At 68.1% G+C, this 50,028-nt stretch carries 57 protein-coding genes, 1 pseudogene and 1 riboswitch (1 of these 59 only partly in view); of the genes and pseudogenes, 27 read left to right on the top strand and 31 right to left on the bottom strand.

Going from position 1 to position 50,028, the window contains the following annotated elements:
- From CBR61_RS16980 to hisB, 10 genes and pseudogenes are all read right to left on the bottom strand, one after another.
- Nucleotides 1-357 (bottom strand): annotated as a pseudogene (locus CBR61_RS16980) (energy transducer TonB); the annotation flags it as partial.
- 13 nt (nucleotides 358-370) lie between these two features.
- Nucleotides 371-811 carry an ExbD/TolR family protein gene (locus CBR61_RS05395; RefSeq protein WP_088913440.1) on the bottom strand — a complete coding sequence of 147 codons (441 nt, stop codon included), beginning with the start codon at nucleotides 809-811 and terminating at the stop codon, nucleotides 371-373.
- Nucleotides 812-906: 95 nt separating this feature from the next.
- On the bottom strand, nucleotides 907-1,614 hold the full coding sequence (tolQ, locus tag CBR61_RS05390; protein WP_088913439.1) for a protein TolQ: 708 nt from the start codon (nucleotides 1,612-1,614) through the stop codon (nucleotides 907-909).
- Between the two features lie 4 nt (nucleotides 1,615-1,618).
- The gene (locus CBR61_RS05385) at nucleotides 1,619-2,068 is read right to left on the bottom strand and encodes a YbgC/FadM family acyl-CoA thioesterase (protein WP_088913438.1); all 450 of its coding nucleotides are present in this window, start codon (nucleotides 2,066-2,068) and stop codon (nucleotides 1,619-1,621) included.
- Nucleotides 2,069-2,162: 94 nt separating this feature from the next.
- Nucleotides 2,163-2,543, bottom strand: a complete 381-nt coding sequence (locus tag CBR61_RS05380; protein WP_088913437.1) for a histidine triad nucleotide-binding protein — start codon at nucleotides 2,541-2,543, stop codon at nucleotides 2,163-2,165.
- Nucleotides 2,543-2,860, bottom strand: coding sequence for a phosphoribosyl-ATP diphosphatase (locus CBR61_RS05375; RefSeq protein ID WP_420705687.1), 318 nt, complete (start codon nucleotides 2,858-2,860; stop codon nucleotides 2,543-2,545). Before CBR61_RS05375 ends, CBR61_RS05380 begins: the two co-directional genes overlap by 1 nt.
- A 119-nt stretch (nucleotides 2,861-2,979) precedes the next feature.
- Nucleotides 2,980-3,741, bottom strand: coding sequence for an imidazole glycerol phosphate synthase subunit HisF (gene hisF, locus CBR61_RS05370; RefSeq protein WP_088913435.1), 762 nt, complete (start codon nucleotides 3,739-3,741; stop codon nucleotides 2,980-2,982).
- Complete coding sequence (gene hisA / locus CBR61_RS05365) at nucleotides 3,738-4,469, bottom strand: 1-(5-phosphoribosyl)-5-[(5-phosphoribosylamino)methylideneamino]imidazole-4-carboxamide isomerase (RefSeq protein WP_088913434.1); 732 nt, start codon at nucleotides 4,467-4,469, stop codon at nucleotides 3,738-3,740. Before hisA ends, hisF begins: the two co-directional genes overlap by 4 nt.
- A complete protein-coding gene (gene hisH, locus CBR61_RS05360; protein WP_088913433.1) occupies nucleotides 4,466-5,092 on the bottom strand; it encodes an imidazole glycerol phosphate synthase subunit HisH in 627 nt (208 codons plus the stop codon). Before hisH ends, hisA begins: the two co-directional genes overlap by 4 nt.
- Nucleotides 5,085-5,693 carry an imidazoleglycerol-phosphate dehydratase HisB gene (hisB, locus tag CBR61_RS05355; protein ID WP_088913432.1) on the bottom strand — a complete coding sequence of 203 codons (609 nt, stop codon included), beginning with the start codon at nucleotides 5,691-5,693 and terminating at the stop codon, nucleotides 5,085-5,087. The genes hisH and hisB overlap by 8 nt, the downstream gene beginning before the upstream one ends.
- Before the next feature lie 136 nt (nucleotides 5,694-5,829).
- Here hisB and CBR61_RS05350 point away from each other — a divergent pair, with 136 nt between their 5' ends.
- The 4 genes from CBR61_RS05350 to CBR61_RS05335 all read left to right on the top strand — a co-directional run bounded on the left by CBR61_RS05350 (nucleotide 5,830) and on the right by CBR61_RS05335 (nucleotide 8,430).
- The gene (locus tag CBR61_RS05350; RefSeq protein WP_088913431.1) at nucleotides 5,830-6,309 is read left to right on the top strand and encodes an SspB family protein; all 480 of its coding nucleotides are present in this window, start codon (nucleotides 5,830-5,832) and stop codon (nucleotides 6,307-6,309) included.
- Between the two features lie 6 nt (nucleotides 6,310-6,315).
- Nucleotides 6,316-6,732: a hypothetical protein gene (locus CBR61_RS05345; RefSeq protein ID WP_088913430.1), complete on the top strand. Its 417-nt coding sequence runs from the start codon at nucleotides 6,316-6,318 to the stop codon at nucleotides 6,730-6,732.
- Nucleotides 6,733-6,774: 42 nt separating this feature from the next.
- The gene (gmk, locus tag CBR61_RS05340; RefSeq protein WP_088913429.1) at nucleotides 6,775-7,425 is read left to right on the top strand and encodes a guanylate kinase; all 651 of its coding nucleotides are present in this window, start codon (nucleotides 6,775-6,777) and stop codon (nucleotides 7,423-7,425) included.
- Nucleotides 7,426-7,527: 102 nt separating this feature from the next.
- Entirely contained in the window at nucleotides 7,528-8,430 is a 903-nt protein-coding gene (locus CBR61_RS05335; RefSeq protein ID WP_088913428.1) for a hypothetical protein, read from the top strand.
- A 19-nt stretch (nucleotides 8,431-8,449) separates the two neighbouring features.
- Here the strand turns inward: CBR61_RS05335 and CBR61_RS05330 are convergent, their stop codons facing one another.
- The 3 genes from CBR61_RS05330 to CBR61_RS05320 form a co-directional block, all read right to left on the bottom strand.
- Complete coding sequence (locus CBR61_RS05330) at nucleotides 8,450-9,259, bottom strand: SDR family oxidoreductase (RefSeq protein ID WP_088913427.1); 810 nt, start codon at nucleotides 9,257-9,259, stop codon at nucleotides 8,450-8,452.
- 137 nt (nucleotides 9,260-9,396) lie between these two features.
- Nucleotides 9,397-10,536 carry an acyl-CoA dehydrogenase family protein gene (locus CBR61_RS05325; RefSeq protein WP_088913426.1) on the bottom strand — a complete coding sequence of 380 codons (1,140 nt, stop codon included), beginning with the start codon at nucleotides 10,534-10,536 and terminating at the stop codon, nucleotides 9,397-9,399.
- Nucleotides 10,537-10,685: 149 nt separating this feature from the next.
- The gene (locus CBR61_RS05320; protein ID WP_088913425.1) at nucleotides 10,686-11,879 is read right to left on the bottom strand and encodes an acyl-CoA dehydrogenase family protein; all 1,194 of its coding nucleotides are present in this window, start codon (nucleotides 11,877-11,879) and stop codon (nucleotides 10,686-10,688) included.
- A 201-nt stretch (nucleotides 11,880-12,080) separates the two neighbouring features.
- On the opposite strand from CBR61_RS05320, the gene CBR61_RS05315 reads away from it, so the two are divergent.
- From CBR61_RS05315 to CBR61_RS16745, 7 genes are all read left to right on the top strand, one after another.
- Nucleotides 12,081-13,574 (top strand): MFS transporter, encoded by a 1,494-nt coding sequence (locus CBR61_RS05315; RefSeq protein ID WP_088913424.1) that lies wholly within the window; start codon nucleotides 12,081-12,083, stop codon nucleotides 13,572-13,574.
- 91 nt (nucleotides 13,575-13,665) lie between these two features.
- Nucleotides 13,666-15,000 carry an acyl-CoA dehydrogenase family protein gene (locus CBR61_RS05310; RefSeq protein WP_088913423.1) on the top strand — a complete coding sequence of 445 codons (1,335 nt, stop codon included), beginning with the start codon at nucleotides 13,666-13,668 and terminating at the stop codon, nucleotides 14,998-15,000.
- Between the two features lie 109 nt (nucleotides 15,001-15,109).
- Nucleotides 15,110-16,198 (top strand): Zn-dependent alcohol dehydrogenase, encoded by a 1,089-nt coding sequence (locus CBR61_RS05305; RefSeq protein WP_088913422.1) that lies wholly within the window; start codon nucleotides 15,110-15,112, stop codon nucleotides 16,196-16,198.
- Nucleotides 16,198-17,280, top strand: coding sequence for a phosphotransferase family protein (locus tag CBR61_RS05300; protein WP_088913421.1), 1,083 nt, complete (start codon nucleotides 16,198-16,200; stop codon nucleotides 17,278-17,280). Before CBR61_RS05305 ends, CBR61_RS05300 begins: the two co-directional genes overlap by 1 nt.
- A gap of 174 nt (nucleotides 17,281-17,454) precedes the next feature.
- A complete protein-coding gene (gene dapD, locus CBR61_RS05295; protein ID WP_088913420.1) occupies nucleotides 17,455-18,291 on the top strand; it encodes a 2,3,4,5-tetrahydropyridine-2,6-dicarboxylate N-succinyltransferase in 837 nt (278 codons plus the stop codon).
- A gap of 111 nt (nucleotides 18,292-18,402) precedes the next feature.
- Nucleotides 18,403-18,726, top strand: coding sequence for a hypothetical protein (locus tag CBR61_RS17215; RefSeq protein WP_088913419.1), 324 nt, complete (start codon nucleotides 18,403-18,405; stop codon nucleotides 18,724-18,726).
- 85 nt (nucleotides 18,727-18,811) lie between these two features.
- Complete coding sequence (locus tag CBR61_RS16745; RefSeq protein ID WP_157696506.1) at nucleotides 18,812-18,973, top strand: hypothetical protein; 162 nt, start codon at nucleotides 18,812-18,814, stop codon at nucleotides 18,971-18,973.
- Here CBR61_RS16745 and CBR61_RS05285 read toward each other — a convergent pair whose 3' ends face one another.
- Nucleotides 18,974-20,290 (bottom strand): dipeptidase, encoded by a 1,317-nt coding sequence (locus CBR61_RS05285; protein WP_088913418.1) that lies wholly within the window; start codon nucleotides 20,288-20,290, stop codon nucleotides 18,974-18,976.
- 51 nt (nucleotides 20,291-20,341) lie between these two features.
- Here CBR61_RS05285 and CBR61_RS05280 point away from each other — a divergent pair, with 51 nt between their 5' ends.
- From CBR61_RS05280 to CBR61_RS05270, 3 genes are read left to right on the top strand one after another with little or no spacing between them, the layout of a single operon-like run.
- Nucleotides 20,342-20,782, top strand: a complete 441-nt coding sequence (locus CBR61_RS05280) for a cupin domain-containing protein (protein WP_088913417.1) — start codon at nucleotides 20,342-20,344, stop codon at nucleotides 20,780-20,782.
- The gene (locus tag CBR61_RS05275; protein ID WP_088913416.1) at nucleotides 20,779-21,177 is read left to right on the top strand and encodes a DoxX family protein; all 399 of its coding nucleotides are present in this window, start codon (nucleotides 20,779-20,781) and stop codon (nucleotides 21,175-21,177) included. The genes CBR61_RS05280 and CBR61_RS05275 overlap by 4 nt, the downstream gene beginning before the upstream one ends.
- Nucleotides 21,174-21,407: a DUF3253 domain-containing protein gene (locus CBR61_RS05270; RefSeq protein WP_088913415.1), complete on the top strand. Its 234-nt coding sequence runs from the start codon at nucleotides 21,174-21,176 to the stop codon at nucleotides 21,405-21,407. Before CBR61_RS05275 ends, CBR61_RS05270 begins: the two co-directional genes overlap by 4 nt.
- Before the next feature lie 40 nt (nucleotides 21,408-21,447).
- On the opposite strand, the gene CBR61_RS05265 is transcribed toward CBR61_RS05270, so the two are convergent.
- Together CBR61_RS05265 and CBR61_RS05260 are read right to left on the bottom strand one after the other, a co-directional pair.
- Nucleotides 21,448-21,699: an SWIB/MDM2 domain-containing protein gene (locus CBR61_RS05265; RefSeq protein WP_088913414.1), complete on the bottom strand. Its 252-nt coding sequence runs from the start codon at nucleotides 21,697-21,699 to the stop codon at nucleotides 21,448-21,450.
- A gap of 31 nt (nucleotides 21,700-21,730) precedes the next feature.
- Nucleotides 21,731-22,321 (bottom strand): YbhB/YbcL family Raf kinase inhibitor-like protein, encoded by a 591-nt coding sequence (locus CBR61_RS05260; protein WP_088913413.1) that lies wholly within the window; start codon nucleotides 22,319-22,321, stop codon nucleotides 21,731-21,733.
- A 241-nt stretch (nucleotides 22,322-22,562) separates the two neighbouring features.
- On the opposite strand from CBR61_RS05260, the gene CBR61_RS05255 reads away from it, so the two are divergent.
- On the top strand, nucleotides 22,563-24,032 hold the full coding sequence (locus CBR61_RS05255; protein ID WP_088913412.1) for a S41 family peptidase: 1,470 nt from the start codon (nucleotides 22,563-22,565) through the stop codon (nucleotides 24,030-24,032).
- Here CBR61_RS05255 and CBR61_RS05250 read toward each other — a convergent pair.
- Nucleotides 24,029-24,436 (bottom strand): GFA family protein, encoded by a 408-nt coding sequence (locus CBR61_RS05250; protein ID WP_088913411.1) that lies wholly within the window; start codon nucleotides 24,434-24,436, stop codon nucleotides 24,029-24,031. The genes CBR61_RS05255 and CBR61_RS05250 overlap by 4 nt on opposite strands.
- Nucleotides 24,437-24,465: 29 nt before the next feature.
- The gene (locus tag CBR61_RS05245; RefSeq protein WP_088913410.1) at nucleotides 24,466-24,900 is read right to left on the bottom strand and encodes a COG3650 family protein; all 435 of its coding nucleotides are present in this window, start codon (nucleotides 24,898-24,900) and stop codon (nucleotides 24,466-24,468) included.
- 63 nt (nucleotides 24,901-24,963) lie between these two features.
- Between CBR61_RS05245 and CBR61_RS05240 the strand changes: the two genes are divergently transcribed.
- Both CBR61_RS05240 and CBR61_RS05235 read left to right on the top strand, forming a co-directional pair.
- The gene (locus CBR61_RS05240; protein ID WP_088913409.1) at nucleotides 24,964-26,220 is read left to right on the top strand and encodes an FAD-binding domain-containing protein; all 1,257 of its coding nucleotides are present in this window, start codon (nucleotides 24,964-24,966) and stop codon (nucleotides 26,218-26,220) included.
- Between the two features lie 74 nt (nucleotides 26,221-26,294).
- On the top strand, nucleotides 26,295-27,521 hold the full coding sequence (locus tag CBR61_RS05235) for a hypothetical protein (RefSeq protein ID WP_088913408.1): 1,227 nt from the start codon (nucleotides 26,295-26,297) through the stop codon (nucleotides 27,519-27,521).
- A gap of 28 nt (nucleotides 27,522-27,549) precedes the next feature.
- Here the strand turns inward: CBR61_RS05235 and CBR61_RS05230 are convergent, their stop codons facing one another.
- From CBR61_RS05230 to CBR61_RS05220, 3 genes are all read right to left on the bottom strand, one after another.
- Complete coding sequence (locus CBR61_RS05230) at nucleotides 27,550-27,903, bottom strand: HPF/RaiA family ribosome-associated protein (protein ID WP_233996870.1); 354 nt, start codon at nucleotides 27,901-27,903, stop codon at nucleotides 27,550-27,552.
- A gap of 92 nt (nucleotides 27,904-27,995) precedes the next feature.
- A complete protein-coding gene (locus CBR61_RS05225; protein WP_088913407.1) occupies nucleotides 27,996-28,208 on the bottom strand; it encodes a hypothetical protein in 213 nt (70 codons plus the stop codon).
- Between the two features lie 88 nt (nucleotides 28,209-28,296).
- Complete coding sequence (locus CBR61_RS05220) at nucleotides 28,297-28,509, bottom strand: cold-shock protein (protein WP_088913406.1); 213 nt, start codon at nucleotides 28,507-28,509, stop codon at nucleotides 28,297-28,299.
- Nucleotides 28,510-28,773: 264 nt separating this feature from the next.
- Here CBR61_RS05220 and CBR61_RS05215 point away from each other — a divergent pair, with 264 nt between their 5' ends.
- Complete coding sequence (locus CBR61_RS05215; RefSeq protein WP_088913405.1) at nucleotides 28,774-29,529, top strand: GGDEF domain-containing protein; 756 nt, start codon at nucleotides 28,774-28,776, stop codon at nucleotides 29,527-29,529.
- 27 nt (nucleotides 29,530-29,556) lie between these two features.
- On the opposite strand, the gene CBR61_RS05210 is transcribed toward CBR61_RS05215, so the two are convergent.
- Complete coding sequence (locus tag CBR61_RS05210) at nucleotides 29,557-30,231, bottom strand: hypothetical protein (protein ID WP_088913404.1); 675 nt, start codon at nucleotides 30,229-30,231, stop codon at nucleotides 29,557-29,559.
- Between the two features lie 457 nt (nucleotides 30,232-30,688).
- Here CBR61_RS05210 and CBR61_RS05205 point away from each other — a divergent pair, with 457 nt between their 5' ends.
- The gene (locus tag CBR61_RS05205; protein ID WP_088913403.1) at nucleotides 30,689-31,552 is read left to right on the top strand and encodes a DUF3800 domain-containing protein; all 864 of its coding nucleotides are present in this window, start codon (nucleotides 30,689-30,691) and stop codon (nucleotides 31,550-31,552) included.
- Between the two features lie 314 nt (nucleotides 31,553-31,866).
- On the opposite strand, the gene CBR61_RS05200 is transcribed toward CBR61_RS05205, so the two are convergent.
- From CBR61_RS05200 to CBR61_RS05180, 5 genes are all read right to left on the bottom strand, one after another.
- Nucleotides 31,867-32,343 carry a Rid family hydrolase gene (locus tag CBR61_RS05200; RefSeq protein ID WP_157696505.1) on the bottom strand — a complete coding sequence of 159 codons (477 nt, stop codon included), beginning with the start codon at nucleotides 32,341-32,343 and terminating at the stop codon, nucleotides 31,867-31,869.
- A 96-nt stretch (nucleotides 32,344-32,439) separates the two neighbouring features.
- The gene (locus CBR61_RS05195) at nucleotides 32,440-32,910 is read right to left on the bottom strand and encodes a hypothetical protein (RefSeq protein WP_088913401.1); all 471 of its coding nucleotides are present in this window, start codon (nucleotides 32,908-32,910) and stop codon (nucleotides 32,440-32,442) included.
- A gap of 91 nt (nucleotides 32,911-33,001) precedes the next feature.
- The gene (thiC, locus tag CBR61_RS05190) at nucleotides 33,002-34,873 is read right to left on the bottom strand and encodes a phosphomethylpyrimidine synthase ThiC (RefSeq protein WP_088913400.1); all 1,872 of its coding nucleotides are present in this window, start codon (nucleotides 34,871-34,873) and stop codon (nucleotides 33,002-33,004) included.
- A gap of 41 nt (nucleotides 34,874-34,914) precedes the next feature.
- Nucleotides 34,915-35,023, bottom strand: a riboswitch (TPP riboswitch).
- A gap of 34 nt (nucleotides 35,024-35,057) precedes the next feature.
- Nucleotides 35,058-36,338: a metal-dependent hydrolase family protein gene (locus CBR61_RS05185; protein WP_088915469.1), complete on the bottom strand. Its 1,281-nt coding sequence runs from the start codon at nucleotides 36,336-36,338 to the stop codon at nucleotides 35,058-35,060.
- 83 nt (nucleotides 36,339-36,421) lie between these two features.
- Nucleotides 36,422-37,384, bottom strand: a complete 963-nt coding sequence (locus CBR61_RS05180) for a MipA/OmpV family protein (RefSeq protein ID WP_088913399.1) — start codon at nucleotides 37,382-37,384, stop codon at nucleotides 36,422-36,424.
- A gap of 212 nt (nucleotides 37,385-37,596) precedes the next feature.
- Here CBR61_RS05180 and crtY point away from each other — a divergent pair, with 212 nt between their 5' ends.
- The 7 genes from crtY to CBR61_RS05145 all read left to right on the top strand — a co-directional run bounded on the left by crtY (nucleotide 37,597) and on the right by CBR61_RS05145 (nucleotide 46,229).
- Entirely contained in the window at nucleotides 37,597-38,844 is a 1,248-nt protein-coding gene (crtY, locus tag CBR61_RS05175; RefSeq protein ID WP_088913398.1) for a lycopene beta-cyclase CrtY, read from the top strand.
- The gene (locus CBR61_RS05170) at nucleotides 38,841-40,403 is read left to right on the top strand and encodes a phytoene desaturase (RefSeq protein ID WP_088913397.1); all 1,563 of its coding nucleotides are present in this window, start codon (nucleotides 38,841-38,843) and stop codon (nucleotides 40,401-40,403) included. The genes crtY and CBR61_RS05170 overlap by 4 nt, the downstream gene beginning before the upstream one ends.
- On the top strand, nucleotides 40,400-40,981 hold the full coding sequence (locus CBR61_RS05165; RefSeq protein WP_088913396.1) for a TIGR00730 family Rossman fold protein: 582 nt from the start codon (nucleotides 40,400-40,402) through the stop codon (nucleotides 40,979-40,981). The genes CBR61_RS05170 and CBR61_RS05165 overlap by 4 nt, the downstream gene beginning before the upstream one ends.
- A 10-nt stretch (nucleotides 40,982-40,991) precedes the next feature.
- Complete coding sequence (locus CBR61_RS05160) at nucleotides 40,992-41,942, top strand: phytoene/squalene synthase family protein (RefSeq protein ID WP_088913395.1); 951 nt, start codon at nucleotides 40,992-40,994, stop codon at nucleotides 41,940-41,942.
- Nucleotides 41,943-42,038: 96 nt separating this feature from the next.
- Nucleotides 42,039-42,527 (top strand): DUF4440 domain-containing protein, encoded by a 489-nt coding sequence (locus tag CBR61_RS05155; protein ID WP_088913394.1) that lies wholly within the window; start codon nucleotides 42,039-42,041, stop codon nucleotides 42,525-42,527.
- On the top strand, nucleotides 42,524-44,458 hold the full coding sequence (locus CBR61_RS05150; RefSeq protein ID WP_088913393.1) for an acetyl/propionyl/methylcrotonyl-CoA carboxylase subunit alpha: 1,935 nt from the start codon (nucleotides 42,524-42,526) through the stop codon (nucleotides 44,456-44,458). Before CBR61_RS05155 ends, CBR61_RS05150 begins: the two co-directional genes overlap by 4 nt.
- A 217-nt stretch (nucleotides 44,459-44,675) precedes the next feature.
- The gene (locus CBR61_RS05145) at nucleotides 44,676-46,229 is read left to right on the top strand and encodes an acyl-CoA carboxylase subunit beta (protein ID WP_088913392.1); all 1,554 of its coding nucleotides are present in this window, start codon (nucleotides 44,676-44,678) and stop codon (nucleotides 46,227-46,229) included.
- A gap of 96 nt (nucleotides 46,230-46,325) precedes the next feature.
- Here CBR61_RS05145 and CBR61_RS05140 read toward each other — a convergent pair whose 3' ends face one another.
- Nucleotides 46,326-47,573 carry a multidrug effflux MFS transporter gene (locus tag CBR61_RS05140; RefSeq protein ID WP_233996868.1) on the bottom strand — a complete coding sequence of 416 codons (1,248 nt, stop codon included), beginning with the start codon at nucleotides 47,571-47,573 and terminating at the stop codon, nucleotides 46,326-46,328.
- Between the two features lie 127 nt (nucleotides 47,574-47,700).
- Between CBR61_RS05140 and dinB the strand changes: the two genes are divergently transcribed.
- A complete protein-coding gene (dinB, locus tag CBR61_RS05135; RefSeq protein ID WP_088913390.1) occupies nucleotides 47,701-48,834 on the top strand; it encodes a DNA polymerase IV in 1,134 nt (377 codons plus the stop codon).
- Here dinB and CBR61_RS05130 read toward each other — a convergent pair.
- The 3 genes from CBR61_RS05130 to CBR61_RS05120 form a co-directional block, all read right to left on the bottom strand.
- On the bottom strand, nucleotides 48,831-49,310 hold the full coding sequence (locus CBR61_RS05130; RefSeq protein ID WP_088913389.1) for an NUDIX hydrolase: 480 nt from the start codon (nucleotides 49,308-49,310) through the stop codon (nucleotides 48,831-48,833). The two genes, dinB and CBR61_RS05130, sit on opposite strands and share 4 nt — an antisense overlap.
- A 4-nt stretch (nucleotides 49,311-49,314) precedes the next feature.
- Entirely contained in the window at nucleotides 49,315-49,929 is a 615-nt protein-coding gene (locus CBR61_RS05125) for a 6-phosphogluconolactonase (RefSeq protein WP_088913388.1), read from the bottom strand.
- A gap of 70 nt (nucleotides 49,930-49,999) precedes the next feature.
- On the bottom strand, nucleotides 50,000-50,028 hold the end of the coding sequence (locus CBR61_RS05120) for a Dps family protein (RefSeq protein WP_088913387.1). Its footprint extends 433 nt past the window's final position; 29 of the gene's 462 nt are visible here — the last part of the coding sequence; the start codon falls outside the window, past its right edge; the stop codon is at nucleotides 50,000-50,002.

Here is a 50,028-nt window from a genome sequence, read left to right as displayed (position 1 = left end):
GTCTCGCGCAGGCGCGGCCTGCGTCGGGGCGGGCGAGGGCCGCGGCGCAGCGGTCGGCTGGGGACGCGGCACCGGCGGCGAGGGCACACGCTCGGCTGCCGGTGCGGGCGCCGGCGGCGCGGGCGCGGGATTGTCGGCGAGGGTCGGGGCGATCGAAGCCCTGCTTTCCGCGACCGGGTCGGGCGAGGCAGCCTCCAGCCCGACTTCGGTCGCAAGGCTCACCGTCATCCGCTCGGGAAAGACGGAAACCTCGCTGCGCACCGTCTGCAACGCGAGCACGCCGACCAGCGCCGCGTGCAGCAGCACTGCGGCGGCAAGACCGACCTTCTCGTCGTTGCGAAGCGCAAGCTCTCCCATCACCTCACTCGCGTTATGGAGCCGAAACTGAACCCTCGGTGACCAGCGAGATCGAGGTGAAGCCCGCCCGGCCCAGTTCGCCCATCACCTGCATTACCCTGCCGTAATCGAGGCTGCGATCGCCGCGCAGCACGATCAGCGGCGGCTCGCCCCCGCGATCCAGCGCCTCCAGCGCTGCGGGCAGCCCGCCTGCGGGAACGGCATCCTCCTCGATATAGATCGTGCCCTGCCGGTCGATCGAGATGGTGATCTGGTCCGGCTGCTCCTCGACCGGCGCGGCGCGGCTTTCGGGCAGCTCGACAGGCACGCCGACCGCGGGGAGCGTCACCGTCACCATGAAGATGATCAGCAGCACCAGCATCACGTCGACCAGCGGCGTGACGTTGATCTCGGCCATCGCGGCGCGGCGGGTGCGCTTGGAGCCTTTGCGGCGGGAAGACAGGTTCATGGCCATCGCTCAGCCCTCCCCGTTCATGTCGAGCGAAGTCGAGACACCAGCGCGACAGCCTCTCGACTTCGCTCGAGGCGAACGGATGTCGTGACTTTCCATCAGGCGCGGTCCAGCTCGCGGCTGAGGCCGGTGTGGAGCCTGTCGGCGAACCGCTGCAGCCCCGCCTCGTAGCGGTCCACCGATCCGCCGAAGCGGTTATAGGCGATCACCGCGGGGATCGCGGCGAACAGGCCGATCGCGGTGGCGAACAGCGCTTCGGCGATGCCGGGGGCGACCACGGCGAGGCTGGCGCTCTGCTGCGCGCCGATCTGGAAGAAGGAGTTCATGATCCCCCAAACCGTGCCGAACAGCCCGACAAAGGGCGCAACCGAGCCGACCGTGGCGAGGAAATTGAGCCGCCCGGCGAGTTCGTCGGCTTCTTCCGCGATCTGGCTGTCCATTGCGGCGGCGATCCGCTCGCGGGTGGCGGCGCGGTCGACCGGCTGCTTGGCGGTCGACTTCCTCCATTCGTCGAGACCGGCGGCAGCGACGCGGGCGGCGGGGACTTCCTTCCTCACCTGCTTGGTCAGCAGCGCCTCGCGGTCGCGCTGGTCCCAGAACTCCGCCTCGTATTCGGCCGATTTCTTCGCAAGGCCGCCGATGCGCAGGGAAAAGGAGACGATGATCATCCACACCCAGATGCTGGCAAGGATCAGCCCGACCATAACGCCTTGCACGATGATGTCGGCCTGGAGGAACAGTTCGACCGGGTCGAGCCGGGTCGGGGCGGCAGCAGGGGCGGCAGCGGCGAGCAGGGCAAACGTCACGGGGTCAGGTGTCCTTGGTCATGAAGGTCGAGAAGGCGGCGCGCCATTCGGCCGGCTGGCGGCGCGGGCGACCATCTAGCGTGATGAAGCCGACACGCAAACTTGCCTCGCATAATATTTCGTCATCGCGCCGTGCGATCTGGTGCATCCGGCACGATGCCGCGCCAAGCTCGGTGCAGCGCGTCTCGATCACCACATCATCGTCGAGCTTGGCAGGGCGCAGGTATCTGAGATTCACCTCGGAAAGCGCATAGGCCCCCTCTCCCGCCTCGATCGCCGCGCGCTGGTCGATGCCGAGCAGGCGCAGGAGATCGCTGCGCGCGCGCTCGAACCAGCGCAGGTAATTGGCGTGGTAGGTGATGCCCGAAAGGTCGGTGTCCTCGTAATACACACGCACCGCGTAGAGGTGCCGTGCGCCGTCGAGCACGCCGCCCGGGAGAGGGGGCGAAATCATGGGGTGGGGCTCGCAATCATCATCCGGGTCAAAGCCTTCCGCGACTGAAGCTCCGATGAACGGTGCCATGTCAGCGCCGAAGCGAGGGGCACCCTCAACGGCGCGCGATCATCGGCCCCAGCGGCTCGCCGCCGAAGATGTGGACATGGAGGTGCGGCACCTCCTGCCCGCCGTGGCGGCCGATATTGGCGAGGAGGCGGTAGCCCGGTTCGACAAGCCCCTTGCGTCGCGCCACTTCCCCCACCGCGCGCACGAAGCCGGCGATCTCGGCTTCGCTCGCCTTGGCGCTGAAATCGTCCCAGCTGACGTAGCGTCCCTTGGGGATCACCAGCGTGTGCACCTCGGCCTGCGGATTGATGTCCTCGAAAGCATAGGCCCATTCGTCCTCGTAGACCTTCTTGGACGGGATTTCCCCGCGCAGGATCTTCGCGAAGATGTTGGCGTCGTCGTAGGGCAGGGTCGGGTCGATCGGCATTATTCGCTCCGGCTGGCTTTCTCGTCTATGCCCGAAGTGCCCTCGCGGCGTTCAAGTTCCGTGAAAACCGCTCCGAGCGGCACGCCCTTCTCGGCGAGCAGCACCATCAGGTGGAACAGGAGGTCGGCAGCCTCCCCAACCAGTTCCGCCTCGTCCCCCGCGAGCGCGGCGATCACGGTCTCGGTCGCCTCCTCTCCAAGCTTCTGCGCGATCTTGGCAAGGCCCTTGGCGTGGAGCTTCGCCACGTAGCTTTCCTCCGGCGAGGCGGTGAGGCGCTGTGCGATGGTCGCTTCGAGGCGGGCAAGGGTTTCGGACACGTGGCTCTTTCTCGTCATTGCGAGGAGCCGCAGGCGACGCGGCAATCCATGATCGGACCTTTCCGCAATCAGCACGGTCGGTCCATGGATTGCTTCGCTACGCTCGCAATGACGACATTTCAACCGCGCGCCGGTAGCCCTGCCGCGCGGAGCGCCGCGTGGGCCTCGGCGATGGTGTGGTGGCCGAAGTGGAAGATGCTCGCGGCGAGCACCGCGCTGGCGTGGCCCTTGGTCACGCCTTCGACGAGGTGATCGAGGCTCCCGACCCCGCCGCTGGCGATCACCGGCACGCTGACAGAATCGGCAATCTCGCGGGTGAGATCGAGGTCGTAGCCCCGCTGTGTCCCGTCCCCGTCCATCGAGGTGACGAGCAATTCGCCCGCGCCCAGATCGGCCACCTTCCGCGCATATTCGACCGCGTCGATCCCCGTGGGTTTGCGGCCGCCGTGGGTGAAGATTTCCCAGTTCCCCCGCGGCGTGCGGCGCGCGTCGACGCTGGCGACGACGCACTGGCTGCCGAACCGCTCCGCGATCTCGCCCACCAATTCGGGCCGGGCGACGGCGGCGGAGTTGACCGCGACCTTGTCCGCTCCGGCGAGGAGCAGCGCGCGCGCATCCTCGGCGGAGCGCACCCCGCCGCCGACAGTCAGCGGCATGAAGCATACTTCCGCGGTGCGGCGCACCATGTCGAGCAGGGTCCCGCGCCCTTCGTGGCTGGCGGAGATGTCGAGGAAGCACAGCTCGTCAGCACCCGCCGCGTCATAGGCGCGCGCCTGCTCGACCGGATCGCCCGCGTCCTTGAGGTCGACGAAGTTGACGCCCTTGACCACGCGGCCATCGGCGACGTCGAGGCAGGGAATGACGCGGATGCGGACGGTCATTGCGCGCGCGCCCCCATCGCGATCGCCGCTGCCAGATCCAGCCGCCCTTCATAGAGCGCGCGGCCCGTGATCACCCCCTCGATCCCCTCGTGCGCGTGGAGCGAGAGGATGTGGATGTCGTCGAGCCCCTTTACCCCGCCGCTGGCGATCACCGGGATGTCGACCCGGCGGGCGAGGTCCACGGTCGCCTCAATGTTCACGCCCTTTAGCAGTCCGTCCCGCCCGATATCGGTGAACAGCAGCGAGGCAACGCCCGCATCCTCGAAGCGGCGGGCGAGATCGGTGACGGGGACGTCGGAGACTTCCGCCCAGCCCTCGGTCGCAACCATGCCGTCCTTCGCGTCGACCGCGACGACGATGCCGTTCTCCCACTCGCGGGCCATGTCCTTGACGAATTCGGGGTTCTTGAGCGCCGCCGAGCCCATCACCACCCGCGCGACGCCGAGGTTGAACCACCCCTCGACCGCCGCCGCGTCGCGGATACCGCCGCCCAGTTGCACATAGCCGGGGAAGGCCTTGACGATGGCTTCGACAGCCGCCCGGTTGCGACTTTCGCCCGCGAAGCTGCCGTCCAGATCGACAACATGGATATGCTCCGCCCCTGCCTCGGCGAAGATCAGCGCCTGCGCGGCGGGATCATCGCCGTAGATCGTGGCGCGATCCATGTCGCCTTCGGCAAGGCGCACGACCTGGCCGCCCTTCAGGTCGATGGCGGGGAAGATGATCACGGGAACCACTCCAGAAAGCGCCGGAGGGTCGCAAGGCCATAGGCCTGGCTCTTCTCCGGATGAAACTGCACGCCGAGGATGTTGTCGCGGGCGACCGCAGCCACCAGCCCTTCGCCGTGGTCCGTCATCGCGGCGATATGGTGGGGCTCGGTCGCGGCGAAGTGGTAGGAGTGGAGGAAGTAGGCCTCGCCCTCATCGATCACCGCAGACCCGCGCGCGTGGGGCAGCAAGGCGACATCGTTCCAGCCCATGTGCGGCACCTTGATCGCGGGGTCCGACGGCTCGATCAGCCGCACCTCGCCCGGCACCCAGCCGAGGCCGGGGGTCTCGCCATGTTCGAGCCCTCGGGTCGCGAGCAGTTGCATCCCCACACAGATGCCGAGGAACGGCGCACCGCCGACATGGACACGTTCTGTCATCGCATCGATCATGCCGGGGATCGCGTTCAGGCCCTCGGCACAGGCCCTGAAACTGCCGACGCCGGGCAGCACGATCCGGTCTGCCGCGCGCACGACATAGGGATCGGCGGTGACGGTGACCTCGGCGCCTGCCGCCCTCAGGGCGTTGTGGACCGAATGGAGGTTGCCCGCGCCGTAATCGACCAAGGCAACGACTTCACCCACCGAGCTGCCCCTTGGTCGAGGGGATCGCCCCGCCCTTCCTCGGATCGCGCTCGACCGCCTGCCGCATGGCGCGGGCGAAGCCCTTGTAGAGGCTCTCGCAGATGTGGTGATTGTTGGTGCCGTAGAGCAGCTCCATATGGAGCGTAATGCCCGCGGCTTGGCTCACCGAGTGGAACCAGTGCTCGATCAGCTCGGTGTCCCATTCGCCGAGCTTCTCCTGCGTGAACTTCGCCTTCCACACCAGATAGGGCCGCCCGGAGATGTCGAGCGCCACGCGGCTCAGGGTCTCGTCCATCGGCGAATAGGCCGCGCCGTAGCGCCCGATCCCGGCCTTGTCGCCGAGCGCCTGCGCGATGGCCTGACCGAGCGCGATCGCCGAATCCTCGGTGGTGTGGTGCTGGTCGACATGGAGGTCGCCCTCCACCTTCATCGTCACGTCGATCAGCGAATGGCGGCTGAACTGTTCGACCATGTGATCGAGAAAGCCGATGCCGGTCGACACGTCATAGGCGCCGGTCCCGTCGAGATTGACGGCAATGGCGATCTTGGTCTCGGTGGTGTTTCGCTCAACCGAGCCGGTGCGGGCGGGGATGCTGGCCATGAACCGGCGCTATAGTCCGCTTGGGGCGCAAGACAAGCGTGGGCCGCATCGCCCGGCTGACTGTCAATCCGGCGAGACATTTCAATTCAAAGCCCCTTGACCAAGGCCCCGCGCCGCGCCACGAATCCGGTCAGCCATGAACAGCGACACGCCCGACAGCCTGATCCCCTACGATGAAATCGTGCAGGAAGCCCTGCGCGCCGTGGTCGGCCGGGTGCTCGGTTCGATTGTCAGCGGCGGCGGCACGCTGCCGGGCGCGCACCATTTCTACATCACCTTCAAGACCGGCGCGCCGGGCGTCAGCATCCCGCCGCACCTGCGCGAACGCTTCCCCGACGAGATGACGATCGTGCTCCAGAACAAGTTCTGGGATCTCGAGGTGCTGCCGCAGAGCTTCTCGGTCAGCCTCACCTTCAACCAGGTGCCGGCCAAGCTCACCATCCCCTTTGCCGCGATCACCGCCTTCGTCGATCCGGCGGTGGATTTCGGCCTCCAGTTCCAGGCGGCGGTCGAGGAGCTCGAGCCGGAAGCGCACGAGGATGCCGAGAACGACGGGCCCGACACCGACCCGGACGGCTCGAACGTCGTCAGCATCGATTTCGGGCGCAAGAAATAGGCCGCCATGGCGGGGGGCAAGCGGGCGAAGGCGGGCAGGCGCGGCAAGGCCGAAGCACCCGTAGCGGGCGCCGGCGACAGTCCCGCTCCCGGCCCCGGCGGCGTGCCGCTGCCCAGCCCCGTTGCGGGCACCAACCTCATCATCGCCGACATCGTCCTGCGCGCCGCGGGCGGGCTGCTGCGTGACCGGCTGGAAAAGGGCCTGCTGGTCAGGAGCTACGATACCGCCAAGGCCGAGAAGCTGGTCGATGGACGCGGCGTCGCGACCAGCCTCGCGCTCTACGGGGCAAGCCGCCTCGCCCGCCGCTCGCCGCTGGGACTCGCGGTGGTGGCGGGCGGACTTGCGGCCAAGGTCTTCTACGACCGCGGCAAGCGGCTCGAGGCCAAGCGCCGCGCGAAAACGCGGCCGGGCAGCGAATCCTGACCGCCCCTTGATTTCGCCCGTCCGGTTGGTGCAACGGGGCCTATGGGCGACTCCTCACACGATCCTGCCGACACGCTCCAGCGCCGGGGCCTGATGTTCATCCTGTCCTCGCCCTCGGGCGCGGGCAAGACCACGCTGTCGCGGATGCTGCTGAAGGAGGATCCCGAGATCAAGCTGTCGGTCTCGGCCACCACCCGCCCCCCGCGCCCCGGCGAGATCGACGGGGTGCATTACCACTTCGTCACCGACGCGACCTTCGACCGGATGGTCGAGGAGGACGACTTCTATGAATGGGCGCACGTCTTCGGACACCGCTACGGCACCCCCAAGGGGATCATCCGCGCCGCGCTGAAGGAAGGGCAGGACTTCCTGTTCGACATCGACTGGCAGGGCACCCAGCAGCTCTACCAGAAGGACCAGCAGGACGTGGTGCGGGTGTTCATCCTGCCCCCCTCGATCGACGAGCTCCACCGCCGCCTCAAGGGCCGCGCCACCGACAGCGCCGAGGTCATCGCCGCCCGCATGGAACGCGCGCGGGCCGAGATCAGCCACTGGGACGGCTACGACTACGTCATCATCAACGACGACATCCACCTGTGCTTCGACAAGGTCCGCGCGATCCTCGAGGCCGAGCGGATGAAGCGCCAGCGGCAGACCGGGCTCATCCCTTTCGTGCGCGGGCTGATGGCCTGACTCCGCCTCCCAACCTGGGTCAGGCACCCAGGTTCGGGCGACCCTCCCGTCAGCGGGTAAGCCCTTGCGGCTCACGCGCCAAAACGACAGGGGGATCATCGAATGGCCGGCTGGCAAACCCGCATCGCCGCGAATGCGATCAAGGCCTGCGTTCCGTTTCAGACGCAGCTGCGCAAGCTCAAGCACACGATCAGCCCGCCGGTGCCCGGCCAGCATCACGATCTCGTGCTCGACGGGATCATCGAACAGCTCGCCATGATCCGCAGGGCCGGCGGCAGGATCGCCGGGGCGCGCGTGCTGGAGATCGGCAGCGGCTGGATCCCCGTCGCGCCGCTGATCTACCGCCTCGCCGGCGCGCGCGAGGTGATCCTCTCGGACCAGCACCACCTGCTCCACCCGCGCTCGGTCGAGGCGGCGGTCGCCTTCCTGAAGGCGCGGCAGGACCGGCTGGTGGAGGAGGCCGGGATCGAGCCTTGGCGCTTCGACATGGTCCTTGACGTGCCGCTCGAGGGCGGGCTCGATGCGATGCTTGATGCGCTGGGCCTTGCCTATGTCGTCCCGCTCGACCGCACGACGCTGAAGGGCGGGATCGATATCGCCTACAGCCACACCGTGCTCGAACACATCCCGCCCGCCGCGCTGGCCGAGATCTTCGCGCTGGTCCGCGCACGGCTGGGCAAGGGCGGGCTGTTCTGCAACGGCATTGACAACAGCGACCACCGCCGCGGCTACGACGCGGAGCTCTCGCTGGTCGATTTCCTGCGCTATTCCGAACTCGGCTGGAAGATGCTCTGCATCAACCCGCAGGACTACACCAACCGGCTGCGCCATTCGGACTATGTCGCGCTGCTGGCCGATGCGGGCTTCCGCGTCGCCGACACGCAGGTCCATGTGGCGCAGGGCGCGCTGCAATCGCTGGAGAAGGAAAGCCTGCCCGAGCGCTTCCGCGGCAAGAGCGCCGAGGACCTGTGCACCACCTGGAGCCTGATGCTGGCGCGCGCCTGACGCGCGCGCCAAGCGCGGATCAGTGCTTGCCGCCGGGATCTGCGAAGTGGCTCGGGAGGTGAGCGTTCACCACCCCGCCGTCGACCGTCAGCGTCTCGCCGACCACATAATCACCCGCGCGGCTGCACAGGTAGATCGCGGCCGCCGCCATGTCCTCGGCCGTGCCGATGCGCTTGGCGGGGATGCCGCTCGCCGAAGCGTCGGGCGCGTCCTTGGCGGCCTTGTTCATCTCCGAGGGGAAGGCTCCCGGCGCGATCGAGGTGACGACGATGTTGTCCTGGATCAGCCGCGCGGCCATGCGGCGGGTGAGCTGGATCACGCCGGCCTTCGAGGCCTGATAGGCGTAGGTCTCCCACGGGTTGATCCGCTGACCGTCGATCGAGGAGACGTGGATCACCTTGGCCGGGCGCCCCTGCCTGCCGCCCTCGACCAGCAGGTCGTGGAGCTTCTGGGTGAGGAAGAACGGCGTCTTGACGTTCAGATCCATCGTCCGGTGCCAGCCGGCCTCGGAGAACTCCAGATAGGGCTGGCCCCAGGCCGCGCCCGCGTTGTTGATGAGGATGTCGAGGTGCGTTTCGCGCGCCTTCAGCTCGTTGGCGAGCGCCACCATGCCGTCCATCTGGCTGAGGTCGGCGGGGATGCCGATGACCTTGTCGGCGCCGAACTCGTCGATGGTCGCCTGCATCTGCTCGATCTTGCGCGCCGAGATGTAGACCCGCGCGCAGCCCGCCGCGAGCAGGCCCTCGACGAACATCTTGCCGATCCCGCGCGACCCCCCGGTGACGAGGGCGATGCGGCCTTCGAGGCTGAAAAGCGATTGAATGTCCATGTTTCTCTCCAAACTCCCCTCCCGCTTGCGGGAGGGGTTGGGGGTGGGAATGGGCCGGGAAGGCCCACCCCGCTGCGACTAGCCAGCAAGCTGGCAAGTCTCGCTCCCCTCCCGCACGCGGGAGGGGTGGTGAAGGCTCAATACCCGCTCAATTCGGCCACGCGGTTCGCGTGGAAATGGGCATCGCCCAGGAATTCGGCCAGGGCGCGGTCGCGCTTCATGTAGAGGCCGATGTCGTATTCGTCGGTCATGCCAATGCCGCCGTGCATCTGCACGCCTTCCTGCACCGCGAGGCGGGCGGCCTTGGCGACCTTGGCCTTGGCGACGCTTGCCATGAGGTCGGCATGGGCCGAACCGCCGTCGAGCAACTGCTGCGCCTTGATGGTCGCGGCGCGGGCGATCTCGACCTCGGAATAGAGGTGGCTTGCGCGGTGCTGGAGCGCCTGGAACTCGCCGATCAGTTTGCCGAACTGCTTGCGCTGCTTGAGGTAATCGACCGTCATGTCCATCGCCCCGCGGGCGACGCCGACGCCTTCCGCGGCCGCGCCGACGCGGCCGGCGAGCAGCATCGCATCGAGCACCGCGCGACCGCCGTCGATCTCGCCGATCACGGCATCGCCGTCCAGTTCGACCCCGTCGAGGCGCATATGAGTGGCCATCGAACTGTCGACGAGGCGCACATGATCGTGCGACAACCCGGCAACGTCCTTGGGCACGGCGAACAGCGTGATGCCGTCCGCATCTTCGTCGCCGCCCGAGGTGCGCGCCGCCACCACGACCATGTCGGCGCTGCCGCCGTGGATGACGAAGGTCTTGGCGCCGTTGAGGCGGAACCCGTTGCCCGACTTGTCGGCGCGGGTGGCGATGCGGCTGGGACGATGCTTGGCGGTCTCGTCGATGGCGACGGCAAACACGCTGTCGCCCGCGATCAGGCCCGGCAGGTAGCGACCCTTCAGATCGTCCGACCCGTGCTTCAGCGCCGTCGCGGCCAGCACTGAGGAGGTGAGGAAGGGCGAGGGCGTGAGGTTGCGGCCGATTTCCTCGAGCACGATCCCTGCCTCGACATGGCCCATGCCGAGCCCGCCGTCGGCCTCCTCCACCAGCATTCCGGTGAAGCCCATCTCGGCCATCTGCTTCCAGAGGGCGTGGCCGAAGCCGTCCTTGCAGTTGCGGTCGCGCCAGTGGCGTAGCTGCTTGGCGATGTTGCCTTCCTCGGCCATGAAGCCGCGTGCGGTGTCGGCGAGCATCGCCTGATCTTCGTTGTGATACAGGGGCATTCGAATTTCCTCTCCCAAACCCCCTCCCGCCTGCGGGAGGGGCAGCGAGACTTGCCAGCTTGCTGGCTAGTCGCAGCGGGGTGGGCCTGCGAGCGGTCGTACGTGCCCACCCCCGACCCCTCCCGCAAGCGGGAGGGGAGATTGATTGATCAAGCCCCCGGCAGGTCGAGGATGCGCTTGGCGATGACGTTGAGCATCACCTCGCTGGTGCCGCCCTCGATCGAGTTGGCCTTGGTGCGCAGCCAGCTCTTCGACGGCTTGCCGCCTTCGGTCGCCTCGCTTTCCCATTCGAGGCTGCGCGAGCCGCCGACCGCCATCATCAGCTCGTGGCGGCGCTTGTTCAGTTCCGTGCCCGCATACTTCATCATGTTGGGCTGCGCGGGGTGGGCCTTGCCGACCTTGATCTCGTCGAGGAACTTCTCGCCCATCGCGGCATAGGCCAGCGCGTCGACGTCGAAATTGGCGAGTTCGGCGCGCAGCACCGGGTCGAGGTCGTCGCCGAGCCTGGCCGCATGGCGCTTCATCATCGCGCCGATCGCGGCCTGGCGCTCGCCGCCGTCCGCGCCCGAGATCATCTCGCGCTCGTGGCCGAGGAGATACTTGGCGACATCCCAGCCGCGGTTGATCGTGCCGACATAGGCCGGCACGTCATCGCCATAGGACTTGGGCACCTTGACGTTGTCGAAGAAGGTCTCGCAGAAGGGCGAGGAGCCGCTGATCAGCTTGATCGGCTTGGTGGTGACGCCTTCGCTCGCCATGTCGAACAGCATGAAGGTGATGCCGCCATACTTGTTCTCCTTGTCGGTGCGGACAAGGCAGAAGATCCAGTCGGCGTGGTCCGCATAGGAGGTCCAGATCTTCTGGCCGTTGACGACCCAGTGATCGCCCTTGTCCTCGCCGAAGGTCTGCAAGCTGACGAGGTCAGAACCCGAGCCCGGCTCAGAATAGCCCTGACACCAGCGGATTTCGCCGCGCGCGATCTCGTTGAGGAACCGCTGCTTCTGCCCCTCGGTGCCGAAGTGCAGCAGCGCCGGGCCGAGCATCCAGATGCCGAAGGAGCTGAGCGGCGGGCGCGCGCCGATCTTGCCCATTTCCTCGCGCAGCACCTTGGCTTCCGGCGCGCTGAGGCCCGCGCCGCCATATTCCTTCGGCCACATGGGCACGGTGTAGCCCTTGGCGATGCACGCCTCGAGCCATGCCTTCTGCGCATCGTTCTTGAAGGTGGCGTTGCGGCCGCCCCAGTAGATATCGTCCTCGCCGCGCACCGGCTCGCGCATTTCAGGCGGGCAGTTCGCCTCCAGCCAGGCGCGGGTTTCGGTGCGGAATTGTTCAAGATCGGCCATGACCGACTCTCCTCTCTCGTCTCTCGCTTGACGCTTACGTTAGGAGCAATTTGCACGCCCCTGCAAGCGTCCTTCGCGCAGGCCGGGCAGCGGGCGCGATGCCGTAGCGTCAGGCGCGCGCGGATTGACGGACCGGCCAATCGGTCTAGGTTCGCAACCGAAAAAAGGGAGAGAGAGATTGACCGGATTCGGTCTGGCGGCATGCTCGCGGAGCAGGGCCTCGTGACGGCTGCGCCCGATCCCTTGCCGCTGCGCCTTCGGCTGGTGCACGGCGCGGGCGCCGTCGCCTTCGGGGTCAAGGACAACGGCTTCTCGTTCTTCCTGCTGATCTACTACAATCAGGTGCTGGGCATGGACGCGGGGCTGGTCAGCCTTGCGCTGCTGATCGCGCTGCTGGTCGACGCGCTGGTCGATCCGCTGATCGGCAACCTTTCCGACCGGACCTACACCGCCTGGGGCCGGCGCCTGCCGTGGCTCTATGCCGCGCCCGTCCCGCTTGCCCTCGCCTGGGCGCTGATGTGGAGCCCGCCTGCCGGGGCGGAGCCGAGTTTCCTCGGGCTCGTCGGCATCGCGATTGTCGTGCGCCTGCTGCTTTCGGCCTGCGAGGTGCCCTCGATCAGCCTCGTGCCCGAGATCACGCAGGACTACGACGAGCGCACCACCCTGTTCCGCTACCGCGCGCTCGCCGCATGGATCGGCGGGCTGGGCATGATGGTGCTGGCCTATACCGTGTTCATGCCGGGGGCCGAGGGCATGCTCGACCGCGACGGCTATTTCGCCTTCGGGATCTTCGGCGCGTGCCTGATGGCAGTCTCGGTGATCGGCTCGGCGGCAGGGCAGCACCGGCTGCTGGCGCGCCTGCCCGACCACAAGCCGCCGCCCTTCTCGCTGAAGGTCGCCTTCTCCGAAATCGTCGAGGCCTTTTCCGAACGCAGCTTCCTGATCCTCGCGGCCGGCGCGGTCGCCGCCTATGTCAACCAGGGGCTGCTGTTCTCGATCTCGAACTACCTCAACCTGTTCGTCTGGCGACTGACGCGCGAGCAGCTGGTGCTCTACCCCTTCGTGCTGTTCGCCTCGGTGGTGCTGATGTTCATGGTGATCGGCCCGCTGCACCGCCGCTTCGGCAAGGCGCACACCGCTGCCATCACGGCGGTGGCAGGGGCGGCGGTCGGCTTCGTGCCCTATGCGCTGTTCCTCGCCGGCGCCTGGCCGGAGGTGGGCAGCTACGCCTCGACCTTCGGCTTTTTCGCCTGCCTCATGTTCGGCAACACGCTCGGCGTGGTCTCGATGGTGTCGGCGACCTCGATGATCGCCGAGATCGTCGAGGCTTTCGAGGAACGCACGCACCGCCGCGCCGAGGCGGCGTTCTATTCGGGCAACTGGCTGATTCAGAAATGCGCCACCGGGCTCGGCATCTTCCTGACGGGGCAGATCATCGCCTTCTCGCAGCTGCCCGGCAACGCCGCCCCGGCCGAGGTGACAGGGGACGTGCTCACCCGTCTGGTGCTCGGATTTGCCGCTGCCGGCGTGGTGCTGTCGCTGGTCGCGGCCTTCTGGCTCGCGCGTTTCCCGATCAGCCGGACCGAGCACGAGGCCCGGCTCGGGAGGCTGGCGCACCGCCGCACCGGCGCTGCCGCCAGCCCGCTCGACGAGGCCGCCCGCGCCGATCCGGAGGGCCATTCGATCGGCGCGTGAGGCGCATAAAAGAGAGCTTGGCGGCTCGCGAAGCCTCTGCCACGGTGAAACCAGATTCGATTGCATTTAAGGACGAGAGAGGAACCTCCGCATGGATTTCGAACCCACCGAACGCCAGGTCTACTGGCGCAACCGCGTGCGCGACTTCATCGAGACGCATGTGCGGCCGAACATGGACACCTACAAGCAGCAGGACCTCGAGGGCGACCGCTGGAAGGTGATCCAGATCATCGAGGACAAGAAGAAGCTCGCCAAGGAAGCGGGCATCTGGAACCTCTTCATGCCGCCGCGCAACGACAGCCACCACCATGTCGACGACACCTTCGAATTCGACGGGCCGGGCCTCACCAACCTCGAATATGCGCTGTGCGCCGAGGAAATGGGCCGCATCGGCTGGGCCTCGGAAGTGTTCAACTGCTCCGCGCCCGACACCGGCAACATGGAGGTGTTCCACCGTTACGGCACCCGCGAGCAGAAGGAGGAGTGGCTCCGCCCGCTGATGAACGGCGAGATCCGTTCGGCCTTCCTGATGACCGAGCCCTACACCGCTTCCTCGGACGCGACGAACATCGAGACCCGCATCGAGCGTGACGGCGATCACTACGTCATCAACGGGCGCAAGTGGTGGTCGTCGGGCCTCGGCGATCCGCGCTGCAAGGTCGCGATCGTGATGGGCAAGACCGACTTCAACGCCCAGCGCCACGCCCAGCAGTCGATGGTGCTGATGCCGATCGACACCCCCGGCGTGAACATCATCCGCCACCTGCCCGTCTTCGGCTATGACGATGCCCCCCACGGCCACATGGAAGTCGAGATGAAGGACGTGCGCGTCCCCGTCACCAACATGCTGCTGGGCGAAGGGCGCGGCTTCGAGATCGCGCAGGGGCGCCTCGGGCCGGGCCGCATCCACCACTGCATGCGCACCATCGGCGCGGCGGAAGAGGCGCTGGAGAAGATGTGCCGCCGCCTCCAGGAGCGCGAGGCCTTCGGCAAGCCGGTCTACAAGCACTCGGTCTGGGAGGAGCGCGTCGCGCGCGCCCGCATCGACATCGAGATGACCCGCCTCCTGTGCCTCAAGGCCGCCGACATGATGGACAAGGTCGGCAACAAGGCGGCGAAGCAGGAAATCGCGATGATCAAGGTGCAGGCGCCGAACATGGCGCTGCGCATCATCGACGACGCGATCCAGGCGCATGGCGGCGGCGGCGTGTCGGAAGACTACGGCCTCGCCAAGAGCTATGCCAACCAGCGCACCTTGCGCCTTGCCGACGGGCCGGACGAGGTCCACGCCCGCTCGATCGCGCACATGGAGTTCGCCAAGCACGCACCCCGCCCCGGCCCCACCGCCAACGCCCTGCGCGGCGATCACGGGCGGGCCGCCGAGCCGCAGAGCTTCAGCTCGGGCGACATGGGCGTGGCGCGCTGATAGGCGCGTGCTGACACCGTAACTGAAAACCGTTCGTGTCGAGCGAAGTCGAGACACGCTGGCACGAACGGTTCTCGACTTCGCTCGAACCGAACGGAAAGTATTTCTGATGGCAAAAGCCGCCATTCTCGAAGCACCCGGCCAGGGCCTTCGCATCGCCGAAGTGACCTATGCCGAACCCGGCCCGCACGAGGTCCTGATCGACACCAAGGCCTGCGGCCTGTGCCATTCGGACCTGCATTTCATCGACGGGCACTACCCCCACGCCCTGCCCTGCATTCCGGGGCACGAGGCGGCGGGCGTGGTGCGTGCGGTCGGCTCCGAGGTGCGCACGGTCAAGCCCGGCGATCACGTCGTTTCCTGCCTTTCGGCCTTCTGCGGGCATTGCGAGTTCTGCGTCACCGGCCGCATGGCGCTGTGCCTCGGCGGCGACACCCGGCGCCAGAAGGGCGATGCCTCGCGCATCGCCTTTGCCGACGGATCGCCGGTCAACCAGATGCTCAACCTCTCGGCCCTGTCCGAGCAGATGCTGATCCATGAGCACGCCTGCGTCGCGATCGACAAGGACATGCCCTTCGACCGCGCCGCCCTGCTCGGCTGCGCGGTGACGACCGGCGCGGGGACGATCTTCAACGCCTGCAAGGTGACGCCCGGCGAAACCGTGCTGGTGGTCGGCTGCGGCGGGGTGGGCCTCGCGGTGGTGAACGCCGCGAAGATCGCCGGCGCGGGCAAGATCATCGCCGCCGATCCGCTCCCCGAAAAGCGCGAGCTCGCCAAGGTGCTGGGCGCGACCCACACGGTCGACGCGCTGGCCGATGATGCGGCCAAGCAGATCATCGCCATCTCGAACGGCGGGGTGGACTGGGGGATCGAGGCGGTCGGGCGGCAAGCCTCGGCAGACCTCGCCGTGGCCTCGCTCCGGCGCGGCGGGACGGCGGTGATCCTCGGCATGATGCCGCTCGATTGCAAGGTCGGGTTGTCCGCTTTTGACCTTCTCGGCGGCAAGAAGCTGATGGGCGCGCTGATGGGGATGAACCACTTCCCCGTCGATCTGCCGCGGCTTGTCGACTTCTACCTGCGCGGCCTCCTCGATCTCGACACGATCATCGCCGAGCGCATCCCGCTCGAGGCGGTGAACGAAGGCTTCAACACGATGCGCGCCGGCCATTCCGCGCGCACGGTGGTGGTGTTCGACTGATGACAGACGCTCCCCAGATCGATTTCGACAAGGAAATGGTCGGCACGGTCGAAGTGACCGAGAAGGACGCGCTCGACCTTGCTTCGCTGACCCGCTGGTTCGAGGCCAATGTCGAGGGCTTCGCAGGTCCGATCAGCTACACCAAGTTCAAGGGCGGCCAGTCGAACCCGACCTACCGGATCGACACCCCGGGCGCCTCCTACGTCCTGCGCCGCCAGCCCTTCGGCAAGCTGCTCCCGTCGGCCCACGCGGTCGACCGCGAATATGCGGCGATGACCGGACTCTACCCCACCGGCTTCCCCGTCCCCCGCACCTATGGCCTGTGCGAGGATGTGGACGTGATCGGATCGAAGTTCTTCGTGATGAGCATGGCCGATGGCCGTTCGCTGTGGAACGGCGCCCTGCCCGGCCTCTCGCCCGAGGAACGCCGCGCGCATTACCACGCGCTGATCGACACGATGGCCGATCTCCACCTCAACAAGCCCGATGAGATCGGCATGGGCGATTACGGCAAGCCCACCGATTACTGCGCGCGCCAGATCACCCGCTGGACCAAGCAGTACAAGCTTTCCGAGACCGAGCACATGCCCGAGATGGAGCGGCTCATCGAATGGCTGCCGCAGACCATCCCGCCCCAGAATGCCTCGAGCGTGGTGCATGGCGACTATCGCCTCGACAACGTGATCTTCCACAAGACCGAACCCCGCATCATCGCGGTGCTCGACTGGGAGCTCTCGACGCTGGGCGATCCGATCGCGGACTTCAGCTACCTCATGCTCAACTGGCACAACCCCGCCGATGGCCGCGCCGGGCTGCTGGGGCTGGATCTCGAGGCGCTCGGCATCCCGAGCCAGGAGGAGGCGGTGGAACGCTACGTCGCGCGCACCGGCTATCCGGTGCCGCCGATGGACTGGTACTTCGCCTATAACCTGTTCCGCCTCGCCGGGATCATGCAGGGCATCAAGAAGCGCGTGATCGACGGCACCGCCTCCAGCGCCCATGCCAAGGCGATGAGCGACCGGGTGCGGCCGCTGGCCGAACGGGCCTACCAGTTCGCATTGGCGGCAGGGATGCCCGCGTAAGCCGCTTGCCGAGTTTCGGCCTCAAGGCTAAGCGGCCCGCAATGCACTCCCACTTCCGTTCGCCCTGAGCTTGTCGAAGGGCTGCACTTCCCTTCCTGCACCGGTGAAGAAGAAGGACAGTCCTTCGACAAGCTCAGGACGAACGGGGTCGGTGATGTTTCTTGGAGACCGCCCATGCATGACGACCTGATCGCCGCCATCGAAGCCGCGTGGGAGAACCGCGCCGAGATCACCCCGGGGCACGAGGTGCGCCATGCGGTCGCCGATGCGCTGGCCCTGCTCGATTGCGGCGAGGCGCGCGTCGCCCAGCCCGACGGCAACGGCGGCTGGCAGGTCAACCAGTGGCTCAAGAAGGCGGTGCTCCTGAGCTTCCGGCTCAACGACAACCGCGTGATGGAAGGCGGCGCGGCCGGGGCACCGGCCTATGACAAGGTGCCGCTGAAGTTCGCCGGCTGGGGCGAGAACCGCTTCAAGGACGCGGGCTTCCGCGTGGTTCCGGGCGCAGTGGTGCGGCGCGGGGCGCATATCTCCAAAGGCGTCGTGCTGATGCCGAGTTTCGTCAACATCGGCGCTTATGTCGGCGAGAACACCATGATCGACACCTGGGCGACGGTCGGCTCCTGCGCGCAGATCGGCGCCAACGTCCACATCTCGGGCGGAGCGGGGATCGGCGGCGTGCTCGAACCGCTCCAGGCCGAACCCGTGATCATCGGCGACAACGCCTTCATCGGCGCGCGCGCTGAGGTGGCCGAGGGCGTGCGCGTGGGCGAGGGCGCGGTGCTCTCGATGGGCGTCTATCTTGGCGCCTCGACCAAGATCGTCGACCGCGCCACCGGGAAGGTCTACATGGGCGAAGTGCCGCCCTATGCGGTGGTCGTTCCCGGATCGATGCCCGGCAAGCCCCTGCCCGACGGCACCATGGGGCCGAGCCTCTACTGCGCGGTGATCGTCAAGACGGTCGACGCCCAGACCCGCTCCAAGACCGGCATCAACGAGCTGCTGCGCGACTGAGGCGCCAGCCGGATCGTTCCGGCGCGTTTGCACCCCGCCCTGTCCCTCGCCGGTGAACTCCGGCGCGCGCGCGCGCGTAGTGCCCTGCCCTTACCCGAGCAGGAGACGCCCATGCCCCGACCAGACCGCCGCGCAACCCGCATCGACGAGACCGATGCCAAGGGCGGCAGTAACGAGGGCGTCGTGCGCTGGGTGCTGCTGATCAGCCTCACCCTCGCGATCGTCGCGCTGACCGTCATCTGGGTGACCGGCGCGCTGACCGAGGGTCCGGTGGAAAGCGAAGGCACCAGCACCGGCCGCATCGAGGCCGCGCGCGAACAGGCGCAGGGCGAGGAAGACCTCGCCGAGCAGGCCGATCTCATCGCCCCCGGGACCACCGAGCCCGCCGAAACCCCCGCCGCCACTCCGACCGGCACGGGACCGGGCACCGACTGACGGGGAACCATTCCGCTCCTCCTGCTTTGATTGACGTTACGGAACATGTTTCCGTAACGTAAGGCAATAACAGGGGAGAGCGAGAATGGCAGATCCGAGGGAATCGATCCGCATCAACGACGAAGCCGCACGCGGGGCGGTGAGCAACACCGGCCTGCGCTACGTGCTGGGCTTCAGCCTCGGCTTCGCGGTCATCGCGATGAGCCTCGTCTGGATCATCCCCGCGCTCGCCCGCGCGGCGCACTGATCACGGCGCAGCGGCGGGCGCGCCGATCAGCGTCTCTATCGGCGGCTCGCCTGCCGCGCGCGCGGCATGGGCCTCGGCAGCGCGCATGACGCGCAGGATGTTGCGGCTTGCAATCATCTCCAGCTCGGCCTGCGAATAGCCGCGACGCGCGAGCTCGGTGAACAGCGCGGGGTAGCCGCGCACGTCCTCCATGCCGACAGGGCCGGTCGGCATCCCGTCGTAATCGCCGCCGATGCCGATATGCTCGACGCCCGCCACCTTGCGTATGTGGTCGATGTGGTCGGCGACATCCTTGATGCTGGCCTTGGGCTCAGGATTGGCGGCGACCCACGCCTCCACCGCCTTGGCCGCCGCCGCGGGATTGCCGAGGTGCTCGACCCGAGCCGCCGCGATGACGCCCGCGCGCCGGGCGTCCCACAGGCGCACCTTCTCGTTGATGAAGCGCGGCAGGGCGACCACCATCACCACGCCCCCGTTCTCGGGCAGGCGCTTCAGCACAGAATCGGGCACGTTGCGCGGGTGGCCGGTCACGCCCCGTGCGCCGGAATGGCTGAAGATCACCGGCACCCGCGCCACGTCGAGCGCGTCCATCATCGTCGCCTCGCTGACATGGCTGAGATCGACCAGCATCCCCAGCCGGTTCATCTCGCGCACCACGTCCTTGCCGAAATCGGTCAGCCCGTCGTGCTTCGGCGCATCGGTCGCCGAATCCGCCCAGGGGATGTTGGAATTGTGGGTGAGCGTCATGTAGCGCGCGCCCATCGCGTGGAACTGGCGCAGAACGCCGAGGTTGGAGCCGATCGAATAGCCGCCCTCCATCCCCAGCAAGGAGGCGATCCGGCCCTCGCGCATCGCGCGCTCCACCTCGTCGGCGGTCAGCGCATAGCGCAGGGCATCGGGATAGCGCGCGATCAGGCGCTTGGTGACGTCGATCTGCTCGATCGTCTCCTGCACCGCCTTGGCCTCGTCGGCATTGTGGGGAACGTAGACCGACCAGAACTGCGCCCCCACCTTGCCTTCGCGCAGGCGGTTGAGATCGGTGTGCATGGGGCTGCCCGCCGCGCCCTCGGCGTGTTCGTGCTCGTCGAGCGTGTCGGTGAAGTCGAAATCGTTGATCTGGTTGTTCTCGCGCGAGCGCAGCTGCCCCGGGGCGTCGTTGTGCCCGTCGAACACCGGCGCCGCCTCGAGCGCGGCGCGCGCGGTGGCGGCGGCCTGTTCCTCGCTCACCGGCTGGGCCGCCGCAGGCCCGGCGAGCAGCAGCGCCGCGGCAAGAGCAGCCAGCGAGGGCATGGGACGGACGATCGCGGAGAGTTGCATGGGGGAGGCTCCCGAAGCTAGAGCGCGCGAGGACGCGGGCAAGGAACGACGATGGATAGCGCGGCACGGCTGATCGAACAATTGGGCCTCGCCGCCCATCCCGAGGGCGGATGGTATCGCGAGACCTGGCGGGGCGAGGCCGGGCCGGACGGACGCGCAGCGGGCACCGCCATCGTCTTCCTGCTGCGCGCCGGAGACGCTTCGCACTGGCACAGGGTCGATGCCGCCGAGCTGTGGATATGGCAGGCGGGCGATCCGGTCGAGCTCCGGCTTGCGGCGGGCGATGAAGGCCCGGCGCGCTCGGTGATCCTCGGCAGCGATGTCGCGGCGGGGCAGCAGTTGCAGGGGCTCGTCGCGCCGCACGAATGGCAGGCAGCCCGCCCCCACGGCGAGGCGCGGCACGGCTTCAGCCTCGTTTCCTGCGTGGTGGTGCCGGGGTTCGACTTCGCCGGCTTCACCCTCGCCGCGCCGGGGTGGGAACCAAGCGCGTGACCAGGGAGGTGCTGCGCTGGGTGCTCGCGATCTTCTACCTGCTGGCCGGCATCGTCCACCTCGCGCGGCCCGCGCCGTTCCTTACGATCATGCCCGCATGGGTGCCTGCGCCGGAGGCGGTGGTGCTGTGGACCGGCGTGGCCGAGATCGCGGGCGCGATCGGGCTGGTGCAGCCCTTCTCGAAGAAGCTGCGGCAGGCGGCGGCGTGGGGCCTTGCGCTCTACGCCCTGTGCGTGTGGCCCGCCAACATCAACCACTTCGCGCTCGACATGGCGAAGCCGGACGGCGGGCTCGGCCTTGCCTATCACGTGCCGCGGATGTTCGCGCAGCCGGCGATCATCTGGCTCGCGCTGTGGGTGGGCGAGTGCCTGCCGCTGCGCCGCAAAACCGCATGACGCCCGAGCAGGCGATCCTCGCCCTCCTCGCCGAACGCTCGGCAGGCGCGACGATCTGCCCGAGCGAGGCCGCCCAAAGGCTCGCAGGGCCCGGGGGCGACTGGCGGGCGGAGATGGATGCGGTCCATGCCGCCGCCGATGCGTTGGTGGAGGCAGGCACCGTCATCCTGTCGTGGAAGGGCGCCGGAATGCAAAAGCGGCGCGGACCCTACCGGATCGCGCGCCGCTGATGTGCGAAGGCTGAAGGCCGCCGTCCGGCGACCGCCAAACTTACTTGAGGTGCTTCGAGACCGCAGCGGTCATCTTGAACATCGAGATCTGGTCCTTGCCGATCACCGCGCCGAGCTTGGCATCGGGATTGATCTGGCGCTTGTCGGTCTTGTCCTGCAGGCCGTTGGCCTTGATGTATTCCCACACCTTCGAGGTCACTTCGGCGCGGGTCATCGGACCCTTGCCGATCACGGCCTCGAGATCACCCGAAAGGGTGACCGGCTTCTGCAGTGCGTTGGTCGTTCCAGCCATCTTCTACTCCCTTATGTCAGTGGCAGGTTGATCAGAAATCATCGTCTTCGAAGGCCCCATCCTCGTCCTCGCCGCCGCCGGTGACCGTGGCGTGGAGGACCGCGCAGGCCGTGACCGACCCTTGCAGCGATGCGAGCAGTTCCGCTCTCCCCGCGCCGGGCATCAGCACCAGCGGCAGTTCGGTCGCGAACAGTTGGAACAGGTAGTGGCGCGTCTCGCCCTCGGGCGGGGCGGGTAGCAGCCATTCGGAATTGCCGGCGGCGTTCTTGCCGGTGCGCGGCGGGGTCTCGCCCTCGAGCAGCTTGCCGCGCTGCGCGGCAAGGCCCCAGACGAGCCAGTGGCAGGCGGGATCCGCGGCGGGGTTCGAGGCATCCTCAACCACCAGCACCAGTTCCGCCGAGCCCGGAGGCGGCGCGCTCCATTCGAGCGGCGGAGCGACGGCATCCTCCTCGGCCGCGGTGAAGCTCGGATCGAGCTCCTCCCCGCCGCGGAACGCCGGGCTGGTCAGCGCGAAACCGCCGCGCCCGAGCGCCTGCGCCGACCCCAGCTTCGCCACGGCGAGACCGGGATGACGCGCGGACGCGGGCACCGATGGTGCGAGCCAGGCGGGGAAATCAGTCATGATTCTGTCGCTTCATCGCCCTCGTGCTAGTCCCTTCGGATGCGCGATACGAGACTTGGCAATACGGTTTTTGGCGGTTTCTGAGGAAAACCCTGCAAATGCAGGCAAAATGGCCACGCTTTTCAGCCAATTCGGCAGCGGTCCGCCGCAGGCACCTTGCTCTCGGGCCGGTCCCGATGCATCCCTGCCGCAAGAGGCCACCCCCCTGCCGGCCTCGTTCCCTGCCGGAGTTGCCCGCGTCGTGACCTTCGCCCGCACCGCTCTCAGCCTTGTTCTGGCCCTGCAACTGGCCGCCTGCGGTGGCGGCGATTCCTCCGCGCCGCCGGTCGCCGTCGGGGGCGGGGGAACGCCCGCGCCCACCCCGCCGCCCTCGGGCTGCTCGCTGCGCGCCCAGCAGGATTTCGCCGACGGCGTGCTCAACGAATGGTACCTGTTCCCCGATCTGCTCGCGAACGCCAACCCGGCCTCGTTCAACAATCTCGACGACTATCTCGACGCCCGCGTCGCCCCCGCCCGCGCCGCCAACCGCGACCGCTTCTTCACCTTCGCGACCTCGATCGCGCAGGAGAACGCGCTGATCAATTCCGGCTCCTCGGCGGGCTTCGGCATCCGCCTGTCCTACGACGATGCCAATCGCCGCCTGTTCGTGGTCGAGGCCTATGAGGGCGCGAGCGGCCTTGCCGCGGGGCTCGACCGCGGGGCGGAGATCACCGCGATCGGCACCACCGCCGCGAACCTCCAGACCGTCTCCAGCCTGTTCGCCAGCGGCGGCTCCCAGGCGGTCGCCAACGCGCTCGGGCCCTCGGACCCGGGGGTCACCCGCGTGCTGCGCTTCGTCCAGCCGGGCGGCGCGATCGTCGAGCGGTCGATCACCAAGACCACCTTCGCGCTCGATCCGGTCTCCGACCGTTACGGCGCGCTGGTCCTCAGCGATGGCGCGCGGCGGATCGGCTACATCAACCTGCGCACCTTCGTGGTGGCCGATGCCGCGAACCAGTTGCGCGCGGCCTTCGGCCAGTTCGCATCGCAGGGCGTGCGCGAGCTGATCATCGACCTGCGCTACAACGGTGGCGGGCTCGTCGATGTCGCCGACACCTTCGGCGATCTGATGGGATCGGGCCGCGTCGGGCAGGTGTGGAGCCGCGAGGTGCTGCGCCCCTCCAAGGCCTCGCAGAACACCACCCGGCTGTTCCGCACCGAGGCCAACGCCATCGCCCCGACCCGCGTGGCGGTGATCACCACCGGATCGAGCGCCTCGGCGAGCGAGCTCGTTACCAATTCGCTGATCCCCTATCTCGGCAACAATCTCGCGCTGGTCGGGGCCAACTCCTTCGGCAAGCCGGTCGGCCAGTTCGGCTTCGACCTTGCCGCCTGCGACCTGCGCGTACGCGCGGTCGCCTTCCAGACGGTCAATGCCAACAATCAGGGCGACTATTTCACCGGCCTCGCCAGCGTGGTGCCCAACACCTGCCGTGCCGGCGACGATCTCGCCCGCCCGCTCGGCGATCCGCGCGAGGCCTCGATCGCGGCGGCGCTCGATTTCCTCGCCGGACGCGCCTGCACCCCGATCACCGGCGGCGCCGCGGGCGACGTGGCAGGCGGCATCGACCAGGGCCAGAACGCGCGCCAGGGCATCGACCTGCCCGACCGCCTGCCGCTCCAGCCGCGCCGGCCCGAGCCCGCCCAGCACGAGCTGCCGGGGCTGTTCTAGAGCCCCTCGGGAACGGTTTCGAAGGCGGGGAGATCGCCGAGGTCGACCCAGTCCTGCTTGCTCTTGGCATAGCAGTGGAAGGCGGGCTTCAGGATGCTCGTGTCATCGAGCGTCCCGGCCTTGATGAACATCATCCCCGGCGGGCTGTCGACCCGGGTGAAGACCGGCGATCCGCAGGTGCCGCAGAACTGCCGCCGCACAGTCGCGCCGCTGTCGCCGGTGTCGTTGTAGGTGATGAGCACGCCCTCGAACGCCACCGCGTCCTCGGGCACGCCGATGATCACCGACAGCGCGCTGCCCGCCTGGCGCTGGCAGTTCTTGCAGTGGCAGGTGACGCACAGCAGCGGATCGCTTTCGCAGGTGTAGCGCACCTTGCCGCACAGGCAGCCTCCGGTGATGGTCATGGCCTCGTCTCTCCCCCTTCTCGCGCCGCTCAGGGCGCCGGATCGCCGGTGAACGGCTGTGCGGTGGTATAGCCGCAGCCCTGCAATGTCGTGCCCTCCAAAGCGATAGTGGCGACGAAGGGGAAGCGCCGGTCGCTCATGCCGTCGCTGCATTCGCCCGGGGTGAGCGTGGCGGCGAGGGGCTTGCCATCGAGCGTGCCGGAGAAGCCCATGCCGCCGTTGCCGGCAAAGCGGGTCACGGCAAAGCGGGTGCCGGGCTGGTTTTCGGGCGTCGTCCAGAGCCCCTCGCCCCCTTCGACCTTGAGCGCCCAGAAGGGCTCGGTGCCGACGAGGGTGACGACCTCCTCCGGGCCGACCGCATCGAAGGTCTTGCCCTCCGGGTCTATCCCGTCGGTGGGGGCGGCCGGGGTGCAGGCGGCAGCTGCGATCAGCAGCGCGGCGAGCGGCAGGTGGCGGGGTTGCATGGCGTCTCTCCTAGGTTGCAGGAATAGGCCGGAACCAGCCCCGCGCCAAGGCATTGGGCGCGCATGGACTTCACACCCACCCGCGCGCGCGGCCAGACGCGCCTCGCCGAATTCCTCCCTGCCGCCGGCCGCCGCTATGCCGAGACCCGCAACGCCGACGACGGCCCGGGCGATGGCTCCGGGCGCGGCAATGTCAGCCAGCTTTCGCCCTGGCTCCACGCCGGTCTGCTCGGCGAGACCGAGGTGCTGGAGGCGGTGCTCGGCCAGCACAGCCCGCGCGTGGCCGAGAAGTTCGTCGCCGAGGTGTTCTGGCGGATCTACTTCAAGGGCTATCTCGAACAGCGCCCCGCGATCTGGGACGATTACCGCCGCGATCTCGATGGGGCACGCGCGGCGCTGGCGCGCAGCGCGGGCCTGCGCAAGGCCTACGAGGAAGCGACCGAGGGGCGCACCGGGATCGAGGCCTTCGATGTCTGGGCGAGGGAGCTGGTCGCCACCGGCTACCTCCACAACCACGCGCGGATGTGGTTCGCTAGCATCTGGATCTTCACCCTCAAACTCGACTGGCGGCTCGGCGCGGACTTCTTTCTGCGGCACCTGATGGATGCCGATGCGGCGTCGAACACGCTGTCGTGGCGCTGGGTCGCGGGGCTGCACACGAAGGGCAAGCACTACCTCGCTCGCGCGAACAACATCGCGCGCTACACCGCAGGCAGGCCCGAGGGGGCGCTGGCCGCGCCGCGTCTTGCGGGGGACGAGGCCGAACCGCTCGAAGAGGCGCAGGAATATCCGCGCCGGAAGCTCGATCTGCCCCGTCCCGTCACCGCAGCCGACTTCGCCGAGCCCTTCGCGCTGCTGCTGCATGACGAGGCCGCGCATCACGCCCCCCTCGCCCTGCCGGTCGCACCGGCGCTGGTGATCGGCGCCGCCCGGCCTGATGCGCGCTCGCCGGGCCCCGTCGGCGAGCACGCGCGGCCCTTCGCTGAAGGCGCGGTCGCCTCCGGCATGACCGAGGCGGCTGCGGCTTTCGGCTGCCCGGCGGTGGAATGGCGCGCAGGCGAACCGCTCGCGCCGCTGCTGGCGGAGGCGGGGGTGGACCGGATCGCCCTCCCCTATCTCCCCGTGGGCTGGACCGGCGACGCGCTGCGGCCCGAACTCGCCCCGCTCGCCGCGCAAGGCCGCATCCTTGCCCTGCTCCCCGATCTCGACCGCGCCACCTGGCCGCTCGCCAAGGCGGGGTTCTTCGGGGTCGCCAAGGCGATCGAGGGGCTGCTTGCGGAATGCGGGATCGCGGGCACGGAGGCGGACCCGGCGGGGTGATCTCAACCCGGAATTAACCCTGCCGGTGCTACGGCGAGGTGCCGTAATCCACGCCCCCGGGGGTCCGCCGCGCCATGCTCTATCCCAACCGCCTTCAGGCCTGTCTGCTGTTCGACCGGCCCATCGCCGAGCTCGAGGCGATCATGCGCGACTTCACCCGGATCGAGCAGATGCGCTCCGGCACGCAGTTCAACGTCCCCGAGGCCAACCCGGGCCGCTTCTACCGGCTGTTCGGGGGCGCCGAGGAGCTGATGGTGACGCTCGAGTACCTGAGCCATCCCGCCGCGCCCGAGGTGTTCCGCCCCGCCCTGTCCTCGCCCTTCACCGGCATCGTCACGCCCGACATCCGCGAACGCATCGCCCGCAGCGGCAGCCACATCCTGCTCGAGGTTTCGCACGGGGTGTTCGGCGGGGTCGAGGAAAACCCCGAGATCGCGGCCATGTTCGCGTCCATCGGCCGCGCCCCCTCGGGCGCGACCCAGGCACAGTTCGAGCGGCGGCTGCAGCTGCTCGCGCTGCTCTCGCGCATCGCCGTCGAGCACGCCATGCCGCTGGCGGTGCACTGGACCCAGTCCGACCTGCTGGTCGCGGGCGAGCTGTTCGACGGCCTTGCCGCGTCCAACGAGGCACCCGGGCCGCTCCACATCCACCCCTTCCTGTTCGGCCCGCGTGCCGGCCCGGGGGAGGAGGCGCGGGTCGGCATCCAGACCTTCGGCGCGCGCCACTGGCTCGGGCGCGAGGTGATCGTGAGGCCCCACATCCTGCCCTGGGCCGCCAACTACGAGACGATCTTCGCCTTCCTCAGGGTCGCGACCATGCCGGGGGGCTATGTCATCCCCGATGGCGACACCTTCGGCCCGGAGGACCGCAGCCAGTCCTACCGCGTGCTGCACCACGATGCCGGTGCGGACATGGGCGACGGCGAGACCGCTCCCGCCGAGGTGCCGGTCTATGAACTGGTACCGCTCAAGCATCTCGACCACGGCTTCGTCGCGCCCGAGCACGTGCCCGACGCCAACGTCTTCGACGACCGCGCCTTCCCGGCGGCGGTCATGCCGGACGACGAGGAAGCCAAGATGGCACTCGCCAACGAGTGGAGCGAGAAGCGCAAGCTGGCCGAGGGGATCGGCGGGCGCTTCGAGGTGCGCAAGGCGGGTGAACCCGCCGCGCAGCCCGAACCGCCCCAGCCTCCCGCCCCGCCGCCCGAACGCGTGGTCGCCCCGAGCCCCAGCCGGCCCGGATTGCCGAGCCTCAGCGGCCGGGGCCTCAGGGCCAAGGTGTTCGGGCGCAAGGAGGGCTAGGCCCCCGCGCGCGCCGCGCCGGATCCGCTCAGATCTGCTTGTCGGGCGAGGGATCGCGGCTGTGCCGTTCGGCCTTGCCGAACCACCGCTCGAGCCGCTCTGCCATCGTATTGGCGGCAATCCGCGCCGCCGCATCGACATCCGCCGCCTTGCCGGTCACGCCGATGGGGCGCGAGCCGCGCGGGCGGGCCTCGATGGTGCAATGCTTGTCGTCGGCACCGTGCTTGCGCCCGTTGACGTCCGAGACGTGAACCTCGAGCCGCGTCAGGCGATCGGAGAAACGCTCCAGCCGCTGGCGCACCTGCGCCTCGATCCGCTGCGCCACTTCCTCTGTCCCCATCACCGAGCTATCGGTGTTGAACTGGAACTGCATGGTGCTCATGGGCATCTTCTCCTCTGGCTTGAGTATCCTGTTGCCCAAGGGAGAATATGGATGATGTGCCCGCGGCTTTCCAGTGCAATCGGGCGAGCCGTTCAGCGCGACGGGTCCTCCGCCGCGCGGCGCTCGGCGCGGGCGAGTTCGGCCTTTTCGCGTTCCACGATGGTCTTGCGGGCATGCTCGGCGAGGCCGCGCCAGGTCTTCTCGGACCTGAGCTCGCGCTCGCGCACGTTCTCGAGGGTCGCCTTCTCGGCGAGGGCGGCGGCTTCGTCGGCGCGCTCGCGGTAGAATTCGTAAGTCTGGGCCATCGGGGGTATCCTGCCATGGGAGGGGGTAGGCGGGAGTCGGTCATGGGGGGCAGGCCGCGCCATCGCGGGCCTGCCCCCGGTATTCGGATCAGGCGGCCGAAAGGTTGACGGCGCTTTCCTTGCCGTTGCGTCCGCGTTCCAGATCGTAGTTCAGGCGCTGGTCCTTATCGAGGCTGTGCATCCCTGCGGCCTGCACGGCGGTGATGTGGACGAAGCTGTCCGACGAGCCGTCGTCGGGTTGGATGAAGCCGTAGCCCTTGTCGGTGTTGAAGAACTTCACGGTTCCGGTCTTGCTGCTCATGGGTGTTCCTTTCAAGAACAGTCGGTTGCCCCCCGGCGACATGCCGGAGGGTCGTGCGTCAGGCCGTCCGATGAAAGGAAGTCGTCGTCTGGTTAACGCCGGGGCCCTGGGGCAAGCGGCGGAGCGCAAAGTCGGAAGTCCGTCGCAAATTTCGACGTCAGCGGGACCCCTTTAGCACGCTTTGGCCCCACGACCTAATCGCATCGCTCCACGCAGGGCCGCGTTAAGACTTGGGGCACCGCTTTGCTGTATCCTGCACGGCGGATGGAACCGCTTGCCGCCCCCCGCGCCGCCCCCGGCGCCCCGCCTGCCCTGCGCCGCCGCCTGTGGCGCACGGGGGCGCTGGTCGTGGGCGCCTCGGTGTTCGCCTCGGCCGCCTTCGCCCACCTCTCCTTCACCCAGTTCGGCACCATCGACTATGCCGGCACGATGACCGCCGCGGTGCTGATCCCGCTCGTCGTCGCCAGCCTCGCCTTCGCCTGGATCGCCGACCTCACCCTGCGCCTCGAGGCCTCGCGCGCGGAGCTCGAGCGGCTCGCCCATTCCGACCCGCTCACCGGCCTCGCCAACCGCCGCGCCGCCCTCGCCCGGCTCGCCGCCTGGGCCGAGGCCTCCGCCGCCGAGCCGCTCGCGCTCGCCATCGCCGATCTCGACTTCTTCAAGCGCGTCAACGACCGGCTCGGGCACGACGGAGGAGACGCCAGCCTCGTCCACTTCGCCGCGATGCTGCGCCGCATGATCCCGGCCGACTGGCTGGTGGCCCGGATCGGCGGCGAGGAGTTCCTGATCGCCGCCCGCACCGCCGACTTCGCCGCCTTCGCCGCGCGGATCGAGGGCCTGCGCGTCGCGGTCGCCGACACCCCGCTGATCACGCCCGCCGGCCCCCACCGCGTGACCGCCAGCTTCGGCCTCGCCGCGCGCCGCGGGGGCGAGGCGACCGACCGCCTGATCACCCGCGCCGACACCGCCCTCTACGCCGCCAAGCAGGCAGGGCGGAACCGCATCGAACGGGCGGCGTAACCGGACAAAGCGGACATCCTGTCCGCTTCACTCCCCCCATCCATTCTCTTGTAATACCTTCATTAATTCATCGTCGCTGAGAGCGGACGGACAGGGGAACGCCCCCTTTTCCGGGATGCTGGAGAACCGTGCGCGCAGCACCTCGTGCTCGCCCGCATCCTCGGGAGCGAGCGCCCCGGTGACCACCGGCTCGCCCGCTTCCACCTTGGCAAGCAGCGCCTCGAAGTCGCGCGCATGGCGCTCGGCCAGCGGAGCCAGCCGCCCGAACAGCGGATTGCCGCCCGCGGTGAACCGCTGGAGCAAGGCCACCGTCAGCCGCTCGTCGAAGCGGCGGTAGGAGCCGACCTGTTCGCCCTGGAAGAACACCGGCACCTCGACCCCGTTGAGCGCCCGTTCGAGCGCGGTGTGGGCGAGCACATCATAGGAATGATGGAACGCCACCTCCCACGCGAGATCGAAAGGCTTGCCCTTGAGCCGCGAGCGGAGCCGATAGGCCGACTGCCGCGACTTGCCGACCGACTTGGCGGCCTCGGAGACGGAATGCGTCGCCGAGAGCGCGCGGAGGAAGGCGGCTTGCAGGTCGAGCGGCCAGCTGTCGTGGCGGGTTGGTTTGGGGGTGGTGTCGGCGGGAGTGTCCGGAACGGCGCAGAGCTTGGCGCGGGTTGCGGTCCGGGGCGAATTGCGAGACTGGGCGCGGGTCATCGGGGGAGGATGACTCGGGGTGGGGGGTGTAGGAAAGGGGCCTTAGCGGCGCGGACTGTCCTTGCCGCGAGGGTAGCTCGCAGCCTCCTGGCTAGCGTGATTGCGCCCAGAATTCTGGTTGTTTAGACCGTCCTCGCGGCGATCCTGACGCATGTCCTTGTGGTGGTTGGTCATGGCGATCTCTCCTCATCTGGGTGGGGGAGAATTTGCGACGAACCGAGCGCAGGCTCGCTTCCGTGGGAGGGTAACCGGAGGTTTACCAGGCCTTTGAATTAGCAGCCAGAAACTGGAACGAGCTTGCCAGTGTCAGCTCTACTTCTGACCTCAAGCTCGGGACCGAATGGCTTGCCAAGCTCCTCGCTCTCAAATGCCTAGTCGCTGTATCAGGCATCTCGACCGGAAATGTCGTTGGACTTGCTGGATTGACCAGCACATCATTTGATGATTTGCTGCCTAAGTGTCCTCAAGTCCCAAAGAATACGGCTACGTAGCTTATATCGATGAGGCGGGCGATCCCGGCCTAAAGCGTGTGCGACCGATGGACGAGAATGGCGCAAGCGAGTGGCTAGTGGTTAGCGCCGTAGTGATGAAGTCGATCCGCGAGCCACACGTGGTCGATTGGGTTCAATCCATAATCTCTGATCTCGGTATCAGACAACGCCAAGACCTTCACTACCGAACGCTCTCACCCAAGCGAAAACTTTCAGCAGGCACTCAAATTGCAGGCTTGCCAGTGCGCGGGTTTGCGATTTGCTCGAATAAGAAGAATATGAGGGGATACTACAATCCGCGGGCAGCTAAGATCTCTTCTCAGCAGTGGTTCTACAATTGGTGCACTCGGCTGTTGCTGGAACGCGTCACTGCTTTTTGTGAAGCGCGCACAATAGCCGATTATGGAGAAAGGAAGTCGATAAAGCTCGAGTTCTCAGAACGCGGCGGCCATCGATACAGCCAAACAGCAGCCTATCAGTGGTACCTTCGCCACCAACAGCAAGGCGGACAACTTTTTCTGACGAAACGCGAGCCAGTTACTGCACTGCTAAACTGGGACTTGATGGAGGCTTTTCCTCACGAGCAGAGGGCTGGCCTCCAGTTGGCCGATTTTGTTGCAAGCGCATTCTACCAAGCAATCGATTGTTTAGGCCCCGGCGTTTGGGACATGGGACCAGCCCAAGCGCTTCGACCGATTATGGCGAAGGAGCACGGGACCCAACGTGATTTTGGAGTGGCGCTATTTCCCACGCCCCCATCGAAGGCAAAACTCACGCCCGAGCAGCGTCGAATATTCGAACATTACGGCTACGAATTCGTAAGGTGGTAGGCCCCCGGCACCCGAACCTTACATGCTGTTAGGCCACCATCCGTTGGGCAACCGTCATGCAAGGGGCAATCTGTCCGTGTCCTCAAATTGCAGGGCTTATCCGGCGTTGCCTACCATCCTGAAGGTCGCATAAAGCTATCTGCATGTCAAGGAATCTTCTTAAGAATCCATATGCTTAAACGTTAAGTCTTTGTGCGGAATCGAATTTCTCATCACGCTAGCGTTGACGGGATTTTCATGACCGCTTTCGTTGTTCCACGGATCATGCGACTCCTTGTTCAGCCTTTGATTGACCTCAATTGGCTGAAGAGCCACTACTTCGGCCTTCGCAACACAAGCTTGATCTCCGTCACCGCGTCGGCAGAATAGAGGTCGCTCACGCCCACTGCGGTCCAGGTCGGGAAGGGGGCCTTGATGTAGCGGTTCTTGACCGGCAGCAGCGCCTCGACCTGGGCTGCGACCGGGCCCTTGTGGAAGGTGTCGAACACCAGCACGTCGTCCCACGTCGCGCCGAGCCGCCTGATGATCGCATCGAGCCGGGCGAAGGCGCGCTCGTAGCCGGGCTGGAGGCTGTCCTCGCCCGGGGCCGGCCCCGCGACCACGCCCGAGAGGTGGATGGTGTCCCCGTGCACCACCGCGTCGGAGAAGCCCGCCATCTCCTGGAAGGCACGGGCCTCGGGATGCTCGGGCATCAGGGTCTGCTTGGGCGGCGCCTCGGCATGGGCGGCGGTGGCGGCGGCGAGCGAAAGCGCGAGGGCAATCCCGGCGCGGCGGATAGTGGCGTGGTGCATCGTGGTTCCCTCCCCCTTGAAGGCCGGAAGGTTACCCACCCCCTGCCCCTCCCGCAAGCGGGAGGGGTTGGGGTGGGCGCGGGGCTCTGATTGCGCTCAGTCCGGCATGATCTGGCAGCTGCCCAGCAGACCCATGATGCCCAGCATCGTGCCCATGTCGCCCTTCAGCGCCTTGCTCACCGTCTCGTCGGCCGCGCGCTCCATCTGGCGTGTCATCGCGTCGGTCTGGGCTCTGATCTGCGCCATATCCTCGCCCGGAACCTTGGTGGCGAGCCGCAGGCCGGTCGAGGTCATGTTGGCATAGACATTCTGTTCGAGCAGCCCAGGATGGACATCGGCTCCGCGTTCCTTCGCAATTGTCGCCGGGCCGACGCCCTGGCGCATCCATTCGGTCCAGAACACGTTGCAGGCGATCAGATCACCGCGGGTGACGGCCTTGGGCGGCTGGCTTCTCGGCGCGTCGAACGCCGCCTTGGCCGCCGCCCAGTCGACCTGCTGCGCCTGCGCCGGAGCCTGCACGAATGCGCCTGCCGCCAGAGCCAGCGCGATGGACCTAACCTTGGTCATGTCACTTCCCCCCTCATGTCCGGGCGCGGGCCTCGCGGCCCGCTGGCCCACCCCTGACCCCTCCCGCGAGCGGGAGGGGGACTTGTGCGCCTCAATCGTGCTCGCGGTCTCCCGCGCCCACGTAGAGCTGGTTGCCGACCTCGCGGAACTTCTGGCTCATCTCGGCCATGCCCGCCTCGGCCTCGGCCTCGCTGGCGACGAAGGTTTCGATCCCCGCGTTCTGCTTGGCGGCGAAGTCGCGCACTTCCTGCGTGATCTTCATCGAGCAGAACTTGGGCCCGCACATCGAGCAGAAATGCGCCGACTTGGCGCCCTCCGCCGGAAGCGTCTGGTCGTGGTACTGCTCGGCGGTTTCCGGATCGAGCGACAGGTTGAACTGGTCGCGCCAGCGGAACTCGAAGCGCGCCTTGGAGAGCGCATCGTCGCGCACCTGCGCCGCCGGGTGCCCCTTGGCGAGGTCGGCGGCGTGGGCGGCGAGCTTGTACGTCACCACCCCCACCTTCACGTCGTCGCGGTCGGGCAGGCCGAGGTGTTCCTTGGGCGTGACGTAGCAGAGCATCGCGGTGCCGTACCACCCGATCTGCGCCGCGCCGATGCCGCTGGTGATGTGGTCGTAGCCCGGCGCGATGTCGGTGACGAGCGGCCCCAAGGTGTAGAACGGCGCCTCGCCGCAGGCCTCGAGCTGCTTTTCCATGTTCTGCTTGATCTTGTGCATCGGCACGTGGCCGGGGCCCTCGATCATCACCTGCACGTCCTGCGCCCAGGCGCGCTTGGTGAGCTCGCCGAGGGTGTAGAGCTCGGCGAACTGCGCCTCGTCGTTCGCGTCGGCGATCGATCCGGGGCGAAGACCATCGCCGAGGCTGTAGGCGATGTCGTAGGCCTTCATGATCTCGGTGATCTCGTCGAAGTGCTCGTAGAGGAAGGACTCCTTGTGGTGGGCGAGGCACCACTTGGCCATGATCGAGCCGCCGCGGCTGACGATCCCGGTGACGCGCTTGGCGGTCATGGGGATGTAGGGCAGGCGCACCCCGGCGTGGATCGTGAAGTAGTCGACGCCCTGTTCGGCCTGTTCGATCAGCGTGTCGCGGAAGATTTCCCAGGTGAGTTCTTCGGCGATGCCGCCGACCTTCTCGAGCGCCTGGTAGATCGGCACGGTGCCGATGGGGACGGGGGAGTTGCGGATGATCCATTCGCGGGTGTCGTGGATGTTGCGGCCCGTGGAGAGGTCCATGATCGTGTCCGCGCCCCAGCGGGTCGCCCAGACCATCTTGTCGACTTCCTGCGCGACGTCGGAGGCGACGGCGGAGTTGCCGATATTGGCGTTGATCTTGACGAGGAAATTGCGGCCGATCGCCATCGGCTCGCTTTCGGGGTGATTGATGTTGGAGGGGATGATGGCGCGGCCCCTTGCCACCTCCGACCTGACGAACTCCGGCGTGATCACATCGGGGATCTCCGCGCCCCAGCTCTCGCCGTCGCGGATCAGATCCTTGGCGATCTCGCGCCCGAGGTTCTCGCGCTCGGCGACATATTCCATTTCCGGCGTGATGATCCCGCGGCGGGCGTAGTGCATCTGCGTGACGTTCATCCCCGCCCTGGCGCGCAGCGGGCGCTTCACCGTGTTCGGGAACTGCGCGACGCCGCCCGAGCGGTCGGGGCCGAGGCGGCCGTTGTCCTCCGGCTTCACCTCGCGGCCCTCGTAGTCCTCGACATCGCCGCGGGCCATGATCCAGTCACGGCGCAGCGGGGCGAGGCCGGCGTTGATGTCGATGTGCGCACCAGGGTCGGTGTAGGGGCCCGAGGTGTCGTAGACGCGCACGGAGGGCTCTCCGCCCTCGAGGTCGATCTCGCGCATCGCCACGCGGATGCCGCTCCCGGTGCGCGCACCGACATAGACCTTGCGGCTGCCGCGGATGGGCCCGGTGGTGACGCCGATTTCGACGGGGCTGTTGATGTCGGCCATGATGCTCTCTCTCCTCACGGCGGAAAGCGAGCGGGGGTTTGGCACAGCGACCAGCCCACTCCCTCCGCCTGTGTTAACAGGTTCAGGTTCAACGGGTCGTGGGGTGCTACACCCACCTCTCAGCGCAAGCGCGCTCCCCGGGGATGGCGTGTGGATTAGAGCCTTTGCGGCGGGGTGTCGAGCCTCACTCGATCACCCGCCCCCGCACCATGACGAAGCCGACCTTCTCCAGCACCGTCACGTCAGCGAGCGGGTTGCCCTCGACCGCGATGATGTCCGCCGAATAGCCGGGCGCGAGGCGGCCGATCTGGTTTTCCATGCCGAGCACCTTGGCCGCCACGGTGGTCGCCGAGGCGAGCACCTCGCGGTCGGACATGCCCTGCTTCTTCATCAGGCCCAGTTCCTCGGCATTGCGACCGTGCTGGTAGACGCCGGCATCGGTGCCGAAGGCGACGGTGACGCCGAACTGGCGCGCGCGGCTCACCAGCGAGTTCATCAGCGGCTGGACGGCGCGGATCTTTTCCTCGACGACCGGGGTGTAGACGCCCTTGCCGAGGCCCTCGGAGACGCCCTCGAGCGCCATCAGGGTCGGCACCAGCACCGTGCCGCTGGCCTTCATCGCCTTCGCGGCGGCTTCATCGAGATAGGTGCCGTGCTCGATCGAATCGATCCCCGCCTCGGCGGCCTGCTGGATGCCGCGCGCGCCGTGGGCGTGGGCCATGACCTTGAGGCCCAGCGAGTGGGCGGTGTCGGCGATCGCCTTCATCTCCTCGGGCGTGAAGTGCGCCTCGAGGCCGCGGCCCTGCTGGCTCAGCACGCCGCCGGTGGCGGTGATCTTGATCACGTCGCTGCCGTTCTGGCTGGCGAGCCGCACCTTGGCCGCGCATTCGACCGCGCCGGTGCAGTTGAAGCCCGAATCGAGCAGTTCGTTGACCTCGGAGCGGAAGCCGTTGGTGTCGGCATGACCGCCGATGATCGAGAGCGCGGGGCCGGCGGCAACGATGCGCGGCCCCGGCACCAGCCCCTCGGCGGTGCCGCGCCGGAGCGAGAAGGCGGTGTCCTTGCCGCTCCCCGCCTCGCGGACCGTGGTGAAGCCCGCAAGCGCGGTGAGGCGCGCGTTCTTGGCGCCCACGACCACGCCCCATTCCTCGGGCTCGACGGCCTCCTTCCAGAAATCGCCGCCGGGATCGCCGGTGAGATGGGTGTGCAGGTCGATCAGGCCAGGCAGCACGGTCTTGCCCCGAAGGTCGATCTCGCGGTCGGCGGTGACGGGCCCGTGTCCGGGGGTGATGCTGGCGATCCTGCCGTCGGTGACGAGGATCGTCGCCGGGCCGCTCGGCTCGCCCGCGGCGTCGGCGATGACGCTGCCGGCGCGGATCGCGACCGTCTCGGCGGCGAGTGGCGCGGCCAGCAGGCTCCCCGCGGCAGCCAGCCCTGCCAGCACGATGTTCCGGAAATTGCGCATGATCCTGTCTCCCTCGCCTCGATCGACCCCGCGCACCTGATGGCGCGCCCGGGCGATCAAGGCAAGAGCGTCAGGGGCGCGGATCAGAAGGTGTAGGACAGGCCGAGGCCGAGGATGAACTGATTCGCGTCCCCGCGCAGCCGCGTGTAGGGCGTGTCGGCGCTGTCGCCGATCAGCCGCGAATAGCCGCCCACGCCGGTCAGGCCCCACCCGCCGTTCAGCGGGTTGCGGTCGAGATCGTAGGAGAGGATCGCCGTGGTGCCGACACGGTTGAGCCCGCCATCTGCGCGGAAGCGCGGCAGCCCGGTGGCGAGCGCCTGCGCGGGGCTGACGGTGAAATAGTAATCGGCGAAATTGTCGTCGACGAACTCGGCGCTGGCCTGAGCCTGGAGCACGAAGCTGCGGCCCACCGCGGCGCGGTAGGTGATCTGGGGTTCGATCACCATGCCCTCATGCGCGCCGAGCATGTCCCAGCGCGCCTGCACGCCCACGCTCAGCTGGTCGAGCCGCTTGGCGACGCTGCGCCACACCAGCCCGACATGACCGCCTGCCTCGAGCGCGGCATCGAGCTTGCCCGCGCGTGCCACGACATCGTCCTTGATCTGGACATTGCGGTCGTTGCGGAAACGGAAGGCCGGGCCGAAGGCGACACGCGCGCCCTTCTGCGGCACGAGGCCGGGCTTGCCGGGGTTGAGATCGATCAGGAAGCCGGGGCCGTTGGGGCTGATCCCGACCCCGCCGACGCGGCCGACGATCAGCGGCAGGGGGAAGGCGATGTAGTCGTCGGACCCGGCATAGCTCGGCACCAGCCCCGCGCCGAGGCCGATGGTCGCCCAGGTGTCGTCGAACACCGGCTTGGTGAAGGCGAAGGGCAGGGGCGATCCGGCGGGGGCACCCTGCGGCGCGGCCTGCGCGGCGACGGTGACGATCTCGGCCTCGGCCGCCGCCTCGCGGTCCGCTGTGCCTTCATCCCCGGCGGCAAGCGCGGGGGTTGCCGTCAGCGCGGCGAGGAGGGCGAGCGGGGCGAGGGCCGGGCGAGGTGACATGGTGCGATCCTTGTTCTTGCGGGGAATTCGGGGCGGTTCCTGCACATTCCTGCGCGGGGGCGCGGGCACCCCGGCCCGGGCCATGCGCGATCTGGTGCGAGAAACGGCGGCGCGCGCATAGGTTCCCGCGCGTGATGTTGCAACATGGCAAATGCGCGACGGGGCGCAGCGCGATTGCCCATTGCGCACCGCTCGCCTAGGGCATTGTGCAGATGGTCGATTCACCCGCCAGCCCCGCCGCAGCCGCTGCCGCCCCCCACGACGTGGTGATCGTCGGCGGAGGCCTTGCGGGTGGGCTGATCGCGCTCGCGCTGCACCGCCACGTGCCCGGCTGCCGCTTCCTCGTGATCGAGGCCGGGCGCACGCTCGGCGGGCACCACCGCTGGAGCTGGTTCGAGACCGACATCCGCCCCAAGGCGCGCGGCCTGATGGCGGGCTTCGCGCTCAACGGCTGGGACGAGGGCTATGACATCACCTTCCCCGGCCTCGGCCGCACGCTGCCGACCGCCTACCGCTCGCTCGCCAGCGCCGAGTTCCACCGCGCGCTGATGGCGGAGCTGGCGGAAGGCCGCGTGATGCTCGGCACCAAGGTCGCCGGTCTCGATGCGGGCGGGGTGACGCTGGCTGACGGCACCCGGCTGGCGGCGAAGCGGGTGATCGATTGCCGCGCATTCAAGTCCTCGAAACATCTCGCGGGCGGCTGGCAGGTGTTCCTCGGCCAGCATTTCCGCTGCGAGACACCCCACGGCCTCACCCGCCCCGTGATCATGGATGCGAGCGTCGATCAGGTCGCGCCCCACGGGAACGGCGCGGCCTACCGCTTCGTCTATGTCCTCCCCCTCTCGCCGACCGAGGTGTTCGTCGAGGACACCTATTATGCCGACCAGCCGAAGATGGACGCCGAGGTGCTCAAGGGCCGCGTCGCCGAATATGCCCGCCGTCACGGCTGGCAGGGCGAGGTGATCGACCAGGAGGCGGGCATCCTGCCGGTGATCTCGGGCGGGGATTTCCGCGCGGCGCTCGCCGAGGTCGCGATCCCCGGGGTGGCGCTGGCGGGCGCGCGGGGCGGCTTCTCGCACCCGCTGACGAGCTACACCCTGCCCTTCGCGGTCGACAACGCGCTCGCCATCGCCGGGCTGCTGGCGCGGCGGCCTGACGTGTCGGGCAGTGAGCTCGCCGCCTTCTGCAAGCGCCGCGCGACCCGCCACTGGGGCGCGACCGCCTATTACCGGATGCTCAGCCGGATGCTGTTCGAGGCCGCCGAACCCGACAAGCGCGTGGTCGTCTTCGAGCATTTCTACGCGCTCAAGGGCCGGCTGGTAGAACGCTTCTACGCGGGCCGCTCCACCTGGCCCGATCGCTTGCGCATCCTTACCGGCAAGCCCCCCGTAGCTATTCCGCGCGCGATCCGCGCGCTGTTCTCTTCAGGCAAGCCTCTCAACATGGAGACCCCGGCATGAACGCCGATGCGAAGCTCAACCTTGCGGGCGCGAAGGGCGTGAACCCCGCGCTCGCGGCACGCTACGAAGGCCGCACCGCCTGCGTGATCGGCGCCGGTTTCGGCGGCATGGCGCTGGCGATCCGCCTGCAATCGGCGGGCATCGCCACCACGGTGATCGAAAGCCGCGACAAGCCCGGCGGGCGCGCCTATTTTTGGGAGAAGGACGGCTTCACCTTCGACGCGGGCCCGACCGTCATCACCGACCCGCCGTGCCTCGAGGAGCTCTGGCAGCTCACCGGCCACGACATTTCCGAAGATGTCGAGCTGATGAAGGTCATGCCCTTCTACCGCCTCAACTGGCCCGACGGCACGAACTTCGACTATTCGAACGACGAGGCGAGCCTCAACGCCGAGATCGCCAAGCTGAACCCCGCCGACGTGGCGGGCTATGCGCGCTTCCTCGAATATTCCGAGCGGGTCTATCGCGAGGGCTACCTGAAGCTCGGCACCAAGCCCTTCCTCGACTTCAAGTCGATGCTCAAGGCCGCCCCCGCGCTGATCCGCGAACAGGCGTGGCGTTCGGTCTATTCGATGGTGTCGAGCTATGTCGAGAACGAGAAGCTGCGCGAGGCCCTGAGCTTCCACACGCTGCTGGTCGGCGGCAACCCGATGAACACCTCCTCGATCTACGCCCTCATCCACAAGCTGGAGAAGGATGGCGGCGTGTGGTGGGCGCGCGGCGGCACCAACCGGCTGATCGCGGGGATGGTGCGCCATTTCGAGCGGCTCGGCGGCACGATGCGCGTCGGCGATCCGGTGGTGCAGGTCCACACGCTGGGAACCCGCGCCACGGAAGTGGAAACGAAGAGCGGCTTCCGCCAGCGGTTCGACGCGGTCGCCAGCAATGCCGACATCATGCATTCCTACAAGGACCTGATGTCGCAGAGCGCACGAGGCAAGCAGATGGCCAAGTCGCTGGGCCGCAAGAGCTTCTCGCCCAGCCTCTTCGTGGTGCATTTCGGGATCGAGGGCACATGGCCCGGCATCCCGCACCACATGATTTTGTTCGCCAAGCGCTACAAGGGCCTGCTCGACGACATCTACAAGAACGGCGTGGTGCCCGAGGATTTCGCGATCTACCTTCACCACCCGACCGTCACCGATCCCTCGATGGCGCCCGAGGGCAAAAGCACCTTCTACGCGCTGGTGCCGGTCAGCCACATGGGCAAGATGCCGCTCGACTGGGACGAGGTCGGCCCGCGGCTCGAGAAGATGATCCTCGACGAGCTGGAGCGGCGCCTGATCCCCGACATCCACTCGCGGATCGTCACCAAGTTCAGCTACGCGCCCAAGGACTTCAAGGCCGATCTCAACGCCCACATGGGCAGCGCCTTCAGCCTCGAACCCGTGCTGTGGCAGAGCGCCTGGCTGCGCGGCCACAACCGCGACGACGTGATCGAGAACTACTACCTCGTCGGCGCGGGCACGCACCCGGGTGCGGGCATCCCGGGCGTGGTCGGCAGCGCCAAGGCGACGGCGGGGCTGATGCTGGAGGATCTGGCGAGGGTGCCTGCGTGAAACGTCTTGCCGTCTACTGCGGATCGGCCTCGCCCGAGGATCCGCGCTACATCCAGCTCGCCCTTGACGTCGGCACCGAACTCGCGCGGCGCGGGATCGGGGTCGTCTATGGCGGGGGCAGGCTGGGCCTGATGGGCGCCGTCGCCAAGGGGGCCAAGGACAACGGCGGCGAGGTGATCGGGATCATTCCCGAGCATCTGGTGAAGGCCGAAGTCGCCAACCACGACTGCGACGAGCTGATCACGGTCGGCGGGATGCACGAGAGGAAGCAGCGCTTTACCGACCTCTCCGACGGCTTCGTCACCATCCCCGGCGGGGTGGGCACGATGGACGAGCTGTGGGAGGCGATGAGCTGGTCGCAGCTGGGCTACCACTCCAAGCCCGTGGGCCTGCTCAACGCTTTCGGCTTCTACGACGATCTCCTCGCCTTCAACGCCAAGATGGCGGCGGTCGGCTTCGTGCGGCCCGCGCACCAGAACATCCTGATCGCGGCGACCTCGATCCACGAATTGCTCGCCAAGATGGAAGCCTACCAGCCGCACACCCCGATCTTCCGCATGAAGGCCGAGGAGCTGTAGGGTACGCGTCATGGGGGTCGATGCCGCCACCCGCGCCGCGCTGGTCGAACACGCGCGGCTGACGATCAAGCACGGCTCGCAGAGCTTCTCCGCGGCCGCGCGCCTGTTCGACCGCGAGACGCGCGAGCGGGCGTGGCTGCTCTACGCCTGGTGCCGCCGGGCCGACGACATCGCCGACAACCAGGAACTGGGCGGAGAACTGGGCGACCAGTCCGACCTCGCCGAACGCCTCGCCCATATCCGCCGTCTGACCGCGCTGGCCTTCGCGGGCGAACCCACGGGCGATCCGGCCTTCGACGCATTGGGCGTGGTCGCCGCCGAGGTCGGCCTCACCCCGCAAATGGCCGAGGACGTGATCGCCGGCTTCCAGCTCGACGCCGAGGACTGGCGCCCGCGCACCGAGGCCGACATGCTGCGCTATTGCTACCATGTCGCGGGCGCGGTGGGCGTGATGATGGCGGTGGTGATGGGCGTCTCGCCCGACGATCAGGAGACGCTCGACCGGGCGAACGATCTCGGCCTTGCCTTTCAGCTCTCCAACATCGCCCGCGACATCGTCGAGGACGACGCGGCGGGGCGCTGCTATCTGCCGATCGAATGGCTGGTGGAGCAGGATATCGAGCCCGGCCAGCACACCAAGCCGCACCACCGCAAGGAACTGGCCGAAATGGCCGCACGGCTGGTGGCGCTGGTCGAAAAGCACGAGGCGGCGGCACGGGTGGGCGCGGCGAAGCTCCCCTTCCGCAGCCGCTGGGCGGTGCTCTCGGCGGCGCGCATCTACGGCGCGATCGGCCGCAAGGTCCGTGCGCGCGGGACCGAGGCGTGGAACAGCCGCACCTATGTGCCGCGCGGCGAAAAGGCGCTTTACGGCGTGCGCGCCTATCTCTCGGCGGTGATCAACCGCGAGAAGATGCCCAAGGGCGGGATCGACTGGGGCATTGCGGATTACCGGCCGCGCTAGCTTGAATCCGTTCGTCTCGAGCGCAGTCGAGAGGCCTTGCACGAGGTGTCTCGACTACGCTCGACACGAACGGGGGGCGGGGCTAATCCCGCTGCCATGAAAGCCTTTCTCCCCGCCGCCGCGTTCCTCGCCGCCGCGCCGCTCGCCGCCGAAACGCCTCTGCCGCCCGAGGCTGCCGTCACCGCCGCGGTCGATGCCTTCTTCACCGCCTTGCGCAGCGAGGATCGCACTGCGCTCGCCCGCGAGATGGACCCGCGCGGGATGATCTATGTCCACGACCGCATGAACCCGGCCACCCCGCGCATCATGGTCATCCCCGTCGCCGATCACCTCGCCCGCTGGGCCAGGGGCACGGCGATGGTGGACGAGGTGATGCGCTACGACACCGTGCGGGTCGACGGCGACATGGCGCAGGTGTGGGGCCCCTATCGCTTCATCTCCGATGGGAAGACCAGCCATTGCGGGATCAACTCGATGAGCCTCGTGAAGGGTGAAGGGGGCTGGAAGGTCGCCAACACCAGCTTCTCGATGGAAGTGCCCGAACGCTGCGCCGCCCTCGGCGCTCCGGAGGTGCCGGCGCAATGATCACCAAGCTCCTGATCGCCAATCGCGGCGAGATCGCCTGCCGGATCATGCGCACCGCCCGCGCCATGGGGATCGCGACGGTCGCGGTCTATTCCGATGCCGATGCCAAGGCGCTGCACGTGCGCTCCGCCGACGCGGCGGTGCATATCGGCCCCTCGCCCGCGGCCGAGAGCTACCTCGTGGGCGCGAAGATCATCGCGGCGGCGAAGCAGACGGGGGCGAACGCGATCCACCCGGGTTACGGCTTCCTCTCCGAGAACGCCGACTTCGCGCAGGCGGTGATCGACGCTGGCCTCATCTGGGTCGGCCCCAAGCCTGCGAGCATCCGCGCCATGGGCCTGAAGGACGCGGCCAAGCAGCTGATGCGCGCGGCGGGCGTGCCGGTGACGCCGGGCTACGACGGCTCCGACCAGTCGGTCGAGCGGCTGACGGCGGAGGCCGAAGCGATCGGCTACCCCGTCCTCATCAAAGCCGTCGCGGGCGGCGGCGGCAAGGGGATGCGCAAGGTCGACGCCCCCGCCGACTTCGCCGCCGCGCTGGAATCCTGCCGCCGCGAGGCCAAGGCCAGCTTCGGCAATGACGAGGTGCTGCTCGAGAAGTGGATCACCTCGCCCCGCCATATCGAGGTGCAGGTGTTCGGGGACAGCCACGGCAACGTCGTCCACCTGTTCGAGCGCGACTGCTCATTGCAGCGCCGCCACCAGAAGGTGATCGAGGAAGCCCCCGCCCCCGGCATGGACGAGGCGACCCGCGAGGCGATCTGCGCCGCCGCCGTGCGCGCGGCCAAGGCCGTCGATTACGAGGGCGCAGGCACGATCGAATTCATCGCCGATGCCAGCGAGGGCCTGCGCGCCGACCGCATCTTCTTCATGGAGATGAACACGCGGCTTCAGGTGGAGCACCCCGTCACCGAGGAAATCACCGGGGTCGATCTGGTCGAATGGCAACTGCGCGTCGCAAGCGGCGAGCAGCTGCCCAAGCGGCAGGAGGAACTGTCGATCAACGGCCACGCGGTCGAGGCGCGGCTCTATGCGGAAGACCCGGCCAAGGGGTTTTTGCCGAGCACGGGGCGGCTGGAGCACCTGATGCTTCCCGAGCACCTGATCCGTGTGGAAACCGGCGTTTACGAAGGCGCAGAGGTCTCACCATACTACGACCCGATGATTGCCAAGCTGGTTGCTCGCGGTGATGATCGGGATGCCGCAATCGCAACGCTGGCAAGCGCGACTTCGGTTACGGCAGTCTGGCCGATCAAGACCAACGCGGCCTTCCTTCTTGCCTGCCTGAAGTCGGAACGGTTCAGGGTGGCGGACCTCGATACGGGCTTGATTGCTTCGGAGGGCGACGCCCTGATCCCCAACGACCAGCCCCCAGCCGAAGTGGTCAAGGCCGGGGCGATGGCAGTTGCCGTCGCGGCTATTGGTCAACCGGTATGGCAATGCGTCGATACCCTCGGCGGACGCGAGGAAGCCGGCCGGTCCCCGCTCAAGGCGCTCTTTGGTTTCCGGCTCAACCGCTCGCCGAAAAATGCAGTTCGCATAAGTGTCGATGGCATGTCGCATGAAGTGTCCGTCCCGAACCGCTTCGGCGAGCTGAATGCTTGGGTTGAGACGGCTGGCACGACGATACTCAGCGGCGTCAACGATGGCCGTATTTTTGCCGTGAGTGCAGACCGCCCATACGGCACCGGCCAAGCCTCCGCCGCGGATGGCGCGATCATCGCGCCGATGCCGGGCAAGGTCATCGCGGTCGATGTCAGCGAAGGGCAGGCTGTCACCGCCGGGCAGCGGCTCATGGTGCTCGAGGCGATGAAGATGGAACACGCCCTCACCGCGCCTTTCGAAGGGGTGGTCGAGGGGCTTGGCGTCAGCGCGGGCGGGCAGGTGCAGGTCGAGGCGGTGTTGTGCCGGGTGGTGCCGCAGTCAGAATAACCTCCATCCGTTCGTGTCGAGCGAAGTCGAGACACACTGGCACAAGGGGTTCTCGACTTCGCTCGAACCGAACGGCACTTCCGGCACATCCTCCTTTTCGTCATTGCGAGCGCCAGCGAAGCAATCCATCACCTGACGGCGGAACCGGCGGAAGGCCGGTCCATGGATTGCCGCGTCGCCTGCGGTTCCTCGCAATGACGAGGGTTGGGGAGAGGGAATGACCTGGGCCAAGGAACTCGAGGAACTGCGCGCGCGCGAGGCGCTGGCCGAGCAGATGGGCGGCGCGGACAAGGTGGCACGGCAGCACTCTCGCGGGAAGATGGACGCCCGCGCGCGGCTTGCGGCCTTGTGCGACGAGGGCTCCTTCCGCGAGATTGGCAAGATCGCCGGCAGCGCGAAGTATGACGCGAACGGCGACCTCGCCAGCGTCACCCCCGCCCCCTTCCTGTTCGGCAAGGCGCTGATCAATGGCCGTCCGGTGGTCGCCACCGCCGACGACTTCACCATCCGCGGCGGCGCGGCGGATGCGGGGATCGCGCGCAAGATGGTGCAGGCCGAGATGATGGCGCACCAGTTGAAGCTGCCGATCATCCGCATGATCGACGGCACGGGCGGCGGGGGTTCCGTAAAAACGCTCGAACAGATCGGCGCGACCTATATCCCCGCCGTGCCGGGCTGGGGCGATGTGGTCACCAACCTCGACACCGTGCCGGTGGTGGCGCTGGCGCTCGGGCCGACGGCGGGGCTGGGCGCGGCGCGCACCGTCGCCAGCCACTATTCGATCATGGTCAAGGGCCTCTCGCAGATCTTCGCCGCCGGGCCCGCCGTGGTCGATGGCCTTGGCGAGGCCTGGAAGGGCGGCGCGGCCAATCACGAGGAGGCCAAGGAGGCCCTCGGCGGCAGCGCGATCCACACCCGCAACGGCGTGGTGGATGACGAGGTCGCCTCCGAGGCCGAGGCCTTCGCCCGCGCGCGGCATTTCCTGAGCTTCATGCCCGAATATGTCGGGCAATCCGCCCGCCGCGTCGAAACCGGCGACCCCGCCGACCGCCGCGAGGAGGCGCTGCTCTCCCTCGTCCCGCGCGAGGAAAAGCAGGTCTATTCGATGCGCCGCTGCCTCGAGATGGTGTTCGACGCTGGCACCGTTTTCGAGATCGGACGCCACTGGGGCCGCGCCGCGATCACCGCCTTGGCGCGGCTCGATGGCTGGCCGGTCTTCGTCATCGCCAGCGATCCCAGCTACCTCGGCGGGTCGTGGGAGGCCAAGACCAGCGAGAAGGTCGAGCGGTTCGTCAGGCTCGCCGACCAGTTCCGCCTGCCCATCGTCCACCTCGTCGACAACCCCGGCTTCATGATCGGGCGCGAGGCGGAAGTTGCCGGGACGATCCGCTATGGCGTCAACGCCATGAACGCGATCTACCGGGCGACGGTGCCGCTCGCCAGCGTGGTCCTCAGACGCGCCTATGGCATCGCGGGCAGCGCGATGAGCAATGCCGACCGCTACCAGTACCGCTATTGCTGGCCCTCGGGCGACTGGGGCTCGCTCCCCATCGCGGGCGGGCTGGAGGTCGCCTACAAGGCGGAGCTCGAAGCCTCCGACGATCCGGAGGCGCTGCTCGAGGAGATCCGCGCAAGGCTGGCCAAGGTGACCTCGCCCTTCCGCTCGGCCGAACGCTTCAATGTCGAGGACATCATCGACCCGCGCGACACCCGGCCCCTGCTTTGCGAGTTCGCAGGGCTGGCGTGGCGGCGGCTGGAGAGTGAGGCCTGACGAGCCCACCCCTAGCCCCTCCCGCAGGCGGGAGGGGGACTGTGTAGCGCAAGTAACTCCCCTCCCGCCGGCGGGAGGGGTCGGGGGTGGGCCTGCTCAGTGCGCACCCAACTCCGCGTCGCTCGGCCCGAACAGCCGGCCCTTCTCGCTCCACAGCACCAGCACGAGGCAGGTGAGCCCGCTCGCCAGCAGCGCCAGCGCCAGCGGGCGCGCGGTTCCGTCATAGGCATAGCCGATCGCGCCGCCCAGCAGCGCGGCCGTGGTCATGCGGACGAAGCCATGGGCCGAGCTTGCCGCGCCGGCGATGGCGAAGAAGGGGTTCATCGCGACCGCGCCGAAATTGCTGCCGATGAAGCCGAGCAGCGCCATGTTGATCGCCATCAGCGGCACGAAGACCCACAGGCTCTCGTCCGGCTGGAAGGCGAACATCACCTGCGCGGCGCTCACCGCGATGAAGGCGAACAGCGCGCTGTGGCTCACGCGGCGCGCGCCGAAGCGCTCGACGATGCGCGAGTTCGACCAGCTGGCGAGCGCCATCGAGCCGGCGCAGATCGCGAAGACCATCGGGAAGATGTCCCCTGCGCCGAAGGTCTCGGTGATGAGCTGCTGCGAGGAATTGATGAAGCCGAACAGCGCGCCGAACACCAGCGCCGAGCCGATCACGTAGCCAGCCGTGCTCGGCAGCGCCAGCGCGCGGCCCATGTTGGCGGCGATGGTGCGGGGGCGGATCGGCTGGCGGTTCGCCTCGGACAGGCTTTCGGGCAGGCGGACGAAGACCCACAGGCCCATCACCACGCCCAGCACCGCGCCCGCGCCGAAGATCGCGCGCCAGTTGCCGACCTGCAGGATCGCCTCGCCGATGCTCGGCGCAACGGCGGGCACCATCAGGAAGATCACGAAGATGAGGCTCATCATGCGCGCCATCCGGTCGCCGCCCACCCGGTCGCGGATGATCGCGGGCGGCAGGGCGACGATCCCGGCGGCGAAGAAGCCCTGCACCGCGCGCAGGGCGATCAGCGCGTCATAGCTCGGTGCGAGGGCGCACAGCAGCGAGAGGGCGACATAGACTGCCACCGAGCCGAGCAGGATCGGCCGCCGCCCGAACCGGTCGGCGAGTGCGCCGGGCACCAGCGACCCGATGCCGCCCGCAAGCAGGTAGATCCCGACCACGAACTGCCGGTCGTTGCCGCTCACCGAAAGATCGGCCGCCAGCGCGTCGAGCGCGGGCAGGATCGCGTCGATCCCGAAGGCGTTCAGCGCCATCAGCAGCGCCATCATCCACATGAGCTCGGTCTCTCCGAGCGCCTTGCGGGCAGGCGTGACGGGGGCAAGCGAGGTGGCCATGGCCGGGCCCTTGCCCATCGGTTCGCCGGATGACCACTGTTCTTTTCGCATCTGCACAAAATGGCAGGCCGGGCGAATTGTTCCAGCAACAGTTCCTTCGTGCGGGGGAAGGTTCTATTTGCCGGACATGGCCCGCGCCGCACCGCCCGACGACGATGATAAATACGAGGCTCCGGACAGCCCCGGCCTCAGGAAGATCATCCATGTCGACATGGACGCCTTCTTCGCCAGCGTCGAACAGCGCGACAATCCCGAGCTGAAGGGCAAGCCGGTCGCGGTCGGCGGGGCCGGCGGACGCGGGGTCGTCGCCGCCGCGAGCTACGAGGCGAGGAAGTTCGGGGTGAGGAGCGCCATGCCCTCGGTCACGGCAAGCCGCCTGTGCCCCGACCTCGTCTTCGTGCGCCCGCGCTTCGATGCCTACAAGGAAGCGAGCCGCCAGATCCGCCGGGTGTTCGAGCACTACACCCCGGTGATCGAGCCCCTGAGCCTCGACGAGGCCTATCTCGACGTCACCGAGGACCGGCTCGGCATCGGCAGCGCCACGCGCATCGCCGAGCTGATCCGGCAGGAAATCCGCGCCAAGACCCAGCTCACCGCGAGCGCGGGGGTGAGCTACAACAAGTTCCTCGCCAAGCTCGCCAGCGACCAGAACAAGCCCGACGGGCTATGCGTCATACGCCCGGGCGAAGGCGCGCAGTTCGTCGCGGGCCTGCCCATCCGGCGTTTTCATGGGGTCGGCCCGCGGGCCGAGGAGAAGATGCAGAAGCTCGGCATCCTCACCGGCGCGGACCTTGCCGCGAAGGACATCGCCTTCCTGCGCCAGCATTTCGGCAGCATGGCCGACTACCTGTTCCGCGCCGCGCGGGGGATCGACCTGCGGCCCGTGCGCGCGCATCGCATCAGGAAGTCCGTCGGCGGCGAGCGCACCTTCTCCGACGACATCGGCAGCGGCGCCGCTTTGCGCGAGACCCTTGCCAACATCATTGACATCGTCTGGGAGCGGATCGAGGCGGCCGGTGCGCGGGGGCGGACTGTAACGCTGAAGCTCAAGTTCACCGACTTCCGCACCATGACCCGCGCGACCTCGCTGCCGCGGTGGGTGAGCGGCAAGGCGGAATTCGCGCAGCTCGCCCGCGCGCTGCTGGAAGCGGAGCTGCCCCTGCGCGGTCCGATCCGGCTGATGGGGCTGACACTGTCGGGGCTGGAGGGGGCCGAGGATGAGAAGCCTGCGCGCGACGAGGCGCAGCTCTCGCTGCTCTAGCCCTGCCCCACCCCGCGCGCCTTCCACATGGCGATCCGTGCGCGGGTGGTGTCCCCGAGCGGTTCGGGGAGCGAGTGCGAGGGGAAGAAGCGCGCCTCCGTCACCTCGCGCCGGTCGGGTTCGGGATGGCGGTCGCACACGCCGGTGAAGATGTGCGCGGTGTGGGGCGATCCCGAGAGCACCTCTTCGATCGTGCCGACCGGTTCGAGCCGCACCAGTTCCACCCCCAGTTCCTCGCGCACCTCGCGCCGCGCGGCCTCGAGCGGGTCCTCGCCCTTGCCGAGCCCGCCGCCCGGCAGGGCCCAGACCGCCGGGCCATAGGAGTGCTTGAGCAGCAGCACGTCGCCGCCGAGGTTGGTGACGATCACGCTCACCCCCGCGATCGGCGCCTTGCGCCAGCGCCGCCAGGCGTGGCGGATCGCGTGCGCCAGCGGCAGCAGGGCGCGGTGGAGCGGGGCGGGCAGGACGTTCGGCATCGGCTCAGGCGAAGACCGTGACGGGAATGCCCCGCGCCCGCGCCGCGCCGAGCAGGCGGGCGACGGGCAGATCGTTCTCGCCGCGCACCGCGGCATCAAACACCGCACGCTTGTCCGCCGCCCCGCCGAGCGTGAACAGGATCGCCTGCGTGTCGACGAGAGCGGGGATCGTCAGGGTGATGCGGTCGAAGGGCGCGTGCGGCGGAAGCGGATCGGGCGTGAGGCGGCGCACCGTCTGCGGGTCATCCACCTGCGGATCGGTGTTGGGGAACAGCGAGGCGATGTGCCCGTCCGGTCCCATGCCGAGCCAGGTCAGCGCGAAATGCGGCGGGCGCGCATCCTCGGCGAGCGGCACAACGACCGCGCCCTCCGGCTCGAGCAGCGCGCGCAGCTTGCCGGTGTTGGAGGCTTCGTGGTCCTCGGGCACGATGCGGTCGTCGTTCGGCCAGACCGCGCGCCCGGCCCAGTCGACGCGGCCACCCGCGATCAGCGCTTCGATGATCGGGAAGGGGGTGGAGCCGCCCGGCAGGCTGACGGCGCCGGGCGCGGCAAGGTGCGCGGCCAGCCAGTCGGCGATCGCGGCGGCATCGGCGCTCTCGATGATCGTGATTTCGGACATGCCTTCCCATAGCAAAAGGGCCGCCCCCGGCAATGGGGACGGCCCTTCGCGGATCGCTGTGCCGTGCCGCTCAGGCGAGCAGCGAGGAGAGGAACCACA

Source organism: Porphyrobacter sp. CACIAM 03H1, assembly GCF_002215495.1.
GTDB lineage: Bacteria > Pseudomonadota > Alphaproteobacteria > Sphingomonadales > Sphingomonadaceae > Erythrobacter.
This window is presented reverse-complemented; position numbering and strand designations above follow the sequence as displayed.

What these genes read in the sequence shown, in the direction of transcription:
- CBR61_RS05380 (WP_088913437.1), bottom strand. Translation starts at nt 2,543, where the DNA reads ATGCCGATCGACCCGACCCTGCCCTACGACGACGCCAACATCTTCGCG.
- gmk (WP_088913429.1), top strand. Translation starts at nt 6,775, where the DNA reads ATGGGCGACTCCTCACACGATCCTGCCGACACGCTCCAGCGCCGGGGC.
- CBR61_RS16745 (WP_157696506.1), top strand. Translation starts at nt 18,812, where the DNA reads ATGGCAGATCCGAGGGAATCGATCCGCATCAACGACGAAGCCGCACGC.
- CBR61_RS05140 (WP_233996868.1), bottom strand. Translation starts at nt 47,573, where the DNA reads ATGGCCACCTCGCTTGCCCCCGTCACGCCTGCCCGCAAGGCGCTCGGA.
- CBR61_RS17215 (WP_088913419.1), top strand. Translation starts at nt 18,403, where the DNA reads ATGCCCCGACCAGACCGCCGCGCAACCCGCATCGACGAGACCGATGCC.
- CBR61_RS05325 (WP_088913426.1), bottom strand. Translation starts at nt 10,536, where the DNA reads ATGCCCCTGTATCACAACGAAGATCAGGCGATGCTCGCCGACACCGCA.
- dapD (WP_088913420.1), top strand. Translation starts at nt 17,455, where the DNA reads ATGCATGACGACCTGATCGCCGCCATCGAAGCCGCGTGGGAGAACCGC.
- thiC (WP_088913400.1), bottom strand. Translation starts at nt 34,873, where the DNA reads ATGGCCGACATCAACAGCCCCGTCGAAATCGGCGTCACCACCGGGCCC.
- CBR61_RS05395 (WP_088913440.1), bottom strand. Translation starts at nt 811, where the DNA reads ATGGCCATGAACCTGTCTTCCCGCCGCAAAGGCTCCAAGCGCACCCGC.
- CBR61_RS05145 (WP_088913392.1), top strand. Translation starts at nt 44,676, where the DNA reads ATGACCTGGGCCAAGGAACTCGAGGAACTGCGCGCGCGCGAGGCGCTG.
- CBR61_RS05170 (WP_088913397.1), top strand. Translation starts at nt 38,841, where the DNA reads ATGAACGCCGATGCGAAGCTCAACCTTGCGGGCGCGAAGGGCGTGAAC.
- CBR61_RS05160 (WP_088913395.1), top strand. Translation starts at nt 40,992, where the DNA reads ATGGGGGTCGATGCCGCCACCCGCGCCGCGCTGGTCGAACACGCGCGG.
- CBR61_RS05130 (WP_088913389.1), bottom strand. Translation starts at nt 49,310, where the DNA reads ATGCCGAACGTCCTGCCCGCCCCGCTCCACCGCGCCCTGCTGCCGCTG.
- hisB (WP_088913432.1), bottom strand. Translation starts at nt 5,693, where the DNA reads ATGGCCAGCATCCCCGCCCGCACCGGCTCGGTTGAGCGAAACACCACC.
- CBR61_RS05225 (WP_088913407.1), bottom strand. Translation starts at nt 28,208, where the DNA reads ATGGCCCAGACTTACGAATTCTACCGCGAGCGCGCCGACGAAGCCGCC.
- CBR61_RS05320 (WP_088913425.1), bottom strand. Translation starts at nt 11,879, where the DNA reads ATGGCCGATCTTGAACAATTCCGCACCGAAACCCGCGCCTGGCTGGAG.
- CBR61_RS05330 (WP_088913427.1), bottom strand. Translation starts at nt 9,259, where the DNA reads ATGGACATTCAATCGCTTTTCAGCCTCGAAGGCCGCATCGCCCTCGTC.
- CBR61_RS05310 (WP_088913423.1), top strand. Translation starts at nt 13,666, where the DNA reads ATGGATTTCGAACCCACCGAACGCCAGGTCTACTGGCGCAACCGCGTG.
- CBR61_RS05335 (WP_088913428.1), top strand. Translation starts at nt 7,528, where the DNA reads ATGGCCGGCTGGCAAACCCGCATCGCCGCGAATGCGATCAAGGCCTGC.
- hisF (WP_088913435.1), bottom strand. Translation starts at nt 3,741, where the DNA reads ATGACCGTCCGCATCCGCGTCATTCCCTGCCTCGACGTCGCCGATGGC.
- CBR61_RS05195 (WP_088913401.1), bottom strand. Translation starts at nt 32,910, where the DNA reads ATGACCAAGGTTAGGTCCATCGCGCTGGCTCTGGCGGCAGGCGCATTC.
- CBR61_RS05280 (WP_088913417.1), top strand. Translation starts at nt 20,342, where the DNA reads ATGGATAGCGCGGCACGGCTGATCGAACAATTGGGCCTCGCCGCCCAT.
- CBR61_RS05240 (WP_088913409.1), top strand. Translation starts at nt 24,964, where the DNA reads ATGGACTTCACACCCACCCGCGCGCGCGGCCAGACGCGCCTCGCCGAA.
- CBR61_RS05250 (WP_088913411.1), bottom strand. Translation starts at nt 24,436, where the DNA reads ATGACCATCACCGGAGGCTGCCTGTGCGGCAAGGTGCGCTACACCTGC.
- CBR61_RS05125 (WP_088913388.1), bottom strand. Translation starts at nt 49,929, where the DNA reads ATGTCCGAAATCACGATCATCGAGAGCGCCGATGCCGCCGCGATCGCC.
- CBR61_RS05185 (WP_088915469.1), bottom strand. Translation starts at nt 36,338, where the DNA reads ATGCGCAATTTCCGGAACATCGTGCTGGCAGGGCTGGCTGCCGCGGGG.
- CBR61_RS05220 (WP_088913406.1), bottom strand. Translation starts at nt 28,509, where the DNA reads ATGAGCAGCAAGACCGGAACCGTGAAGTTCTTCAACACCGACAAGGGC.
- CBR61_RS05230 (WP_233996870.1), bottom strand. Translation starts at nt 27,903, where the DNA reads ATGAGCACCATGCAGTTCCAGTTCAACACCGATAGCTCGGTGATGGGG.
- CBR61_RS05305 (WP_088913422.1), top strand. Translation starts at nt 15,110, where the DNA reads ATGGCAAAAGCCGCCATTCTCGAAGCACCCGGCCAGGGCCTTCGCATC.
- CBR61_RS05210 (WP_088913404.1), bottom strand. Translation starts at nt 30,231, where the DNA reads ATGACCCGCGCCCAGTCTCGCAATTCGCCCCGGACCGCAACCCGCGCC.
- CBR61_RS05385 (WP_088913438.1), bottom strand. Translation starts at nt 2,068, where the DNA reads ATGATTTCGCCCCCTCTCCCGGGCGGCGTGCTCGACGGCGCACGGCAC.
- crtY (WP_088913398.1), top strand. Translation starts at nt 37,597, where the DNA reads ATGGTCGATTCACCCGCCAGCCCCGCCGCAGCCGCTGCCGCCCCCCAC.
- CBR61_RS05345 (WP_088913430.1), top strand. Translation starts at nt 6,316, where the DNA reads ATGGCGGGGGGCAAGCGGGCGAAGGCGGGCAGGCGCGGCAAGGCCGAA.
- CBR61_RS05265 (WP_088913414.1), bottom strand. Translation starts at nt 21,699, where the DNA reads ATGGCTGGAACGACCAACGCACTGCAGAAGCCGGTCACCCTTTCGGGT.
- CBR61_RS05350 (WP_088913431.1), top strand. Translation starts at nt 5,830, where the DNA reads ATGAACAGCGACACGCCCGACAGCCTGATCCCCTACGATGAAATCGTG.
- CBR61_RS05260 (WP_088913413.1), bottom strand. Translation starts at nt 22,321, where the DNA reads ATGACTGATTTCCCCGCCTGGCTCGCACCATCGGTGCCCGCGTCCGCG.
- CBR61_RS05245 (WP_088913410.1), bottom strand. Translation starts at nt 24,900, where the DNA reads ATGCAACCCCGCCACCTGCCGCTCGCCGCGCTGCTGATCGCAGCTGCC.
- CBR61_RS05150 (WP_088913393.1), top strand. Translation starts at nt 42,524, where the DNA reads ATGATCACCAAGCTCCTGATCGCCAATCGCGGCGAGATCGCCTGCCGG.
- CBR61_RS05180 (WP_088913399.1), bottom strand. Translation starts at nt 37,384, where the DNA reads ATGTCACCTCGCCCGGCCCTCGCCCCGCTCGCCCTCCTCGCCGCGCTG.
- CBR61_RS05300 (WP_088913421.1), top strand. Translation starts at nt 16,198, where the DNA reads ATGACAGACGCTCCCCAGATCGATTTCGACAAGGAAATGGTCGGCACG.
- CBR61_RS05235 (WP_088913408.1), top strand. Translation starts at nt 26,295, where the DNA reads ATGCTCTATCCCAACCGCCTTCAGGCCTGTCTGCTGTTCGACCGGCCC.
- CBR61_RS05155 (WP_088913394.1), top strand. Translation starts at nt 42,039, where the DNA reads ATGAAAGCCTTTCTCCCCGCCGCCGCGTTCCTCGCCGCCGCGCCGCTC.
- CBR61_RS05270 (WP_088913415.1), top strand. Translation starts at nt 21,174, where the DNA reads ATGACGCCCGAGCAGGCGATCCTCGCCCTCCTCGCCGAACGCTCGGCA.
- CBR61_RS05215 (WP_088913405.1), top strand. Translation starts at nt 28,774, where the DNA reads ATGGAACCGCTTGCCGCCCCCCGCGCCGCCCCCGGCGCCCCGCCTGCC.
- CBR61_RS05315 (WP_088913424.1), top strand. Translation starts at nt 12,081, where the DNA reads ATGCTCGCGGAGCAGGGCCTCGTGACGGCTGCGCCCGATCCCTTGCCG.
- dinB (WP_088913390.1), top strand. Translation starts at nt 47,701, where the DNA reads ATGGCCCGCGCCGCACCGCCCGACGACGATGATAAATACGAGGCTCCG.
- CBR61_RS05200 (WP_157696505.1), bottom strand. Translation starts at nt 32,343, where the DNA reads ATGCACCACGCCACTATCCGCCGCGCCGGGATTGCCCTCGCGCTTTCG.
- CBR61_RS05285 (WP_088913418.1), bottom strand. Translation starts at nt 20,290, where the DNA reads ATGCAACTCTCCGCGATCGTCCGTCCCATGCCCTCGCTGGCTGCTCTT.